The following is a 56,496-nucleotide window of genomic DNA, read 5'->3' on the forward strand; positions in this document are numbered from 1 at the left end:
GCACATCGGCGTGCCGAAGGTGGTGGTGTACGCCTCGTTCATCGCGCCGAACGCCGCGGCCGCGTCGCAGCGCAGCCGGTGCGCCGCCATGCCGAGCGGGCACAGGGCGGTCTGCGGGATGAACCCGTTCGGATAGCCGCCCCACACGCCCGACGGCACGGACACGCCGCCGCAGCGCCACGGCAGGCCGTCGTCGGTCGCCTCGGGGACGGCCCGTGGCGCGACGTGGGCGAGTGCGGGGCGGGCGAAGCCGAGCGCGTCGGCCGGCAGGTCGGTGACCACGACCCCCGCCAGGCGGGCGTCGGCGGCCAGCATCGTGCGCTCGTCGAGCACGATGCCAACGCCCTGCACGCCGTACTGCTTCGGCCCGAGGAACACGAGGTCGCCCGGGTGCGGCGTGGTGACGGGCGCGAGCACGGCGTACTGGTCGGCGAGCCCGGGCGGCACCGCGGCGCCGTACCCGGCACTGACCAGGCCGTCGCACGAGTAGGCGACCGGGCCCGCGCCGTCGGGCACGTACGGCTTGCCGAGCGCGTCGACGGCGTGGGTGACGGCGGCGACGGTCTCGGCGGGCAGCACCAGCAGCCGCTCACCGGACGGCAGCGTTCGCTCCGCGACGCCGGGCTCGGACATCGCGGTCAGGCCGGCGGGGAAGTGATCAGGGTCACGCAGCCGCTCGGCCGGCGGTGGCGTGATGCCTGCCGCCGCCAGCCGGTCCAGGTAGGCACGCCAGTTGTCGGCCGTCGTCCGGTTGCGTTGCTGCTGGGCCTTCTGCTGGGCGACGACCGCCGCGTTCGTGTCGGACACGACACCGCGCAGCTCCGACGACACCGCGGCGGCGCGGTCACTCGCGTCCGCGTTCCGCCGGTCCAGGTCGGCCTTGCGGCGGCCCGCGGCGCCCGCGGCCTCCTCCGCCGCGTCCTCGGCCGCCAGCGCGGCGGTCTGCCTGCGCACGGCGCCCGCGAGGCGCACGTCCTGGTCGGCGCGCAGGCGGTCGAGCAGGCCGGTGCCGTCGAGGAACTCGGACGGGTCGTCCGCGGACAGCAGCGCTCGCAGCTCCTCGGGCTGCGCGAGGGTCTCGTAGACGGTCGCCGAGTACGCGTCGACCTCGGCCTGCTGCGCTGCCACGACGTCGTCGGCGGCCGTGCGCTCGGCGCGTGCGGCCGCGGCGGCGTCGTTCGCGGTCCGCAGTTCCCGCTCCGCGTCGTGGATGTGGCCCGCGAGGTCCGCCAGCTCGCGCTGCACGTCCGTCGCCGTGCGCTGCAGCCGCGCCACCTCGGGGGCGGCGAACGCCTCGCCAGGCCGCGGATCGGCCGCGGGGGCGCCGGGCGGGCCTGGCTCGGCCGCAGGCGCCGTGAGCAGTGCGGCGGCGAGCGCCAGTCCCACTGCCACGCGCACGCGGTACCTCCCCCGTAGAACGGTGTCCTCACCGCGTACAACGCAACCTCCGTATACGGGGATGCGGCTTTTCCGGTTCACCGTATTTCCTCGCGGTCGGTGGACGGCACGCGGGCGGCGGCGAAGGGCTTGCGCCGGTCCTGACCTGGGCGGATCCCGGAATTGTCGGTGGTGTCGCCTAACGTCGCCCGCATGAGGAACCACACGGGATCGGAGCGGGAAATGATCATTGACTGCGACAGCTGCGTGGTCCGCGGGCTGGCCTGCGGGGACTGTGTCGTCAGCGTGCTGCTCGGCGTGCCGCCGAACGTCGAGATAGACGCCCTGGAGCAACGGGCGATAGATACGCTCGGCCGCGCGGGGATCGTCCCGAGACTGCGCCTGGAGCCCGTCGACCGCTCGGCGTGACCGATTTGCCCGACACGCCGGGCCGAACCGGGCGGTCGACGAGCGGTCAACTCGCATCGCCGAACGGCACGACCGCGTTACCACAAGCCGGTGAACTGTGGTGTTGCTGTAGTCACACAACGAAGTTAGGACTGCTCCATTGGTGTTCCGGAGGGTCTGAACCACTTTTTTCGGCGGGCCAGGTAGACGCATCGACTCACGTTTCGTAACCTGTCCGAGATCTCGCGGCCGATCAGTGGCACACCCCGAGGCCGCTACGCGGGATCGCCGCCGAAATCGGCCTTGTCGAGAGGCCGGACCGGATTCCCCCACGGTGGGTGGGGCACCGATGATGGACAGCCGTTGTTGCGGTAGTCCCTTGTCACAGCGCTACCCGGTCGGCGGTTCGGACGTAAGGGAGACATGCGCGACGTGGCGTCGCAAAGAACCAAGCGCGCAGTACGTGCCGGGTTGAGTGTCACCGCCGCAGCAGCGGCACTGCTCACCTCAGTTCCGGGACCCGCTCTCGCGCTCCCCCTCGCTTACCAGCAGCCCCCGCCCCCGAACTCCGCGTCGGAAGCTCTCGCCCAGTACGAGAAGCTGACCGGCCAGGCCGAGCAGGTGAACGAGGACCTGCTGGCCGCACAGACCGACCTCGACAAGAAGAAGGCCGCGTTGGCCCAGGCCAACCAGGACCTTGCCGCGGCGAAGACCGCGCAGGACCAGGCAGCGGCCGACGAGGAGGCCTTCCGCGGCCAGGTCGACGACCTGACCAGCGCGTCCTTCCAGGGCGCCCGGTTCAACAAGCTGTCGGCACTGCTCACCGGCTCCTCCGCGGATGACTTCCTCGAGCGCGCGTCCGCGCTCGGGATCCTCGCTGCCGACAACGAAGAGGCGCTCTCGAAGCTCACCTCGGCCGTCAACATGGCCGAGGACGGGCGGAACAAGGCCGCGGACGCCCAGAAGCGCGCGGCCGACGCCACAGCGGCGGCGCAGGCGCTGACGGACAAGGTCGCCAAGAGCCGCGACGACCTGAACGCGCAGATCGAGCAGGTCGAGGAGGCGTACGACGAGCTGTCAGGAGCCGACAAGGACTCCTTGATGGGCGACAGCGACAACTCCGTCTACCTCGGCCCGGCCGGTCTGGGTGGCGGTGCCGCGGAGGCGGCCATGTCGCAGCGCGGAAAGATGTACGTGTGGGGCGCCGAAGGCCCGGACACCTACGACTGCTCCGGTCTGACCCTGTGGGCGTACCGCCAGGTCGGCATCAGCCTCCCGCACTCCAGCCGCGCGCAGTACGGCTATGGCAAGTCGGTGGCCTACGGCGAGTGGAAGGCCGGTGACCTGCTGTTCTACGGCAGCAGCGCGGGCTCGATCCACCACGTCGCGATGTACGTGGGCGACGGCATGCTGGTGCACGCCTCGCAGTCCGGCACTCCGGTGAAGACCGGTGCCGCCCCGGACGGGGGCGGCGGCGACTACCTCGGTGCCAAGCGCATCGTGGGCTGACGTCATCGAAAGCTCGAACTCTTCGGGACCGGCGCGTTCGCGTCGGTCCCGAAGTGCGTTCGCCCCTACCATGCTCCCTGTGCAGCGGAGGGCGAGAGTGCGGACGTGGCTCGGCGCGGCGGTGGCCGCCGCCGTGCTCGCCGGCCTCGCGCTCGTGTCGCTGCCCGGCACCGACCAGGCCACGGGACCGGCGGGCGGACCCGGCAGGCCGATGGGCGCCGTCAGCCCGGCGCCACAGGCGGACGCCACCCGCACCGACGCCGTCACCGACCTGCTGGACCGGCGCGCGAAGGCCCTGGTCGACCACGACGAGCAGGCGTTCCTCGCCACGCTCGACCCGCGTGCGGACGACGCGTTCGTCAGCACCCAGCGCAGGCTGTTCCAGAACGTCGCAGGCGTGCCCTTCGGCCAGTGGCGCTACCGGGTGCGGCCCGAGGAGACCTTCGACGTCACGGACATGCCGGACCGGTTCACCTCCGCGCCGTCCGACGAGCTGTGGGCCCCCGCCGTGGACCTGCGCTACGCCCTGCGCGGCGGCGACGTCGTGCCGACCGAACGCCCCATGGGCTACCTGTTCGCCCGGCACGGCGACGAGTGGTACCTGCGGTCGGACACCGCGCTCGACAACCTCGGCAGGCGCACGTGGCGCGGTCCGTGGGACTTCGCGCCGTGCGTGGTCACCACCACCGAGCACGGCATCGTGCTGAGCCACCCCGGCAGCGAGCCGATGGTGGAACGAGTGGTCCGCGAGCTGGACCCGTCCGTGGCGGCGGTCAGCGAACTGTGGCCGACGCGGTGGTCGCAGCGGGTCGTGGTGATCCTGCCGGACTCGCCGGGCGAGATGCGTGCGCTGGTCGGGCCGGACTTCCCGGTCGAGTCGGTGGTCGCGGTCGCGGTCGCCGACCAGGTGAACAACGCCTCCCGCGCGGTCGCGGGCCAGCGGGTCGTGCTCAGTCCGACCGGGGTGCGCGGCCTGTCGATCGCGTCGCTGCGGGTCGTGCTGCGCCACGAGATCACCCACGTCGCGGCCCGCGCGGACACCGTCGACGGCTCGCCGACCTGGCTGCTGGAGGGCTTCGCGGACTACGTCGGCTACCGCGACAGCGGGGTCACCCTCGCCGAGGGCGCACCCGACCTGGCGAAACAGGTACGGGACGACGGCCCGCCGTCGGCACTGCCCGAGGACAGGGCGTTCCGCGGCGGTGGCTCCGGCCTCGACCTCGCCTACCAGCAGAGCTGGTCGCTGGCCCGGTACGTCGCGGACACCCACGGCGAGGACTCGCTGATCGACCTGTACCGCGAGCTGGCCGCCGCGGGCGCGGTCTCGGCCACCGAAACCGACGAGATGCTGCGTGACGTGCTCGGAGTGGACCGCGCGGAGCTGGTCGAGGGCTGGCAGTCGTACCTGAGGAAGGCCCTCCAATAGCGACAGTGCGAGTGGGGGCGCGCCGTCAAGGCCGCCGGCACCGCTCAAGTAGGGTTTCCGGGTGCCTCGGACCCTGGTGGTGACCAACGACTTCCCGCCACGCAACGGCGGCATCCAGTCCTACCTGCACGCACTCGCGACCCGGCTGCCGGAGGACGACCTCGTCGTCTACGCGCCGGCGTGGGAGGGTGCCCGCGAGTTCGACGCGGCGCAGCCGTTCCCGGTCGTGCGGCACCCGTCGAGTCTCATGCTGCCGGTGCCGGACGTGGCGCGGCGGGCCACGGAGATCCTGCGGGCCGAGGACTGCGACACCGTGTGGTTCGGCGCGGCCGCCCCGCTGGCGCTGCTCGCGCCGACGCTGCGGAAGGCGGGCGCCGAGCGGGTGATCGCGAGCACACACGGCCACGAGGTGGGCTGGTCGATGCTGCCCGGCGCCCGGCAGGCGCTGCGGCGCATCGGGTCGACCACCGACGTCGTGACGTTCGTCAGCAGGTACACGCGGTCCCGGTTCGCGGCGGCGTTCGGGGCGATGGCCGCGCTGGAGCACCTGCCGTCCGGCGTGGACACCGAGCAGTTCCGCCCGGACTTCGCGGCGCGCAAGGAGATCCGCACCCGCTACGGCCTCGGCGACCGGCCGACGGCGGTGTGCGTGTCCCGGCTGTGGCCGCGCAAGGGGCAGGACATGCTGATCCGCGCGCTGCCCGCGATCCGGGGGCGGGTGCCGGAGGCGGCGCTGCTGCTGGTCGGCGGCGGCCCCTACGAGGACCGGCTGCGTTCGCTCGCCACCCAGCTGGACGTGGCGGAACACGTGGTCTTCACCGGCCGCGTGCCGTGGGAGGAGCTGCCGGCGCACTACGTGGCGGGTGACGTGTTCGCGATGCCGTGCCGCACGCACGGGCGCGGCCTGGACGTCGAGGGCCTCGGCATCGTGTACCTGGAGGCGTCCGCGTCCGGTCTGCCTGTGGTGGCGGGCGACTCGGGCGGCGCGCCGGAGACCGTCCTGGACGGCGTCACCGGCAACGTGGTCGACGGCCGCGACCTGCCGACGATCGCGACGAAGATCGCCGACCTGCTGGCCGACCCGACGTGGGCGACGGAGATGGGCGAGGCGGGCAGGCGCTGGGTGTCCCGCCACTGGCGCTGGGAGGACATCGCCCACCGGCTGACCCGCCTGCTGGACGGCTCGGCGTTCTGACCTGAGACCCGGGGCACATCGCGCCTGTCCTCGCCGGAGGCCGCCGTCAGCGCGGCACCGCCCACGTTTCGACCGTCGAGAAGTCGTCCTCCGCCGCGGGGCTCGGTCGCACGGGTTTGGCAGGTGCCGGCAGTACCAGCGCACGCAGCTCGGCGGCCAGTTCCTCGCCCGCCGCCGGGGCCAGGATCTCGATGCCCGTGTTCAGCGCCGTCGCCGAGGCATCCTGGACCAGGCGGTAGATCTCCGCCGCCAGCCGGTCCGGGCCTGCTGACAGCACATGGGGCTCCAGGTCCAGCGCGACCAGGCGGCCTTCCAGGTTCACCGTCGCCGTGATGCCGTCGCCGGTCGCGGTGGCCGTGATCGCGCTCAGCGTCGCGAAGACCTCCGGTGTGGACCGGGTGCTCAGCTCGATCAGCTCGTCGACAGAAAGGTCGTTCACTGGGCCCGCCAGGTGTCCGGGACCGTCGCCTCGGCCTGTTCGGTGAGCGACGCCGACTGGGCCAGCCCCAGCGCCGCCGGATCCAACCCGGCCAGTGCCGAGTGCAGTGCGTGCTTCGTGCGCTGGTTCGCCTGGGCGGTCGCCACCGCGATCGCCTCGACCACGGTCGCCGCCAGTGCCGCGGCCCCCTGGTCCACGGCGTGCTGCGACAGCGTGAGCCCGGACAGCGCACCGCCGGGACAGACCTCTGCCGTCACACCGCGCAGCGTCGCCGTGCCCTTGATCTCACTCACTTCGGGTGTACCCCTCCGTAGAAGGTCGAGCTGGACAAGGTGTGCGTCACGCGCCGCACCTGGTCAGCTGAGTTGCCCTCGATCAGCGTCACCCGGTCGCCGTGCACGCTCTCCACGATCCCGATGTGCGTGCTCGTCTGCGGGCTCTGCGGCCCGGTGCCGAACAACAGCACGTCACCCGGTCTCGCCTGTTCGAGGTTGTTCTTGCCGTACGCGAGGCCACGTTCCTGGCCCCACTCGTAGACGTCGCCGGTGAACGGGAGGATCCCGATGTCCACCCCCGACTTCTGCCACGACCATGTCGCGAAGTTGGAGCACCACGGGCCGGTCGGGCCGAACTTGTTCGTGTTGCCCGCGCCCTCGCGGTACCCGAGCTGGCCGCGGGCGCGGTCGACCACCCTCTTGCCGACCGCGCCGCCGCCCTTGCCGGACCCGCCGCCGGCCGGGTGCTTCTTCCTCCGCTCGCCCGGGTCGGCGAAACCGTCGTGCTCGACGCGGCGTTCCAGCTTGCGCAGGTCCTCCGCCGCGTCCTTCATCTCGCGCTGCACGGCGCGCAGGTGCTTGACCGACTCGTTCGTGTACGTCCGCACCAGGTCGGCGACCTGGCCGACCGCACGCAGCAGTGCCGCCCGCTGGCCGGCGCCCTGCACGGCCCGCGCGGCGTCGAGGATCGCGGCGGCCTTCGTCGTGTACTCGTCGACGAGGTGGGCGACTGCGCGGTGGTTGGTGGACAGCGACGACGCCGTGGCCGCGACGATCGACGCGCCCTTCGCGGACGACGCCGCCGTCACGTCGAGCGCCTTGGTCATCGTGCGGGCCTTGCGGTCGAACCCCGCCGCGGCCCTGCCGTCCCAGTGGCTGGTGGCGGTCGCCGCGGTCGACTTGTGGTCGGCGTGGTGGCGTTCCACCGCCCGCGCGGTCGCCTCGAGCGCCGCCTGCGCCCGGTGCGCGTCCTCCGCCTTGCCTGCCAGCTTGTCGCGGTGCGCGACGAGCTGCCCCGCCACCTTGCGCGCGATCACGTGCGAGTCCATGTGCCCACGATCGGGCGCGCCGCGCACGGGCGGAAGCGCCGGTGCACGGACAGGCACACGCACTACTCGACCAGTGTGGTTCCCAGCTCGCGGACGTCGATGCCGATGCCGCGGTAGAAGTTCACCCGCTGCCCGTCGAGCGGCACGCCGGACGTGAGCGCGGCGACACAGCGGCCGCCGAACGCGGCACGCAGCTTCGGGTACACGACCCGGCCGGCCACCGCGTGCCCCAGCCGCAGCGCGAGCGGCACCGAGCCGCCGTGCGCGCCGTAGGAGACGGCCACCGACTCGGCTGTGTCGAACACGAACATGTTGCCGTCCGCGTAGGCCTTGGCGCGGGCCGCGTCGTGGAAGCGGCCGAGCAGCTCCGCGTCGGTGACGATCACCCTCGGCCGGAACACGCCGAGGTCGGTGAACAGGTCGTCGGAGTCGTGCGCGTGGCCCAGCGTGGTCCGGGTGTACACGCAGGCCAGTGTGATCAGCCGGGTCGGCAGGTCCGCGAGCTGCGGCAGCACCAGCAGCGAGTTGCCGGAACGCAGCAGCGCGGGGTGCGTCGCTATCGTCGCGCGCACCTCCGCCAGCAGCTCACCGTGCGTCAGCTCGGTCCGCTTCGGGTGATCACCGGCCGGGTACACGACGGTCGCGATGTCGTCGGACCGCACGGCCAGCCTGCGCTCGTGGGCCCGGTCGTCGAAGATCTGCGTGCCGAGCGCGGTCAGCTCGTCGACCGCCGACGGCACCTCCTCGTCGCCGGAGGCGGCGTCGAGCACCCCGCCGTCGAGCTGCCACACCCACACGATCTCGGGCAGCCGGTCCACGACCCGCCGGACCGTCTCGCGGTGCGCCGCGGTCTCGACGACCACCGCGCACGCGCCGGCGTCCGACAGGATCCACTCGACCTCGGCCGCCGTCGCGGTCGGCTCGATCGGCACGGTCTGGGCGCCGACCGACCAGCACGCGAAGTCGAACAGCGTCCACTCGTAGCGGGTGGCGGAGAAGAGCGCGACCCGGTCGCCTGCCCGCAGTCCGGCGGCGATCATGCCCTTCGCCAGCTCCAGCACCTGCGTGGCGAACTCGCGGGTGGTCACGTCAGCCCACGAGCCGGCGTCGCGGCGGCGGAACCCGATGGTGGCGCCGAACCGCTCCGCGTTGGCCCAGACCATGTCGGTCAGGCTCTCGGTCTCGGTCACACCAGGCAAACTAGCGTGCCGGGCAGGTACGCGCGTCCGCAGGCCGTGACATGCTGCACGCGTGCCCGCTGTTGACGTGATCGACGAGACCTTCCTCGCCGTGCCGCCGGACACCGTCGCGGCCGCGTTCGCCGATCCGCGTGCCTGGCGCCGGTTCTGGCCCGACCTCGACCTCGAGGTGTACGCCGACCGCGGCGCGCAGGGCCTGCGGTGGACGGTGCGTGGCGCGCTGGTCGGCACGATGGAGGTGTGGCTGGAGCCCGTGCTGGACGGCACGGTCCTGCACTACTTCCTGCGCGCCGACTTCCCGGAGGCCACGCAGGGCCGTCCGCTCAAGGAGATCGCCCGCCGCCAGCGCGCGGCGAAGTCGGTCGCACTGGATCTCAAGTTCGTGCTCGAGGACGGCAGGCCCCCCGGCATCCCGCCGAATGCATAGTCTCGTACCCATGCGGGTTCACGTGGTTTCCGACGTGCACGGCAACGTCGAGGCGCTCGCGCGTGCGGGCGACGGGGCGGACGCGCTCGTCGTCCTCGGCGACCTCATCGACTTCGTCGACTACCACGACCACGGCGGCGGCATCCTGGGCGCGGTGTTCGGCGCGGAGAAGGTCGCCGAGTTCGCGCGGCTGCGGCGCGAGCGGCCGACCGACCTGCCCGCGTTCTCGCGTGCGCTGTGGGGCAGCCTCGGCGACCCGCAGGAGGTCGTGGCCGACGCGGTGCGCGCGCAGTACGCCCGCCTGTTCGCCGCGATGACGGCGCCGACGTACGCGACGCCGGGCAACGTCGACACGCCCGACCTGTGGCCCGAGTTCGCGGGCGAACACGTGCACATCCTCGACGGCGACGTCGCCGAGATCGGCGGGCTGCGGTTCGGGTTCGTCGGCGGCGCGCTGCTCCCGCCGGGCATCACGAAGCGCAAGCCGGGTGTGTTCCGGCCGTACCTGCGCACCGAGGAGGACTTCGCGGACGGGGTCGCGCGCCTGTCGGACGTGGACGTGGTGTGCACGCACATCCCGCCGGACGTGCCGGAACTCACCTACGACGTGGTGGCGCGGCGGTTCGAGTTCGGGTCGGCGTCGCTGCTGGGCCTGATCACCAAGCAACAGCCGAGGTGGGCCCTGTTCGGCCACGTGCACCAGCCGCTCGCGCCCCGCATGCGCGTCGGGTACACGGAGTGCGCCAACGTCGGGCACTTCCAGCGCGCCGAGCGGCCCTACGTGCTGCGCTGGTGAGGCCTACGCTCCGGTAGCCTCCCCGGCATGGCCGACGAGTCCACCCAGTCCATCGTGGTCGACGCACCACCGCAGGACATCATGGCGGTGATCGCGGACTTCCCGGCGTACCCGCAATGGGCCAACGCCATGAAGAAGACCGAGGTCCTCGGCGAGTTCGAGGACGGCAAGGCGCGTGAGGTGCGGTTCACGCTCGACGCGGGACCGTTCAAGGACGTGTACACCCTGGCCTACGAGTGGGCGGGTGACGGCCTGCGCGTCGACTGGCACCTCGTGAAGGGCCAGATGCAGAAGACGCAGAAGGGCCGGTACCTGCTCACGCCGGAGGGCGACAAGACGAAGGTCACCTACACCCTGGCGGTGCAGCTGGCCGTGCCGATGATCGGCCTCTTCCGGCGCAAGGCCGAGAAGATGATCATGGACATCGCGCTGAAGGAGCTGAAGCGCCGGGTAGAGGCGCCTAACCGAGCGTGATGGACAAGTCGGCGCGGCTGTTGCTGTTCACCGGCAAGGGTGGTGTCGGCAAGACCACCCTCGCCGCGGCGACGGCCGCCCGTCTCGCGGTGGGCGGGCACAAGGTGCTGGTCGCCTCCGCCGACCCCGCGCACTCGCTCGGCGACGTGTTCGGTGTCCCGGTCGGCGCCGAACCCTCCGAAGTGGACACCTGTCTGTACGTGGCGCACGTCGACGCGCGCGGGCTCGCCGACCGGTCGTGGCAGGCCATCCGCAAGGAACTGCGCGGTGCGCTGTCCGGTCTCGGACTGTCCGATCTGGACGCCGCGGAGCTGACCGTGCTGCCCGGCGTCGACGAACTCCTTGCCCTGACCGAGGTCGCGCGCCTCGCGTCGGAAGGGCCGTGGGAGGTCGTGGTCGTGGACTGCGGGCCGACCGCGGAGACGCTGCGCCTGCTGGCGTTGCCCGAGGCGGTCGGCGGCTACCTGGAACGGCTGTCGCTCGGCAGCCACGTCGCCCGCCTCGAGACGCACCTGGACCGGTTGCGGGTGCTGCTGGTCGACCCGGCGCGGACGTCCGTGCGGCTGGTGCTGACCCCAGAACGGCTCGTCGTCGCCGAGACCCGGCGGACGCTCGCCGCGCTGGCACTGCGCGGGATCCGCGTCGACGCGCTGATCGCGAACCGGCTCGTGCCACCCGCGAAGAGGTGGCAGGGCCCGGCGGCGAGCTGGCTGCGCACCCGGCGCGCGGAACAGGACGCCGTACTGTCCGAACTGGACTCCTCGACCACGCTGCCGGTGCGGCGGGTCGTGCACCGCGCGACGGAACCCATTGGCGTGGCGGCGTTGTCGGCACTCGCGGACGACCTGTACGGCACCGACGACCCGCTCGCGACCGAAGGCCCGTACACCGCGCCGCTGCTGTCGATCGCGACGGTCGACGGCGGCTACGAACTGACCGTGGCGCTGCCGCTCACCGAAGGCTCCGGGGTGGACCTCGCGCGGGTCGGCGACGACCTGGCGATCACCGTGGACGGGGTGCGGCGGCTGGTCGCGCTGCCGGTGCTGCTGCGCAGGCACACCGTGACCGACGCGGTGACCGGGCCGAACGGGCTGAGCTTGCGTTTCGAGGCAGGAGGGGTCGCGTGAGTGCTGAGCCGGGAAGCCGACTGGTCGAGGAGCTGCGGCTCCTGGCCGACGCGGTCGCCGACCGGGCGGGTCCGTGGCTGGACCGGGTCGCGGCCGACGAGGCTCACGGGGCAGGCGAGTCCGGGACCAGGTGCGGGTGGTGTCCGCTGTGCGCGGCCGTCGCGGTGGTGCGCGGCGACCCGAACGAGCTGGCCACCCGCGGCCTCGACGCCGCCGCCGACCTCGTCGCGCTGCTGCGTGCCGTGCTGGCGGACCGGTGGGAGCCCGGCGTGTCGCACATGCCCGGGTTCACGCCGTCGGAGCCGTCGTCCTCGGGTTCCGTGCGGGTACAGCACATCCCGGTCCGGCGGGAGCCCCGTTGAGGGCCAGGACGACCATCGGGGTGGACATCGGGGGGACGAGCGTGCGGGCCGGGGTGGTGGACCGGCACGGCAACGTCCTCGACACCGCGCGCGCTCCGACACCCGCCGGTGAGGCGGCGCTGGAGGACGCGATCGTGTCGGCGGTGACCGGGCTGCTCGGCGGCAGGCACCGGGTGACCGGTGTGGGTCTCGCGGTCGCGGGGTTCGTGACCACCGACCGCCGATCGGTGATGTTCGCGCCGCACCTGGCGTGGCGCGACGCACCCGTCGGCGACCGGATCTCGAAGCGCCTCGGGCTGCCGGTGGTGCTGGAGCACGACGCCAACGCGGCCGTCCTCGGCGAGCACCGGTTCGGCGCGGCACGGGGTGCCAGGGTGGCGCTGCTGGTCGCGATCGGCACCGGCATCGGCGGCGGTCTGCTGCTGGGCGGCGAGCTGTTCCGCGGTGCGTACGGGGTGGCGCCGGAACTGGGTCACCTGCGGCTCGTGCCGGGTGGGCGGGCCTGCCCGTGCGGCAAGCAGGGCTGCTGGGAGCGCTACTGCAGCGGCACCGCGTTGTCGGCCACGGCGATCGAACTGCTGGCGCGACACCCCGGCCGGTCGACGCTCCTGCTGCGCGACTCGGAGGACGCGCGGGCGATCACGGGCCGGAAGGTCGCGGCGGCGGCCCGCGAAGGTGATCAGCTGGCGCAGCGGGCGATGCAGGAGCTGGCCCGCTGGCTCGGCGAGGGCCTCGCGCTGGCGGCCGACATCTACGACCCGGAGGTCGTGGTGATCGCGGGCGGGGTCTCGGAGTCGGCCACGCTGTTCCTGGACGACGCGCGTGACCACTACAAGAAGATGATCACCGGCGCCGGCTTCCGGCCACTGGCCCGCATCCGCACCGCCCAGCTGGGCGACGACGCGGCTCTGGTGGGCGCGGCGGCCTTGGCTGCCGACAACTGCTGAAGGTGGCCCGGCCGGTCGGCTGGCCGGCGTTCTTCTTGCCCTCCGGGGTCCTCGCCGGACGGGCGTCCTCGCCGGAGGGACAGGTCGACGGGATGGCAGGCAGCCTCGGGGGTGGTGTGGGCTAGCGCCCCGCTTGGGTTCGTCGGGCGCGGCACCGGGACCACGTCGTGGGGTCCTCCGCTGCTGCCGAATGGCGAAACCGCCCGGAACGCAACCCCCACCCTGTCCCGGGGGCGTCCCGCCTTGCCAGTCTACCAGTTGGGGGCGGCGAAACCAAGTGCGTGCGCCGAACTGTGGACAACTGGGTCGGCTGTGGATAACTCGGGGGTCAGATCTGGGCGCCGTCGTCGCGGTCGCCGGGGTTCTTCGGGCTCTGGCGGGCTCTCAGCAGGAGCATGCCGCCGCCGCAGGTGACCGACAGCAGGGCGAGCGGGGTGGCGATGCGGGCGTCCAGGCCGATCAGGCTCGGGATGATCAACAGGACGACGCCGATGACGATCAGTGCCAGCGCGACGATCGTCAGTGGGCGCAGCTTCGGCAGTGGCGGCGGCTCCGGCGGGACGTAGTGCTCCTCCTCGGTGCCCCACGACCAGTCCCAGTCGGCCTCGTGGCCGCGCCACGCCTGCGGGGGCTCCGCGGAACGGGCCGGCGTCGGCGTCGGTGCGGTCGGGGGATCCGGCTCGCCCCGCGGTTCGTTCAGGTCCGGCATCGACCGGCCGACGCCCTCGCGTTCCAGGTCCGCCACGATCTCCGCGAAAGCGGCGTCTACGTCGTCAGGCCGGTCGGACACCCAGGCCTCCTCGGTTCGCGTGCCGGCAAGCAGGTGCTGAGGCCATCGTCGCACGAACTGGGCCGACGGTGGCCGGATCTCTCGTCCATGTTTACTCGTTGGGTACCGTGGATGTCCGGGGAGTTAGTCCTGTTACATGTTCCGACATTCGGGTGGCGAAGCATTGTGTGCGCCCGCCACCCTTCGTACGCTCGACAAACGGCGGACGCCGCGGCGAAAGGGAGGCACGGGACCGGTGCTGTACTTCTGGATGAAGTGGGTGTTCCTGGGGCCGGTGCTCAGACTCTTCTTCCGTCCCGAGGTCGAGGGCGGCGAGAACATCCCGGCCGACGGCGGAGCCCTCCTCGCCAGCAACCACCTCGCTGTCGCGGACTCCTTCTTCCTCCCCCTGATGCTCTCCCGGCGCGTCACCTTCCCGGCCAAGCTCGAGTACTTCACCCAGCCCGGCGTGAAGGGCAAGCTGAAGAAGTGGTTCTTCACCGGCATGGGCCAGATCCCGATCGACCGGTCCGGTGGCGCCGCCGCGCAGGCCGCGCTCGACACCGGCATCCGGCTGCTGCGTGAGGGCCACCTGCTCGGCATCTACCCGGAGGGCACCCGCTCGCCGGACGGCCGCCTCTACAAGGGCAAGACCGGCCTGGCCCGCATGGTGCTCGAGTCCCGCGTCCCGGTCATCCCGGTCGCGATGTTCGGCACCGACAAGGCCAACCCCATCGGCTCGAAGATGTGGCGGCCGCACAAGATCCGCATCAGGATCGGCAAGCCGCTGGACTTCTCGCGGTACGAGGGCCTCGCGGGCGACCGGTTCGTCGAACGGTCCATCACCGACGAGATCATGTACGCGCTGATGGAGCTGTCCGGCCAGGAGTACGTGGACATCTACGCGGCGAAGGCCAAGGAGATGCTGGCCGAGGAGCAGAACGGCAAACCTGCCGCGCTGCCGACGCAGCGGACCACCACGAGCCGCGACGCCGACCGGATCCCCGAGACCGAGGCGGGCTGACCGGCCACTAGGGTTCCTCGGTGCGGTTCTTCTACGATACGGAGTTCATCGAGGACGGTAGGACCATCGACCTGGTGTCGATCGGTGTCGTCGACGAACGTGGCCGCGAGTTCTACGCGGTCTCGACCGAGTTCGACCCGGGCAGGGCGGGCCCATGGGTGCGGGACAACGTGCTCGACAAGCTGCCGTCGCCCGCCGACCCGGCGTGGTGCGACCGCGCCACGATCCGCGATCGCCTCATGAAGTTCCTGAGCCGCGATCGCGAGCGGGTCGAGCTGTGGGCCTGGTTCGCCGCGTACGACCACGTCGCGCTCGCGCAGCTGTGGGGTGACATGCCCGCGCTGCCGAGGGAACTGCCCCGGTTCACCCGCGAGCTGCGCCAGCGGTGGGAGGACGTGGGCAAACCGTCGCTGCCGCCCCCGCCCAGCGACGCGCACGACGCGCTCGCCGATGCCCGCCACAACCTCGTCCGCTGGAAGGTGATCGAGGCGGAACGTGTCAGGAGAGGGTTCCCCGTCAGTTGACCGGGGCACCTTGCTGCACCGATCCAGAGAATGGCACTCTACGGGCTGACAAACGCACTCAGGACCCGAACAGGACCCCGTGCTCCTGCGGCCGGATGGAGGATCGAGCACATGCGCGTCGGTTTGCTCACAGGTGGCGGTGACTGCCCAGGACTCAACGCGGTCATCCGCGCTGTGGTCCGCAAGGGCATCGAGGCCCATGGTTGGGAGACGGTCGGGTTCCGCAACGGCTGGCTCGGCCCGATCGAGGGGCTGACCAAGCCCATCGGGCTCGACGACGTCGAGGACATCCTGACCAGGGGTGGCACGATCCTCGGTTCGTCGCGGACCAACCCGTACAAGGTCGACGGCGGCGTCGACAGGATCAGGGAGACGCTCGCCGAGCACGGTGTGGACGCCCTGATCGCGATCGGCGGCGAGGACACCCTCGGGGTGGCGAAGCGCCTGACCGACGACGGCATCGGCGTGGTCGGCGTGCCGAAGACGATCGACAACGACCTCGGCGCGACCGACTACACGTTCGGCTTCGACACCGCGGTGCACATCGCGACCGAGTCGATCGACCGGCTGCGCACGACCGCCGAGTCGCACCACCGCGCGCTGGTTGTCGAGGTCATGGGCCGCCACGCCGGTTGGATCGCGCTGCACTCCGGTCTCGCGGGCGGCGCGAACGTGATCCTGGTGCCGGAGCGCCAGTTCTCCGTCGACCAGGTCGTCGAGTGGGTCGAGCGCCGGTTCGAACGCCAGTACGCGCCGATCATCGTGGTCGCCGAGGGCGCGCTGCCCGAGGGCGGCCAGGAGAAGCTGCTGACCGGTGAGAAGGACGCGTTCGGTCACGTGCGCCTTGGTGGCATCGGCACCTGGCTCGCCGAGGAGATCGCACAGCGGACCGGCAAGGAGTCCCGTGCGGTCGTGCTGGGCCACACCCAGCGCGGCGGCACCCCGACCGCGTACGACCGCGTGCTCGCGACCCGCTTCGGCCTGCACGCCGTGGACGCGGTGCAGGACGGCGACTTCGGTGTGATGGTCGCGCTGCGCGGCACCGACATCGTGCGCGTGAAGCTGTCCGAGGCCACCGCCGAGCTGAAGACCGTGCCGCTGGAGCGGTACCAGGAGGCCGAAGTCTTCTTCGGCTGAGCCCGTGCGGGGCTAATGTTCCCGCATGGACCTTGACGAGCTGCTCTGGTCGGGCGCGGACGCCCAGGCCGCCGCCCTGCGCGACGGCACGGTGTCCGCGCCCGACCTGCTCGAGGCGGTGCTCGCCCGCCTCGACGCGGTCAACCCGGCGCTGAACGCGTTCCGCGTGGTGTACACCGAGGCGGCGCGTGCGCAGGCGGCCGACGCGCAGCGACGGCTCGACGCTGGGGAGCGCACGCCGCTGCTGGGGGTCCCGGTCGCGGTGAAGGACGACCTGGACGTGGCCGGTGACGTGACCGCCATGGGCGGGCGCCCGCAGTTCCCGCCCGCCGAGCAGGACGCGCCCTCGGTGGCGCGACTGCGGGCGGCGGGTGCGGTGCTGGTGGGGCACACGAACACGCCGGACCGGTGCCTGTGGCCGTTCACCGAGACGCTCACCAACGGCGCCACGCGCAACCCGTGGCAGCTCGACCACACACCAGGCGGCTCGTCCGGTGGTTCCGCCGCGGCGGTGGCCGCGGGCGTCGTCGGCGCGGCGACCGGCTCGGACGGCGGCGGCTCGGTCCGCATCCCGGCGAACTTCTGCGGCCTGTTCGGGCTGAAGACCACCCGCGACCTGATCGACATGGGTGACGAGGAGCACTGGCACGGCCTCGCGGGCGTCGGCCCGCTCGGCCGCCGCGTGGCCGACGCGGCCGCGATGCTGGACGTGATCGCCGACGAGCCGGGCGGCTACCGCGAGGCCGTCGACACCGATCCCGGCCCGTTGCGGATCGCGCTGTCGTGGCGCACCCCGCTCGGCCCGGCGATCATCGAGCGGCAGCGCAAGCAGGCGGTGCTCGACACCGCCGACCGGCTGCGCGCGCTCGGGCACGCGGTGACGGTGACGGAGCCGCCGCTCGGGGTGCGGCCCAGCCCGCAGTTCCTCGTGCGGTACCTGCGCGGGGTGGCCGACGACGTCGCGCAGCTGCCGCACCCGGAGTGGCTGGAACCGCGCACGCGCCGCATCGCCGCGCTGGGCCGCCGGGTGCCGGACTCGGTGCTGGCGCGCTCCCGTGCCGCGGAGGCGGGGCTCCACGACCTGATGGCTGGGTTCTTCGGCCAGTTCGACGTGATCCTGCAGCCGGGGTGGACCGGGCGGCAGCCACGTATCGGCCGGTTCCACGGCAGCGGCGCGTCGCACACGCTGGCCGCGGTGTCGCAGGGCATCGCGTTCTTCCCAACGTGGAACGTACTCGGCTACCCGGTGGCGGCGCTGCCGGTCGGCTTCGACGACATCGGCCTGCCGATCGGGGTGCAGCTGATCGGCGCGGCCGGCTCGGAGGCGACGCTGCTGTCGCTGTCGGGCCAGTTCGAGCGGGCGCACCCGTGGACGTCGAGGAGGCCGTCGCTGTAGGCGTCGCCGTGCACCTGGCGCCCGCTCCCTCCGCTGGGACGGTGGCGTGCTCCTGTCCCAGATCGCGGGAAGCACGTGGCCAGGGGATGGCCGATCGTCCACGTACTGGTGAAACGATCAAGCCGCGGGTGCTGTCGCCGTAAACCGGGCTGACACGCCGGGCTACCCTGGTGCCGTGAACTGGACCGTTGACGTGCCGGTGGACACGCTTCCCGAGCTCCCGCCGCTGCCGCCGGCACTGCGCGCCCGCCTCGACGACGCGCTGTCCCGGCCTGCCGCGCAGCAACCCGACTGGCCGGACCGCGAGCAGCTGCACCAGGTGCGCACGCTGCTGGAGAGCGTCCCGCCCATCACCGTCCCCAACGAGATCGACCGCCTGCGCGACAAGCTCGCCGAGGTCGCCCGCGGCGAGGCCTTCCTGCTGCAGGGTGGCGACTGCGCCGAGACCTTCGTGGACAACACCGAGCCGCACATCCGCGGCAACATCCGCACGTTGCTGCAGATGGCCGTCGTCCTGACCTACGGCGCGAGCCTGCCGGTCGTGAAGGTCGGCCGCATCGCGGGCCAGTACGCCAAGCCGCGCTCGAACACCACCGACGCGCTCGGCCTCCCGGTGTACCGCGGCGACATCATCAACTCGCTCGTGCCCAAGCACGAGGCACGCGTGCCCGACCCGGGCCGCATGATCCGCGCGTACGCCAACGCGGGCGCGGCCATGAACCTCGTGCGCGCCCTCACCGCGGCGGGCATGGCGGACCTGTCGAAGGTCCACGAGTGGAACAAGGACTTCGTCAGCAACTCGGCGGCCGGTGAGCGGTACGAGGCGCTGGCCACGGAGATCGACCGCGGCCTGCGGTTCATGCAGGCGTGCGGGGTCGAGGACACGTCGCTGCACAGCACGGAGATCTTCGCGAGCCACGAGGCGCTGCTGCTCGACTACGAGCGCGCGCTCCTGCGCATGGACACCCGCGGTCCCGACCCCCGGCTGTACAACCTGTCGTCGCACTTCCTGTGGATCGGGGAGCGGACCCGCCAGCTCGACGGCGCGCACATCGCGTTCGCGGAGCTGCTGTCCAACCCGATCGGCGTCAAGATCGGCCCGACCACCACGCCGGAGCTCGCGGTCGAGTACGTCGAGCGCCTCGACCCGCACAACACCCCGGGCCGCCTGACGCTCATCTCCCGCATGGGCAACGGAAAGGTGCGCGACGCGCTCCCGCCGATCGTGGAGAAGGTGGAGGCGTCCGGCCACCGGGTGATCTGGCAGTGCGACCCGATGCACGGCAACACGCACGAGTCGTCCACCGGCTACAAGACCCGCCACTTCGACCGCATCGTCGACGAGGTCCAGGGCTTCTTCGAGGTGCACCGGCGCCTCGGCTCCCACCCGGGCGGCATCCACGTGGAACTGACGGGCGAGGACGTCACCGAGTGCCTCGGCGGCGCCCAGGACATTTCGGACGACGACCTGGCGGGCCGTTACGAGACCGCGTGCGACCCGCGCCTGAACACCCAGCAGTCACTGGAGCTGGCGTTCCTGGTCGCGGAGATGCTCCGCAGCTGACCCGGCCCCGCACGGCGCCCGCGGAATGCCATGAAAACGCTTTCGGGGACGCTCAACGTCCCGAAAGCGTTTTAAGGCACCGGGCAACTCACTGCGCCAGTTCGTGCAACGTCGTGCACGCCTTGGCGATCGCGTGCGAGAGCACGTCGAGGTCCGGCACCGCGTCCCGGTCAGCCTGCAGTCCGATGTGGACAGCGTCCCGGTAGGGCGAGATCGCGACGCCCACGGCATGTCCGGGTGCCAACGGCCCAAAGGGATAGATCTCCGCCAGCGGCGCGCCGGCCACGGTCAACGGCACCGACGGCAGCGGCACGGTGGTCACCACGGTGTCGAACAACAGCGGCGCCCCGAGCCCGGTGATCGGCCCGCACAACCGGTGCACGGCCGGAGGAAGAAGATTCGCGAGGATCGGCAACGTGCCCGCGCCGCGCGAAGGCCCTGCCGCCTTGTTCGCGTCCATCGCCGAGCGGACAGCGCGCAGCCGCGCCACCGGATCGGTGAGACCGACCGGCAGGTCGCACAGGTACCCCGACAGCTGGTTGCCGCCTGCGCCGCCACGGGCTCGCGTGTTCACCGGGATCAGCGCACGCGGAGCCCGGCCGTCCACCGGCGCGCCCCGCGACCGCAGCCACTCCCGCAGCCCGCCGGTGAGCACGGCGAGCGCCACGTCGTTCGTGGTCCCGCCGTGCCTGCGGCGGATCTGCCGCACGTCGGCGAGGTCGAGGCGGACGAACGACACCCGCCGGGCCGTGCCGCCGGACGTGCGCATCGCGGGCACCGGCGGCACCCGCACGGCGCGTGCGACCGCGCCGGCCATGGCCGCGGTCTGGCCGATGCCGTAGGACGGCGGGTCCGTTGCCCTGGAGTGCGGCAGGCCACCGTCGAGCAGCGCACCCGCCAGCGCCACCGCACCGGCGCCGTCGGCGAGTGCGTGGTGCAGCTTCACGAGGACCGCGAACCGGTCGTCGGACAGGCCGGTGACGACGTGCACGTCCCACGGCGGCCGGGACAGGTCCAGCGGGGTCGCGAGCCAGCCAGCCGCGTATGCCTCGAACGTGCGCTGCCCGGCCACCTCGTAGGTGTGCACGTGCCCGGCCGGGTCGAAGTCCGACGCCGGCCACCACGACGGGAACCAGCCACCGTCGACGCGGAGTCCCGGCAGCCGGGCCGCCCGCTCCACCAGCAGTGTCCGCAGCCGCCCGGCCGGCACCGGTCCCCGGAACACGGCGACGGCGCCGAGGTGCATCGGGCGTTCCCGGGTCTCCAGGCTCAGGAAAGCCGCGTCCAACCCAGTCAATCGGCCCATGGCTTCAGCTCACCAGCGTTCCGTGTCCTGCGAGTTACGCCCATGCGAAGCCGTGGTTGTTCACCCTTGCGCGCAGGTCAGGGGATCACCCATATGACGACCTTCGAGTTCGGCGCGACCTTGCTGTTGGCGGTGGGGCTCTGGCCGATCACCCGGCCGGACCCGCCGCCGAAGGCCTGGATCTCCGCCTGGAGCCCGAGTTGCTGCAGCGTTGCCACGGCCTGGTCGGCGGACTGGTTGCCGAGGTCGGGCACGGTCACCGCGTTGGACACGATCACGGTGACGGTCTTGTCGTCGCCCTCGATCTTCGAGCCGATCTCCGGGTCGGTGCGGATGACCCGCCCGCCCTCGACGTCCGCCGAGAACTCCGCGGTGCCCTCGACCGGTGTGTAACCGAGGGCGGTGAGTTCCTGGAACGCCTCGTCCCGCGTCTTGTTGCGCACGTCGGGGATCGGCTTGGGCTCCGGGCCCTTGCTGAGCACGATGACAACGCGCTCACCGATGTTGAGCTCCGTGCCCGGCTGCGGCGAGACCGAGACGACCTTGCCCTTCTCGACGTCGTCGTCGTACCGGTTCTGCCCGTCGTCGCGGTCCGGCTGCAGGCCCTGCTTGCGGATGAGGTCCTCGACCTCCGTCGGGTCGGCGCCCTCGCGCACCTCCGGCACCTTCGGCTTGCCGAGCGACACGACCATGGTGACCGAGTCGCCGCGCAGCACCTCCTGGCCCTGCGCGGGGTCGGTCCTGATCACCGTGCCCGCCGCGATGGTGTTGTGCCGTTCGGTCTTGATCTGCGGGTCCAGGTCGTTGTCCCGCAACTTTCGTTCGGCGTCGTCCCTGGCCATCGCCGCCACGTCCGGCACCGTGCGGTACCGGCCGGAGGCGAACCACCAGGTCGACGTGCCGACGAGCGCGAGCACCAGCACCGCGACGGCACTCCACAGCGCGATCGACCCGCCGCGGCCCTTCCGCGCGGGCGGCGGCTGCGGCGGCCGGTTGCGTGGCGGGCGCGGCGGTGCGGCCTGCGGCTGCTGGGACGGGAACGGACCGGACACGGGTGGCACGTACTCGGTCGCGGGGCCGGCGCGGTCCAGGTCGGTGCGCAGCATCGCCCGCGTGCCCTGCGGCCCGATCGGCCGGAAACCACCGGGCGGCGCCTGCCGCACGATCGTCGCGCCCGCGGGCGCGACGGGGGCCACCGCGGGGGACACGACGGGGGCGTTCCGGACGGTCCTCTCAGCCTCGCTGGTGTCGATCACGCCCGAGCTGTGGCGGATGGTCTCCGGCGACACCGGCATCGTGCGGTCGGCGATCGTCGGCGCGGGCACCGGGACCGGCACCCGCGGCGCACCGATCACCATGCGCAGCTTCTCGATCTCCGAGAGGAACGCGGCGCCGTCGACCGGGCGCTGCTCCATGTCGCGCCGGGTCGCGCGGACGACCAGGTCGTCCAGCTCGGGCGGGATGTTGCCGGCGAGCGTGGACGGGGCGGGCACGTCGTCGTTCACGTGGCGGTAGGCGACGGAGATGGCGTTGTCGCCGGTGTAGGGCGCGGTGCCGGTCAGTGCCTCGAACAGGACGATGCCCGCCGAGTACACGTCGCCTGCCGAGTTCGCGTTGCCGGTGGTGACCTGCTCGGGGGAGAGGTAGGCGACCGTGCCGAGGATGACGCTCGCGCTGGTGGTCCCCGCGCTGTGGATGGCTCTGACCAGGCCGAAGTCGCCGACCTTGACCGTGCTGCCGCCCTCGCCGCCGTGCCCGATGAGCACGTTCTCCGGCTTGACGTCCCGGTGCACCAGACCGGCGCGGTGCGCGGCGGCCAGTGCCGAGAGCACCGGCTCCATGATCGCGAGCGCGGTCGGCACGTCGAGCGCGCCGCGCTCGTTGATGAGGTCGCGCAGCGTGCCGCCGTCGACGAGCTCCATGACCAGGTAGACGAGATCACCGTTCGGTGACTTGTCGACGCCCTGGTCGTGCACCGCCACCACGTTCGGGTGGTGGATCTTGGCCGCCGACCGTGCCTCGCGCTCGAAGCGGTCCACGAAGGCCCGGTCATCGGCGAACCGCGCGTCCATCACCTTGATCGCCACCCGGCGGTCGAGACGCGTGTCCAGCCCGCGGTACACCGAGGACATGCCACCGCGGGCGAGCAGCGCGTCGACCCGGTACCGCTGCTCCAGCAGCGCGCCGATCAAGCCGACTCCCCTTTCGTCCACGACCGTGATGGTACGGAGCGCGGCGTGATGGCGTGGCGAAGCGGTCCAATTCGCGGAGCCCGCGGAGCGAATCATGGGGCGCTGTCCGGGTCACGACCGGGTCACGCGGGTGGAAAACCCTCTGCGCGGGACGACCTCACCTGTGGCATCGTTTGCGGTGTGAGTGCGATCCCTTCCGCCGACGACGTGCTGGGCCCCGATGTCGAGGTCCTACCGCTGCCCGATGTGGCCGACCGGCTGGCGCTGCCGGTCACGAAGGTACGGCAGGCGTTGCGGGACGGTCAGCTGCTCGCGGTCCGCAGGAACGGGGTGCTGAGTGTGCCGACCCCGTTCCTCACCGCTGACGGCCAGATCGTCAAAGGCCTGCCGGGCACGATCACCGTGCTCGCGGACGCCGGCTTCACCCCCGACGACATGCTGCGCTGGCTCTTCGAGCCGGACGAGACGCTGCCGGGGGGCACCCCGATCGCCGCGCTGCGCGCGACGGGTGGCCGTGAGGTGAAACGCAGGGCTCAGGCCCTGGCTTTCTGACCGGCCGCCCGGGTCACGGTCCGCTGCGTCGCGGTCCGCTGCGTCGCGTCGAGTGCGCGGCGCAGTCGAGCCTGCTCCGCGTCGGTGCCGATGTGCACGAACCCGGCCAGGAACGCCAGCCGCGCGAGCAGCCGTCCACGGCGGGTCGGTGCGGCACGCCGAGCCAGCCTGCGCGCCACGCCGGCCGACCGCACGGGTGCGATCCGCCCGCCGGCCACCGCGGCCAGCACCATGACGGCGAGCAGCGCGCCCGCCCACCCCAGTGCGGCGACGCTGACGCCCCGCGGCCACCCCGTCCCGGCCACGTACCCCGCCGCGGCCGCCAGCACGGCCGTACGGGCCAGTTCGGCGCCGCCCGCGGGTCCTTCGGTCAGTGACGCCCAGCAGCCGCACGACGAGCCACGCCGGACGGCCACGACCACGAAGCCGAGGAACCCGGCGAACGTGACCGCGAGCGCCACCCCGGTGACCCGGCCGCCGACGTGCACGACGGCCGCGGCGAGCAGCAGCTCCCACGCGCCGAGCAGCCGCCCGTGGCGCCGCAGCGCGGAGGTGCTCCCACGCGGCCCGAAGACGCGCCGCAGCGCCCCGGCCACGTGACCGGGGCGCCACAGCTTGGGTGCGCCCGCGCTGACCAGCAGACCGGCCAGCGCGAGCGCGAAACCCTGCGACAGAGCGGCCATCACAGGTGGTCGTAGCAGTCCATGATCACGGCCATGATCACGCCGAGCCCGGCGCCCGCGGCCACCGCCGCGATGGCCTCCGCGGCGGCGATGCCGACCGCGGCCAGCGCCGCCTCCAGGTACACGCCGCCCCACCGGGCGGCGGCGATCAGCATCGCCTTCACGTCCTGCGGCAGCATCTTCCACAGGCCCGCGATCTCCTTGACCCCGTCCTCGCCGATCTCCACGAGGATCTCGCCGTCCCGGCCCGCGCACGCGGTGAAGTCATCCCACGACATGGTTCAGCCCTTCCCTCACGCGGTCTGTTCGAGTGCCTGGTTCGTCGCCGACAGCGACTCGTGCAACGTCATGCCGTTGGCCGAGAACGCGGTGATCAGCGGGTCACCCTCGGACACCACGCCGACCTCCGGGTCGGCGAGCAGCAGGTCGGCGCCCTGCCGCGACAGGGCGTCCACGATCGCCCTGCTGTTCTCGTCCAGGCCCTCGTACCAGCTGTTCACGTGCAGCGCGATCTGCTGGATGTAGCCCGCGTCCGCCGCTTCCGGCGCGATGGCGATGCCTTGCTGCGCGAGCGCGTCGGCGATGCCGCCGCCTACGTCGCCCGTCGCCGCGTTCCCGGTCGGCTGCCAATCGGTGCCGTCCCACCAGTAATTGCCGTCATCGGAGAGCTGGGCTCCCTCTGGCACGGTCATGAAGTCCTCCCACGTCGTGGCTTGTGCACGGAGGATGACCTTTGGCAGCCGGACAGGGCAGTGCTGCGGGACCGGCTCAGCGGGAACGGGGTGCCACCCGAAAGGGCAGCGCACGGGCCATTGCGGAGACCGCGATCCGCAGCCGCCGGTGCGTCGGCACGACGACCCGCCTGCCGAGCACGTCGTAGCCGGCGTCGGCGATCTCGTCGAGGATGTGGCGGTACATGGCGGTCGCGGCGGCGATGCAGGGCCGTGACCTCGGCGCCAGCAGCGCGATGCCCGGTTCGGCCCGCCGGTAGACCGCGTGCGTGCAGGACACGAGGTGGGCGAGCGCGCGCCGGATCGGCCGTTCCGTGCGGCCGGTGCGGTGGGCGTGTTCGAGCATGGCCCGGTCCACCCCGAACGCGGCCAGCTCGTCGGCGGGCAGGTACAGGCGGCCGCGGTCGAGGTCCTCCCCGACGTCGCGCAGGAAGTTGGTCAGCTGGAACGCCTCGCCGAGCGCGGCCGCGTACGGCGCCGCCTCCTCCCGGGGGCCCTCGGTGCCGAGCACGGGCAGCATCTGCAGCCCGATGACCCCGGCCGAGCCGTGGGTGTACTCGGCGAGGTCGGCGAACGTGGCGTAGCCGGTGATCGTGAGGTCCATCCGCATGGACGCGAGGAACTCGGTGAACAGGGCCTCGTCGATGTCGTGGCGCCGCACGGTGTCGGTGAGCGCCAGCAGCACCGGGTGCGCGGGCGGCGCCCCGGCGAACGCCTCGGCGAGCGCCTTCTCGAGCGTGGTCAGCGCCTGGGCGGGATCACCCGGCGCGACCGCGTTGTCCACGATCTCGTCGGCCAGCCGCGCGAACCCGTACAGGGCGTGCACGGACGGCCTGCTCGCGGCGGGCAGGAACCGGGTGGCGAGGAAGTACGTGCGCCCGTACCGCGCGTTGATGCGGCGGCACGCCCGGTACGCCTCGTCGAGTGCCGGGGTGCTCTTCCTCCCGGCGGCGCCGAACAGCCCCGTCACTTCGGGCAGCTCACCCACTGGCCCGCCGGGCACTCGCCGTTCTCCTGCTTGTACGTGGCCACCAGCTGGGTCGCGAGCGCGTACGCCGAAACGGGGTTCTCGGCGGTGGTGACGAGCGATGCGGTGCACACCGACTTGGTGGTGCCGAGGCAGCCGCGCAGCTGTTCCTTCGCCTGGTCGCGCCAGTAGCGGGCGGACGCGACGCCGTACTTCCACACGCTGTCGGCGTAGCTGATCGCGTAGACGGCGTGCCCGCTCTCGCCTTCCCTGCCCGACTTGGTGTCGGCGGGCTTGGCGGTGGCGCGTTCCTCGAGCGGCTTCGCGTCCGGCGGGTCGGCGAGCGCGAGCGCGGTCCACACCGCGCCGTACGGGTGGCTGCCGGGCACCGAGTTGGCGCGCTGGTAGAAGCTCCCCCACTCCGGGGTGGTGATCGCGCAGCTCATGGTGGCCGCCGCGCCGGGCTGGACCGGTCCGACGGTCTGCTCGCAGCTGCCGAGCGGCGCGTTGTCGCCCGTCCAGTCGGCCTTCAGGTGGACCTTCACGGCCTTCTTGGACGGGTTGGTGATGTCGACGATGAGCGTGCAGCTCGGCGCGCCACAGGCGTCGAACCGGTTGCCGCCCTGGGTGATCGTGGTGAGCGCGTCGATCGCGGTGCCCAGGTCCTTCGTGGCCCCGTTCGCGAGGTCGGTGTAGATCTTGTTGATGTTCGCGGACACGTCGCTGACCGCGACCTGGAGGTCGCGCGCCTTGGTGTTCTCCGCGCTGCCGATCTCGTCGAGCGCGATGGCGACCACGCCGTGCGGCGCGTCCTTCGCGAGGTAGACCTTGCCGCCGTCGACGGGGACCTCGAGGCCCTCGACCTCGGCGACCTTGGTGGTCTTGTCCGGCAGCGCGCCGTCGCCCTTGGTGGCCTTGCCCGCGGCCTGGCTGACCACGTCCGGGGTGAAGATGTCGGCGAACTCGATGCCGAGCAGCACGGTCGGCAGCTTCACCCAGCGGTTGCCGAGCGCGGTGCCGTCGCCGGAGCTGACGCCGAAGCGGGCGGCCATGGCGGCCCAGAACTCGGGCGCGCCCTTGAGGTACAGGGTCTTGTCGAGCACCGTGATCGTCGCGCCGAGCCCGTCGACGGTGATGGTGCCGAACACCTCGCTGGTGCTGGTGGCGGTCACGTCGACGGTGAACGCGGAGCCGTCGGAGGCCTTCAACCCGCCCTGGTAGCGGGTCGCTGCGGACTCCGCGAAGCTCGTGAGCGCGGAAGCGGTCGCCTCGGCCGTGGTGAGCGGCCCGATCTCGACCCCGGACGGCGCGCCACCGACCGCGTTCGTGCAGGCGGTCAGCCCGAGCACGGCCACCACGAGAAAAGGCACAAGGCGGCGCGGCTTCCGAGTCATGGTCCTCCCCATCCCGGGTGCGCCGTGTGGTCTGTTCGGCGCAGTTCCGGGAGGAGTATCGCAACTCATCGCGCGGCGACGCGCGGGGATGAGCTGACGGAACGCTGACGTTGTGCGCCCGTTACCCGTTGGGCGGCCAGCCTGCCCGAGATGACCACCGGCGGGATGCCGACGCCAGGTGTGGTGCCACAGCCCGCGAGCACGGCGTTGGCCACGCCGCCGACGAGGTTGCGGGGCCGGAACGGACCGGTCTGCTGCAACGTGTGCGCGAGGGAGAACGGGGTGCCCGCGGCGAGTCCGGCCGCGGCCCAGTCCGCCGGGGTGACGAGCCGCTCGACCTCGACCGCGTCGTCGAACCCGGTGAGGCCGCGCGCCGCGAGCACCTGGCCCAGCTCGGCGCGGTAGGCGGGGCCGACCCGGTCCCAGTCGATCTCGCCGGTCTCCTGGTTGGGGCACGGCGCGAGGACCGAGATCACCTCGCGGCCGGAAGGCGCGAGCGCCTGATCGGTCGCGGTCGGCCGGGTGACCAGCAGCGACGGGTCGCTCATGAGCTTGCCGCGGTGCAGGATCTCGTCGAACGTGCGGTCCCAGTGCGTGCCGAAGAACACCGTGTGGTGCCCGAGCTCCGGCCAGGTGCGGGTCACGCCGACGTGCAGCACCACCGCGGACGGCGACCAGCGCGGCCGCAGCGGCCTGCGTGGCGTGCGGCCCAGCAGCCGGTAGCTGACCGGCAGGTCGGGGGTGAGCACGATCGCGTCACACGGGATCCGCTCGCCGTGCGTGGTGCGCACGGCGGTCACGCGGTCACCGGTGCGCTCCAGCCACGCGGCGCCGGTGCCGGTCCGCACCGACCCGCCCGCGTCGGCCGCGGCGGCGGCCATGGCCTCGGCGACCGCACCGACCCCGCCGCGCGGGAACCACACGCCCGCGACGGTGTCCATGTACGCGATCACGCCGTACGCGGCGAGCGCCTCGGCGGGCGCGAGACCCGCGTACAGCGACTGGAACGAGAACAGCCGCCGCAGCCGCTCGTCGGACAGGTACCGGCCGATCCTCGGGCCGAGCCTGCCGAACCCGCCCATGGCGGCCAGGTGCGCGAGCTTCGGGCCGAGCAGGTCGAGGGGCGAGTCGAAGTTGGCGCCGATGAACTCCTCGCGCTGCACCCGGTACAGGCTGGTGAGCCACTGGCGCAGCCGCAGGTACCCGGCCGCCTCGCGCGGCCCGGCCACCCGCCGGACCTCCTCGGCCATCGCGTCGGCGCCGGTGTGCACGTGGATCGTGGACCCGTCGGCGAAGTGCGCCCGGTAGGCGGGGTCGAGGCGGGTCAGCTCGACCCGTTCCGCGAGCGACGAGCCCACCGCCGAGAACGCCTCGTCCAGCAGGTCCGGCATGGTGAGCACGGACGCGCCGGTGTCGATGCGGTAGGCGCCGAGCCGGTCCGCGCCCGCCCGGCCGCCGACGTGCGGCGCCGACTCCAGCACGGTCACCTCGCGGCCCGCGCCGATCAGATGCAGCGCGGCCGAGAGCCCGGCGAGCCCGGCGCCGACCACGACCACCCGGTCGGTCGCGCCGGGGAGCGCGCGCATTCAGCGGTCCCGTCGGGTGGCGGCGATCGCGAGGTCCGCGAGCCGCGTGCGGCCGGGCTCGTCGAGGCCCGCCGCGTCGAGCGCGGCCATCGCCGACACCGTGAGCTTCTCGATCCGCCGCTCCAGCTCGTCGACCGCACCGACCTCGACCAGCAGGTCCCGCACGCGCTGGATGGTCTCCTGCGTCAGGCCGGGGTCGCCGAGCGCGCGGCGCAGCAGGTCCGCGTCGGCGTGCCTGCCCGCCTCGTCCGCGTAGCCCAGCCCCAGCGAGACGAGCAGCGTGCGCTTGCCTTCACGCAGGTCGTCGCCGGCGGGCTTGCCGGTCACCTCGGTGTCGCCGTACACGCCGAGCAGGTCGTCCCGCAGCTGGAACGCGACGCCGACGTCGGTGCCGAACGCACGGACCGCGGCGATCGTGTCCTCGTCGGCCCCCGCGAGCGCGACACCCATGTGCAGCGGCCGTTCCACCGTGTAGGCGGCGGTCTTCAGCCGCGCCACCCCCAGCGCGCGCTCCTCGGACTCGTCGCCCTCGGCCTGCGCGAGCACGTCGAGGTACTGGCCGGCGAACATCTCCGCCCGCATGGCGAGCCACGGCCCGCGGGCAGCACCTCGCATCCGGTCCGACAGCGGCGCGCCGGTGAACATGTCGTCCGCCCACGCGAGCGCCAGGTCGCCGAGCAGGATCGCGGCGGCCATCCCGAACCGCTCCGGCTCGCCGAGCCAGCCGCCCGCGCGGTGCGCGTCGGTGAACCGGACGTGCACGGTCGGGTGGCCCCTGCGCAGCTCGGACGCGTCCATGAGGTCGTCGTGGACCAGCGCGCACGTCTGGATCAGCTCCAGCGCGCTGACCGCCGTGAGCACGGCCTCGGCCCGCGTACCGGTGCCTTCCCCGCCCGCGGCGCGCCAGCCCCACCACGCGAACGTGGGCCGGATCCGCTTGCCGCCGCGGAGCGCGAAGTCGGAGAGGGTGTCGACGGCGGCCGCGAACGTCTGCGCCAGCGCGGGCAGCTCCGCGCGGCGCTCCGCCAGGTAACCGCGGAGGAGCTTCTCGACATGGCGGTGCACCGCCATGTCGATGTCCTCTGCCATGTCCGCTGCCACGCGCTCGGGGGTCACGCTGACCATGGTGCGTGTTCGGATCCCGGAACGCACTGCCGGGGGTGGGTGTCGAGGGTATCTGTAGGCAGGGTCACTACCCTGGGTACATGACTTCGGTGGTGGCGCGTATTCCCGGCGACCGGCCGGTGTTCTCCGTCGAGTTCATGCCGCCGCGCGACGATGCGGACGAACTCCGGCTGTGGAACGCGATCCGGTCGTTGGAGGGCCTTGACCCGGCTTTCGTGTCGGTGACCTACGGCGCGGGCGGCTCCAGCCGCGACCGCACCATCCGGACCACCGGCCGTGTCGTGACGGAGACCACACTGGTCTCGATGGCCCACCTGACCGCGGTGGACCACTCGGTGGCCGAGCTGCGCAACGTCATCGGCTGGTACGCCTCGCTCGGCATCCGCAACGTGCTCGCGCTGCGTGGCGACCCGCCCGGCGACCCCAACGGTGAGTGGGTCAAGCACCCGGAGGGCCTCGAGTACGCCGAGGAGCTGGTGAGCCTCGTCCGTTCGCTCGGCGACTTCTGCGTCGGCGTGTCGGCGTTCCCGTACGGCCACCCGCGCTCCGCCGACCTCGACGAGGACACCCGGTACCTGGTGTCCAAGCTCCGCGCGGGCGCCGACTTCGCCATCGCGCAGCTGTTCTTCGAGGCCGACGACTTCCTCCGCCTGCGCGACCGCGTCGCCGCCGCGGGCTGCGAGACGCTGCTGCTGCCCGGCGTGATGCCGCTGACCACGCCGAGGATCCTGAGCAAGACCGTGGAACTGTCCGGCGCGGACGTGCCCGCGTCGCTGGCAGGCAGGCTCGACCCGCTCGCCGGTGACGCGAAGGCGTTCCGCGAGGAGGGCATGAACGTCACGACCGAGCTGTGCGAGCGGCTGCTGGCCGAAGGCGTGCCGAGCCTGCACTTCTACACGTTCAACCGCTCCAAGGCGACGAAGGAAATCGTCGTCGACCGCCTCGGCCTGGCGCCGGGCCGGTCGCAGCTGCGTTCCGTCGGTTAGTGCTGCGGTCGCCTACGTTGGGCGTTCCTTCTTGCGCGGGGTGACTTGTCCTCGCCGGAGGGCGCCCCGCCCCATCCACGGAACCTGGCGACGTGGGTGGACACAGCGCTAGTAGCGGCCGACCGCCTGTGCTCGGTCGGCGCTCAGGCTTCGCCGGTGTGCGATCAGCGCGAGCAGCGCGGCGATCACCGCCGCCAGCAGTGCGCCGCCGCCGACGATCGTCACCCACTTCATCAGCGACTCGCCGCCGCCGTTGGAGTACTCCGCGATGGCGTTGAACTCGGTGACCGCGCCGGGCTTCGGGGACCAGCTGATCGTGCTGTCGTCCTCGTCGCCGTCGGTTCTGGTGACCGGGCCGGGGAAGGCGATCTTGATCTGGATGTCCGCGCGGTCCTTCGGCACCTGCGTCAGGTCGACCGACCCGGCGAGCGTGACCCGGCCACCCACGCGGCGCAGCGACAGCCGGTACTGGTTGGCCTCGGAGATCGACTCGACGAGCGTCGCCACGTCGGTGAACCGCAGCTCCTTGAAGGTCACCTTCTGGCCGACGTAGCCGTCCTGCGTGTACTTCTCCGCCCGCACACGGTCGTTGAGCTCCGGCGGGATCGTCAGCGGCGGCCCGTTGTCCTGTTCGCTCACCGGTAACGCGGCGATGATCAGCTCGCCCGAGACGGTGTCCTCCGGGGACACGGCCAGTGCGGTGTGGATGCGGAGGCACCCGGTCAGCGAAAGCATGAGCACGGCGAACAGCGCGAACAGCCCGGTGACCCTGGAGACCCTGCGCATCGCGCCATCCTGCCAGTAGCCGTGCCGGGCGCGAAATCCCGTGTGTGCGCAGGAGCTGATGGGTACCGTGCCCGCCATGACCGTGCACCGCATCAGCGACGACTACGTGGACGACTACGTCCGGCTCGTGCCCACCATCGCGACCGAGCTAGGCATACCGGGCTACGACGACCAGTGGCCGGACCTGTCGCCGGAGGGCAACGCCGCGGTGGCGGGCCTGGCGAGGCGCGCACTGGCCGACGTCTCCGCCGTGGAGCCATCGGACGACGCGGAACGCGTTGCGAAGGCGGTCTTCACCGAGCGCCTCGGCGTGGAGGTCGAGCTGTACGACGCGGGTCTGATCGACTCGGACCTCAACGTGCTCGCGAGCCCGCCGCAGAGCCTGCGGTCCACGTTCGACCTGATGCCGACGAGCACCGCGGACGACTGGTCCACCATCGCCACCCGCCTGTCCCGCCTGCCGGCGGCGCTGGCCGGGTACCGCGTGTCCCTGCTGCACGCGGCCGCGAAGGGCAACGTCTCCGCGGTCCGCCAGGTCACCAAGGTCGCCGACCAGTGCCAGAAGTGGAGCCAGGGCTTCTTCACCGACTTCGTCGCGGGCGCCAAGGACGTCCCGGACACCGTCCGCACGGACCTGGACGCGGGCGCGGCTGCCGCGTCGAAGGCGTACGGCGAGCTGGCGGAGTTCCTCCGCGCCGAGGTACTTCCGAAGGCCCCGGGGAAGGACGCGGTGGGCGCGGAGGCGTACAAGCTGTTGTCCCGCCGGTACCTCGGTGCCGCACTGGACCTGCGTGAGGCCTACGAGTGGGGCTGGACCGAGTTCCTGCGCCTCGAGGCGGAGATGAAGGAGGTCGCGAACCGCGTCAAGCCGGGCGCGAGCCTCGCGGAAGCGGCGGCGGCGCTGGACAACGACCCCCGCTACCAGGTGCGGGGCGTCGAAGCGTTCCGCGAGTGGATGCAGAAGCTGTCCGACCAGGCCCTGTCCGACCTGCGCGGCGTCCACTTCGACATCCCGGACGAGATCATGCGGCTGGACTGCAAGATCGCCCCGCCCGGCGGCACCGCGGGTGCCTACTACACGAACCCGACCGACGACTTCAGCCGCCCGGGCGCCATGTGGTGGGCCCTGCCCCCGGACAAGGACGAGTTCACGACGTGGCGCGAGGCGAGCATCGTGTACCACGAGGGCGTCCCGGGCCACCACATGCAGATCGCGACGGCCATGTACCACGCGGAACGGCTGAACAAGTTCCAGCGGATGCTGTCGTGGGTGCCCGCGTACTCGGAGGGCTGGGCCCTCTACGCGGAACGCCTGATGCGCGAGTTCGGCTACCTGTCGGACGACGGCAACCTGTTCGGGATGCTCAACGAGAACATCTTCCGTGCCGCCCGCGTGATCATCGACATCGGCATGCACCTGGAACTGGAGATCCCGGCGGGCACCGGCTTCCACGAGGGTGCGAGGTGGACCCCGGACCTGGGGCTGGAGTTCATGCTGACCCGCACGATCACCGAACACGAGCTGGTGGTCGACGAGGTGGACCGCTACCTGGGCTGGGCGGGCCAGGCCCCGGCCTACAAACTGGGCGAACGCCTGTGGCTGGAAGCCCGCGACGACGCGAAGGCGCGGGCGGGTGGCGCCTTCGACCTGAAGCACTTCCACATGGAGTCCCTCTACCTCGGCCAGATGGGCATGGACACGATGCGCGAGTGCCTGTCCAGGATCCAGTAGCCGAAGCCGACGCCACGAAGGGCGCCTTCAGGACGACCTCCCGTCCAGGAGGCGCCCTTCACGGCATCGACGGCACGCCACCCCGTGCGAGACCGGCGACCTCGGCGAACGCCCACGGATCGTGCGCGGAGAACACCCGCACCTCATCCCCGTGCTCCCGGACCAGCTCCCGCAACCTGGCCTGGTTCCCCACCCGCAACGGCCGGTCCACTTCGGTCACCTCCTCGAACGCGTCCCACAGAGGAATCGCCCAGCGGTCACTGGTGATCTGCCCGTCGTAATAAAACGCATCGCCGGCGTGCAGCAGCCATCGGTCAGCGGTTCGGACCGCCACCGCGCAGTGCCCGGCGGAGTGCCCGGCGAGGGGCACCAGCAACAACTCCGATGGCAGTCCGTCCAGCCGCACGGCGTCGAACCCGAACCACGACACGTCCCGCCGTGACGGATAGGTCACCCAGCGCGGCCGATGAGCCCAGTGCGCGGGCCGGGTACCGCAGCGTGTGCTCGGGATGTGCGTCGGAGACGGCCATGGCCGCCCGGTACTCGGCGTCGTGCAGGTGCACCCGCGCGCCGGGGAAGTCCGGCAACCCGCCGCTGTGGTCGAGATCCAGGTGCGTGAGCACGATGTCCGTGACGTCGGACGGCGCGTACCCACGCGCGATGAGCTGGGCCGCGGCGGTTTCCGACGGAGAGAGCACCGGCGCCGTGCGCTCCAGGAACGCGTCGCCGAGCGCGACCGAAGGCTGCGTCACGTCCACGGCTCCGAAACCGGTCTCCACCAGCACCAGCCCGTGCTCCGCCTCGATGACCAGGCAGTGGCACACGACCCGCGCGGGCTCCCGGCCGTCGGCGGGGATCTCACGCATGGTGCCGCAGTTGAGGTGTGTGACGTTCATCGTGCTCCCGGTTCGGCCGTTCGGTTGGTCTTTGCCACAAAGAAATGTGAAAACAGCGAAAATCACTCGCTTTGTCCACCGAATGGGGCAATTCGGTCGTCTGCTAGCCCTGCCGACGCAGCCGGGCACCCCCGTTCGGAGGAAGCGGTAGCGTCAGATCACGTGCTCCAGCATATAATATGACGACTGGTCTACCGAATTCAATAGACCGGTCATCATAGATCCCGGGAAACATCGTGACCGGTGCTTGCGCGACGCGAGATAGTGGAGGCAAGTGACACCCAGTGGAGGTCGGCAATGGCAACCGACGCGGAAGTCATCGGCGTCCGCGGCGTGTTCCTCAAGCTGAGGACCCATGCCGGCCTGACCGCGAGACGTCTGCGCGACACCGAGGTGGACACGCGCGTCCTCGCGGACCTGCCCGCGGTCCAGCGCGCCATCCGGGAGTCCGGCGCACCGGTCGAGCAGGCCATCGTCGACGCGGTGGCCGCGGTCGTCGCCGAGCTCGACCCCACCGACCGGCTCATCGCCGACGTGGTGCTCGCGCTGGGCATGCTGGCGGACCGGCTCACCGACCAGCCCGCGCTCGCCAACCGCCTCTACCGCGCCGACCTCGGCGTGCGGCGGGTGGCGCTGTCGGAGGGCTGGGCGACGCTGCACGAGCTGATGGGCGTCGAGCACCCGCCGCAGGCGCCCACCGTGCGCAGCCTGCGCGGTTCGGTGGAGGAGAAGACGCTGGGCGTGCTGGCCGAGCGCTGCGTGCGTGCCGCGGGCATGGCCCGCCGCGAGTCGACGGAGGAGCCGGGCAACGCGGTCGTGGTGGTCGGCGGCGCCGTGATGGACCACATCACCGTCGTCGAGTCCCTGCCGGTGGCGGGCGAGTCGGTGCAGGCCACGTCGTTCCACATGAATCCCGGCGGCAAGGGGCTCAACCTCGCCGTGGCGGGCAGGCGCATGGGTTTCGACGTCCGGTTCGCCGCCGCCGTGGGCGACGACGCGGCCGCTACCAGGCTTCTCGAGTACATGTCCGAGCAGAACCTGGGCACCGACTTGATCGTTGAAGCACCGGGCGAAGCGACCCCCGTGGCACAGGTTATTGTGCTGCCCAACGGAGACGCCGCCACGATCGGCTGGAAGAACGAGCTCCGGGTCGCACTCTCCACAAGAGACATGCGAAGTCAGGCGATGAGCCGTGCGCTGGCCGAGGCCGACGCCGTGCTCGTGACCCTGGAAGCGCCGGTCGATGTCGTGAAGTGGACTTTGGACACCGCACGGACTCTGCCGAGGAAACCGCTGGTGCTGTTGCAGGCGTCGCCGCCGCTGGACCGTCCACAGCAGATCTACCGGCAGTTGACCGGAGTGGACTACGTCGTGGGGTCCGAATGGGCTCTGAGCAAGCTGCTGCCCCCCTTCAACGACGACAAGAGCATTGACGAGATAGCGCGCCAGCTGCGCACTATGGGCGTGGCGACGGTCTGTGTCGTGGAGAACTTCCGCTGCCGGATCAGGTCTCGTGAGTTGGAAGCGGACTTCGACGCACCGTCGGTGCCGCTCACCGATTCCCCGGGGGCCAGAGAAGCCTTCTCAGCCGCCCTGATACATCATTTGCTCAGGATCGGACGCGGTGGCCTCACCCGCGAAAGCCTCGAGTGGGCGAGCGCGGCGATGGCCACGAACCTTTCCATCGACATCATCACAGACGCCATGCCGAAGCCCGGCGACGTCGGACGGATCATGGAGTCGGACCAGAGTGTGGGGTAGCCCGAGTGGGCGATGTAAACCTGACGGAACATGAGCTGAGGCACGCAGACGGGGACTTCCGCGTCGTCGTGCTCGGCCGCGGTTCCGACATGCACGGCAACCAGCCGTGCGCCGCGGTGTTCGGCGAACCCGGGAACGGGTGTCTCGTTCGAATTCACTCGCGGTGTGTGTACGGCGAGATCTTCGAGTCCGTCGACTGTGACTGCCGGGACCAACTGCGACAGTCGATGGCCATGATGCGCAAGGTGGGCTCCGGTGTCCTCATCTACCTCGACCAGGAGGGAAGAGGCGCCGGACTGCTCGCGAAGGCTCTCGGGTACCAGTTGACCCAGCGTGAGGGCCTGGACACGTTCTCCAGCTACCGGGTGCTCGGCCTGCCGGAGGACTCACGTTCCTATGAGGACGCGGTGGCGATCCTCCGCAACCTCGGCCTGCGCCGGGTGCGGTTGCTCACCAACAACCCGGCAAAGGTCGCGGCACTGTCCACGGCGGACTTCCAGGTCGAGCAACAGCCCTTCCTGGTCCGCGGGCAGAGCGCGGAGGCCCGCCGGTACCTGGCGGCCAAGGCCAGGTTCGGTCACACCATCTCGATCGCCGAGCTGGAAGCCGACGCCGCGCGCGACCGCTGGCGGTGGCTGCACAAGCTGCTGCGGCGGACGTGGCGCAAGCCGGCCCAGGAAACGCCCGAGCGGGCACCCGCGCGGGTCGTGGAACTGCCGGTACCCACGGTGAACCCCGTGGAGCAGTCGGTCACGTCGGCACAACCGACCGACCTCGTCAGCTGATGCGGTGGCCGGGGTGGCGAACCATCCCGGCCACCTGAACCCGAGGATCGCCGCGCCCGCGTCGCGTGCGCACTGTCAGTTCCGGGGCGGCGGGACGGGCAGCACACGACCCAGTACGCCGAACGGCCTGGGGTCGCCCGTGAACCGGTAGTGGCGCAGCACGTCGGTGAAGCCCAGCCGGTAGTACAACCGCCAGGCGCGGGTCGGGCCCTCCGGGGTCGACAGCAGCACCTTCGACGCGCGCACCCCGCCCAGCAGCCTGCGCAGCAGCTCCTCGCCGATGCCCCGGCCCTGGCTCGCGGGCGAGACGTGCACCTCGGTCAGCTCGAAGTAGTCCTCCAGCCAGCGGTCCGCCAGTTCCGCGCCGGACTGCTCGATGATCCCGCGGCGCACCTGCTCGTGCCACCACTGGCCCGCGGCGCCCCGGTAGCCGTACGCGACACCCACCATGCGGTGGTCGGCGTTGAACGCGCCGACACAGCGCCACTCCGCGCGCAGCATGTGCGCGAGCCACATGGGTGCGCGCTGTTCTGCGGTGCCCGACGGGTAACGCATCGCCGTGACGTACAGCGACAACGCTTCTGGCAGGCAGGCGCGCAGTTCGTCGGGGGAGAGGTCGACGAACCGTTCTACGCGTGGTGGGACCGCGGTCACGACAGCCGATTCTCCTCTCAGCCCGCGACGTCCGCAGCCGTGCCCCCCGTCAGGGCGACCAGATCGGCGTAGGTCGTCGGGAACACCGACTTCGGGTGGCCTGCGGCCGCCCACACCACCTCATAGCGTGCCAGGTCCGCGTCCACGACCGTGCGCACCGGGTGCGGGTGTCCCACCGGCGCCACCCCGCCGATCGCCTGCCCCGTGTGTTCCCGCACGAAGGCCGGGTCGGCCTTGCCCACCTCGTCCGCGCCGACCAGCGCGGCGAGCGTCGCGGTGTCCGCGCGGTGGGCGCCGGAGGTCAGCGCGAGCAGCGGGCGCACCTCGTCACCGTACGTAGCACGGAAGACGAGGCTGTTGGCGATCGCACCGACCTCGACGCCGAGCGCCTGCGCGGCCGCCGCCGCGGTGCGCACCTCGTCGTCGAGGAGGCGGATGCCGTCCGCGGCCGGGGAGAGGCCTGCCTCCAGCAGCGCGGCGGCCAGTTTGCTGATCGAGGGGTGGTCCAGAGAGGTCATGGCCCTATCTGACCACGGATGCGGTTCTGATCGCCGCCGAAATTCCCGGTCGAGGTTGAGTCTCCCGGCAGCCGGAGCTAAGCTCGAACTGTTCGAACACCCGTTCGAACACTGGCTCGGTGGCAGGACGGGGGAAGCGTCTTGCCACCGAGCCCCGCCGGCTTCCCCACGGCACATCGTCACAGCCAGTGATGATTTTCCGATCCGCGAGGAGATCCGGTGACTGCGACTCTCGACTTTCCGAACCACCACTCGGCGACGCCCGAGTCCGCGCTCGGCCTGCTCGCCCAGGCCGAGACCGGACTCTCCACCGCCGAGCTGGAGGAGGACGCGGCGCGCCGGTTCGCGGACGCCTATCTCGCGGCGTTGCGTGCCGCCGCGGCGCTGCTCGCCATGCGCGGGCGGCCGCACCGCGCCCGGTCGCGCCCGATGAGCGTGTGGACGCTGCTGTCGTCGGTCGCGCCCGAGCTGCGGGAGTGGGCCGCGTTCTTCGCGTCCTGCTCGGCGACGCGCGCGTCGGTGCAGGCGGGCATCACCCGTGCGGTCAGCACCCGGTCCGCGGACGACCTCGTGCGCCAGTCCGGGCAGTTCATCGAGCTGGTGTCGCGGTTGATCCGCGGCGCGGACCGGTGACCGTCACACCACTGGTCGACTTCGCCCGTCTGCTCGACGTGCTGGACACCGAGGGGGAGCGGCTCGCCACGTCGGCCACGGGAACGGATCCGGAGCTCGAGGTGCCCCACCTGCCGGGCATGCGGCTCGGTGAGGTGGTGCGGCACGTCGGCTCCGTCTACCGGATGGTGGTGTCCTGGCTGCGCGACGGCGAGCGGCCCACCCGCTGGCAGCGCGAGCCCGCGCCGGACCAGAGCGTCGTGGACTACTTCCGCGCCGGCCTGCTGGAGGTCGTCGACGAACTGGACCGGCACGACCCGCTCGAGGGTGCGCCCACCTGGTGGCCGGAGCACCAGAACTTCGGTTTCTGGTGCCGCAGGCTGGCGCACGAGACCACCGTGCACCGTGTCGACGTCCAGCTGACCGGCGCCAAACTGCTGGTCGGCGACATCGCGGCGGAGGTGGCGCTGGACGGCATCGACGAGCTCATGTCGCTGTGGTTCACCCACCGCCTCGGCGTGCTGGGCGTGTCGGACGTGGTCCCCGGCCGCGTGGCCGTCAACGCGGGTGGTCGCCGCTGGATCGCCAGGGTCTCCACCACCGGCGCCTCGGCATGGCGCACCGACGAGGACGAACCGGCCGAGGCCACGGTCTCCAGCGACGCGACGGGCATGTACCTGTGGCTGTGGGGCAGGCGCCCTGGTGCGTACGTGCAGGAGTCGGGCGATCCGGCGCTGGTCGCGCAGCTGAGATCACTGCTCCGCGTCGCGACGCGCTGAATTGTCGGTGCCTTCCGCTAGTTTGCTGCGCATGTCCACGCGACTGTGCAACGTGGTGGTAGACGCGGCCGACCCGACGGCCCTGGCGGAGTTCTGGGTGACCCTGCTCGACTGGCGCGTGTCCCATGCGGACGCCGAGGAGGTGGACGTCGTCGCGCCACCGGACGACGGCTGGAAGTTCGACCTGGTCTTCGTCCCGGTGGCGGACCAGAAGGTGGGCAAGAACCGGGTGCACCTGGACCTGTCGAGTGCCTCCCCGGACCACCAGGCGGCGATCGTCGCCCACGCGGAGGCGCTCGGTGCGGTTCGCGTCGACGTCGGCCAGCGCAACGTGCCGTGGATCGTCCTGGCCGACCCGGAGGGCAACGAGTTCTGCGTACTGGAACAACGACCCGAGTACGCGGCCACCGGTGCGATCGCGGCGGTGGTGGTGGACGTGGTGGACCCGTTGCGGCAGTCGGAGTTCTGGTCCGGCGCGTCGGGCTGGCCGGTGGTCGAGACGACCGCCGCCACGGCGTCACTGCGGTCGCCGGACGGGCGTGGGCCGTGGCTGGAGTTCGTCCGTACCGGGGAGCCGCATCGGGTGAAGAACCGGGTGCACCTGGACGTGGCGCCGTTGGCGGGGGAGGACCAGTGGGCCGAGGTGACTCGGTTGGCGGAGCTGGGCGCGCGGAAGGTGGATGTCGGGCAGGGGTCGGTGCCGTGGGAGGTGATGGCTGACGTGGAGGGGAACGAGTTCTGTGTGCTGACACCTCGGTGAGGTGGGGGGCTGGGGACGCCTGGTTCACCCTGCCCCGAAGGTCAGCCCTCCCGGCGGCGGAGGCGGTCGTGCAGTACCCGGCGGACCAGGAGAGCTGCCTTGTCACGGGGCGTGGACTCCGGCAGCGGGTCGTCCTTCAGCGTCTGCAGAAGGGAGAGCAGCAACTGGTTCGTCTTGGTCCACAGTGGAACGAACTTCCCGGTCACCGGGCCCGTCGCCGTCAGTGGGCCCTCCACCAGGCCCGTCACCGCCTTCGCGAGGTCCAGGGTCGCGCTGTCCCGGAAGACGAGGTGCACCTCGTCGTTCTCGACGCGTAGTTCCATCTTGCGGGCCGCCAGTTCCTCCGGCGTCGCGTCCGAGGTGTCCTCGGTGTCGAACTCGTCCACTTTGGACGCGACGGCGGCCGCGTCCACGCCGAGGTCCGCCAGTACCTTCGCGGCCATGCTGCCTTCCGCGCGGATCAGGGCCTCCAGCAGGTGATGGCTGCCCATCGGAGCGTCGCCTGCCAGGGCCTGTGCCGCGGTGACGACCTCCTCCGCCGCGTTGGTTCGAGGGGTGGCGCTCCAGCCGCCGGAGTGTTCGTGGGTGCCTTCGGCGAGGACGGCCGACACCGCCGTGCGGATCGCGGTGATGTCGTGGACCAGACCGGCCAGGATCCGCGCTGCCACGCCCTCGCCCTCGCGTTCCAGCGCAAGCAGGATGTGTTCCGTGCCGATGTAGTTGTGCTTGAGCTGCAACGCTTCCCGCAGCGACAGCTCCAGCACCTTCTTGGCGCGCTTCGTGAACGGGATGTGGCCAGGCGGAGCTTCCTTCGTCCCCTTGCCGACCATCTCCTCGACCCCGGTGCGGATCATCGCCGCCGTGACGCCCAGGTTGCGCAGCGCCCTCGCCGCGGCGCTCGTCGGCATGCTGAACAACCCCAGCAGGATGTGTTCCGTGCCGATGTAGTCGTGCTGCAGGCCCCTGGCCTCTTCCTGGGCGCGGACCACGACGGAGCGGGCTTCCGCGGTAAAACGCTCGAACATGCACTCGATGGTCAGCCCTGTTCGTAACCCTGTCAATACACTGTCATTGCTATGGTCACCCTATGACGGACTGGGATGAGCGGCTGTCCCGCTGGCGGGATGAGCTGGATCTGTTCGCGCAGCTCGAGGACACGCCGTGGGTCACGTTGGCCCAGGCGGAGCAGGAGACCGGGGTGTCCCGGTCGGCGCTGCGGGCCTGGTACCGCAACGGTGAGATCGAGTCGCGACTGGTCGACGGGCCCAACGGGCCGCAGCGGCTGGTGCCACTCGACGCGGTCGTCGCCAGGGCGGCGCAGTCGCCGCGGATCCAGCGGCGGGCCGAGCGCGAGGTGAGCCTCGAAGCGCAGGTCATGTTGCTCCGCCACCGCGTCGACCAGCTCGAACTGCGGCTGGCCGCGCTGGAGAAGGACAAAGACGCGTAGGCGGCGGAGCCCCCAGGCCTCCGCCGCCTACGCGATCCGGCTCAGGACACGAGTGCCCGGCCGCCGGCCCCCGGGTCCGTGACCCCCGTCAGTCCCGGTGACACCCTCGTTGGACGAGCGTAACCAGCGTGATCATCGGTGAACACGAAGTCCCGCACGCACTTTCGCGGGTGTCACCTCAGGGCACGATCACCCGTCCACCGGCACCCAGCACACCGACGCCGGTGAGGCCCGGAATGACACCCGGCCGGTTCCGGTGGGGGAGGTAGCTCCCCACCCCCAGGTCCCGGCGTCAGACAGTCGCCGAGACGGCCGTAGTTCTGACCCCACGCGTACACGCAGCCGGCCGTGCACGGCTCCTCCGGCACCCAGAAGTAGCCCGCGAGGTCCGCGGCCAGGTCCACCTGGCCCGCCTTGTTGTAGATGTAGGTGCGGGTTCCCCCAGGGCCTTCACCATCGGGACGACCGCCAGAGTCGCCGCGATGCCGGTCAGGTTGAACACCACGGCCGTCGCCGACTCGGGCACCCGGCTCGCGAGGTTCACCGAGACCACGCCGCCGGACCGCGTGTCCAGCATCCGCGCAGGGGTTACGTCGGCGCGACTCAGGTCCCCGACCCGCACGGGAGCGTAACCGGCGCGCACGGGATCGTCACGCGCGCAGTCGTAAACCCTTCGGTGTGGCACGGAAACCCGCGTCCCGCAACACATCGGCCAGGTTGGACGTCAGCGCCACCTCGCCGTCCGCGCGCTGGACCGCCAGCTGGCCCAGCCAGCCCTCGCGCACCGCACGGGACAGGGCCTCCGCCGCCGCGCGCAACGCCGTGTCGTCATCGGTGAACGACAGCAGCGAGCGGCCGCCGCGTTCCACGTACAGGGCGGGCACGCCGTCGACCAGCACCGCCAGCGCGCCCGCTTTCCGCCCAGGGCGGTGCTTTCCGTCGCCCACCGGGTCCGGCCAGGGCAAGGCCGCGCCGTACGGTTGTCCCGGATCCGCCGCCGCCAGCACCGTCGCCGCCACGTCCGTCGCGACCGCACCGTCCGTCCTGGACAGCGCGCGCAACCGGTCCACCGCGCCGCGTGCCGCGAACTGGGACGCGCCGAGCCCCTCCACGACGTAGCCCCGCACGATCTGGCCCGACTCCTCCATCGCGCGCAACACCTTGTACACGCCCGAAAAGCCGCCGGTCACCCGTTCGGTGTCGAGGGCGCCACGCGTGAGGACACCGTGTCGTTCCAGGAAAGCCTCCGCGCGGGCATGCGACCGCCGCGTCGGGTCTTCCTCCCGGGGCACGACCAGCGACCACCGGCCCGCGACCGTCGGCGGGCCCGTCCTGCTCGGCATCGACGGACGTGCCCCGCGCAACCGCGCGTACCGGCCACGCGGGGTGGAACTGCGCGGCTTGTGCGCCGCGCCGCGTCCGGCCACCAGCGCACGCAGCGGCGCGATCGTGTCGTTCGTGACGAGCCCCGACCACACCAGATCCCACAGTGCCGCAACGACGTCCTGGTCCGACGGCGCCTCCGCGCCACCGTCGAGCAGGACCGCCCCCGCCCGTTCCGCCAGCTGCCGGAAGAACAGCGCGCCACCGTCCATCGCGGACAGCACCGCGCCGTGCAGCGGTGTCTCCGGCACCGCCTCCTCCACGTCGGGCAGCAGCAGGTCCGCCACATCCGTCGGCGCCACCGCGATCCAGCCGTCGCCACCGGCCAGCGCACCGGTGCCGCACCACGTCACCTCGCCCGCCGTGGTCAGCTCGTCCAGCAGCGACGGCGTGTAGCCCGGCAGCCGGGACGGCATGATCAGCGACTCGAACCCGCTCGCGGGCAGCGGTGCACCCGCCAGCTGCTCCACCACCGACAGCACGTCGTCCGCGGTCGGTGCCGACCGCAAACGTTTGCCGACCCCGTGCCACACCGGCAGGAACCGGCCCAGCGCCGCCGGTTCGACCGGTTCGACCTCGGCACGCAGCTTCGCGAGCGACGCCCGCCGCACCCGCCGCAGCACGTCCGCGTCGCAGTACTCCACCTGCGTGCCACTGGGCCGCAGCTCGCCGCGCACCAGCCTGCCCGTGCCGACCATGCGGTCCAGCACCCCGGCCACCACCGCGACACCCAGCCCGAACCGCGTCGCCACCTCCGAGGCGGGGAACGGGCCGTGGGTCCGCGCGTACCGGGACAGCAGGTCGCCCAGCGGGTCGTCGACCGGTTCGGTGAACGCCTCCGGCACCCCCACGGGCAGCGCCACGCCCAGCGCGTCCCGCATCCGGCCAGCGTCCTCGACGATCACGAACCGTTCCTCGCCCGCGATCCGCACCCGGATGACCCGCCGCTGCTTCTCCAGCTCGTCGAGCCAGCCCGGCTCCACCCCGCGCAGCGCCGCCTCCGCCGGGGACAGATCTCCCAGGAACCGCAACAGGTCCGAGGCGTCCTCGGCGTGCCTGGCGTGCCGCGACTGCTCCAGCCGCTGCAGCGACTGCTCCACCTCGGCGAGCACCTCGGGGTCGAGCAGCTCCCGGATCGCCTCCGACCCGAGCAGTTCCGCCAGCAGTGAGGAGTCCAGCGACAGCGCCGCCGCCCGCCGCTCCGCCAGCGGTGCGTCCGCGTCGTAGAGGAACAGGCCCGCGTAGCCGAACAGCATGCTGCGCGCGAACGGCGACGGCGACTGCGTCTGCACCTCGACGACCCGCATCTTCCTCGACCGCACCTCGGACATCAGCGCCCGCAGCCCCGCGAGGTCGTACACGTCCTGCAGACACTCCCGCATGGCTTCGAGGATCACCGGGAACTGTTCGTACTTCGCCGCCACCGACAGCAGCTGCGACGCGCGCTGCCGCTGCCGCCACAAGGGTGTGCGCTTGCGCGGGTCACGCCGGGGGAGCAGCAGCGACCGCGCCGCGCACTCGCGGAACCGCGACGCGAACAACGCGGACCCGCCGACCTCGGTCACCACGATCTGCTCGATCTCGTCCGGGTCGAGCAGCACGTCCTCCGCGGAGGCCACCACGTCGGCGCCCTCGTCGTCGACGGTGTCCGGCAGCTGGATCACGATGCCGTCGTCGGAGTGCGCCACCCGGGCCTCGATACCGCGCCGCTCCCGCAGCCGCGCGCCGATCGCGAGCGCCCACGGCGCGTTCACCTGCGCGCCGAACGGCGAGTGCAGGACCATCCGCCAGTCGCCCAGCTCGTCGCGGTACCGCTCGATGAGCAGCGTGCGGTCGTCCGGAACGTGCCGCGTGGCCTCCTTCTGCTCGTCCAGGTACGCGATCAGGTTGCCGGCCGCGAACGCGTCGAGCCCCGCCGCCGTCGCCCGTTCCCGCGCCTCCTGTTCCGGCATGCTCGACAACTCACGCAGGAACTTCCCCAGCGCACGGCCGAGTTCGAGCGGCCTGCCGGGGGTGTCGCCCTTCCAGAACGGCATCCGCGCGGGCTCTCCCGGCGCGGGGATCGCGATCACCCGGTCGGCCGTGATGTCCGCGATCCGCCACGCCGACGTGCCGAGCAGGAACGTGTCGCCGACCCGCGACTCGTACACCATCTCCTCGTCCAGCTCGCCGACGCGGGACCCGGAACCCGCGTCGGACGCCGGGGTCATGACGGTGAACAGGCCGCGGTCGGGGATCGTGCCGCCCGAGGTGACCGCGAGCCGCTGGGCGCCCGGCCGCCCGCGCAGCTCACCGTTCACCCGGTCCCACGTCACCCTCGGCCGCAGCTCGCCGAACTCCTCCGACGGGTAGCGGCCCGCCAGCATGTCCAGCACCGAATGCAGCGCCGACTCCGGCAGCGCCGCGAACGGCGCCGCCCGCCGCACCAGCGCCGTCAGGTCGGAGACGGTCCACGGCTCGAGCGCCACCATCGCCACGACGTGCTGGGCCAGCACGTCGAGCGGGTTGCGCGGGTAGCGCATGGACTCGATCGCGCCCTCGCCCATCCGCTCCGCGACCACCGCGCACGACACCAGGTCACCACGGAACTTCGGGAACATCACGCCCCGCGACACCGCACCCACCTGGTGACCCGCGCGGCCGATGCGCTGCATGCCGGACGCGACCGACGGCGGCGCCTCGATCTGGATGACGAGGTCGACCGCGCCCATGTCGATGCCCAGCTCCAGCGACGAGGTCGCCACCACGCACGGCAGCTGCCCCGACTTCAGCGCCTCCTCCACCGAGGTCCGCTGCTCACGCGACATCGACCCGTGGTGCGCGCGGGCCACGGTCGGCGTCTCGATCCCCGCCGCCCAGCCGGACTGCGCGATGGCCTCGGCGGGGAAGTAGCCCACGTCGCCGGGGTGGGCGGGGTGCTCCGCCGCAAGCTCGTTGAGCCGGGACGTCAGCCGCTCCGCCAGCCGCCGCGAGTTGGTGAACACGATGGTCGACCGGTGTTGCCGGACCAGCTCCAGCACCCGTTCCTCGACCGCGGGCCAGATCGACGGTCTCCTCGGACCGCCCATCCCGCCTGCCATCTCCTCCAGGGTGCCGATGCCGCCCGGCAGGTCCAGGTCGAGGTCCGGATCGGGCGTGACCGGCCCCGCCAGCGGCGGCGGCCCGTCCAGCTCCGTCATGTCCTCGACCGGCACCACGACTGTCATCTCGATGGTCTTGCCGATCTTCGGCGCCACCACCGTGACCGGCCGTCCGCCCGCGAGGAACGAGCTGACCTCGTCGATCGGCCGGACCGTCGCCGACAGCCCGATCCGCTGCGCGGGCTGGGGGAGCAGCGCGTCGAGCCGTTCGAGCGACACGGCGAGGTGCGCACCGCGTTTGGTGCCCGCGACCGCGTGCACCTCGTCGACGATCACCGTCTCCACCCCGCGCAGCGACTCCCTGGCCGCGGAGGTGAGCAGCAGGAACAGCGACTCCGGGGTGGTGACCAGGATGTCCGGCGGTGTGCGCTGGAAGGACCTGCGCTCGTCGGCGGGGGTGTCGCCGGTGCGCATGCCGACCGTGATGCCCGGGTCGGGGTCACCCAGCCTGCGCGCGGCCTGGCTGATGCCCGCGAGCGGCGCGCGCAGGTTGCGCTGCACGTCGACGGCCAGCGCCTTCAGCGGCGACACGTAGAGGACGCGGCAGCGTTCGGTGCGCTCCGCCGGTTTGGGCTGGGTGGCCAGCCGGTCGAGCGCCCACAGGAACGCCGCCAGGGTCTTGCCGGACCCGGTCGGCGCCACGACCAACGAGTGCTCGCCGTTCGCCGCCGCACGCCACGCACCCGTCTGGGCATCGGTGGGCGTGGCGAATGCGCCGGTGAACCACTGCCTGGTCGCCGGCGAGAACAGGTCGAGCACGTCGGAACTCACGGACCCATCATGAACCCGACCACCGACAATTGTGGTTCGCGCAGGTCAGGGACCGATATCCGGGACCTGTCCCACGGTGCCGGACCGTTCTGGCAGCATCTCTCCTGCGCAATGCGACGAGGGGAGAGTCGTGAACGTCCTGTCTGTGGATCTCGGCACATCGAACACGGTTGCCGTGCTGTCCGCGCACGGCAGGCCGCCGAGGGTGGTGGACGTCGACGGGGCGTCCATGATGCCGTCGGCGGTGTTCGCGGCCGAGGACGGCAACCTCGTGGTCGGCCGCGACGCGGAACGCCGTGCCCGCCTCGACCCCGCCCGCTTCGAACCCAACCCGAAACGCCGCGTCGACGAGGGCACGCTGCTGCTCGGTGACCAGGTCGTGCCGGTCACCGACGCGCTCGCCGGCGTCCTGCGGCGGGTGATCGACGAGACGTCCCGCCAGCTCGGCGGCAAGAAGCCCGACGAGGTCCGCCTCACCCACCCCGCGCAGTGGGGTCCGGTGCGGCGCAACGTGCTGCTGTCCGCCGCCCGCCAGGCAGGCATGGGCTCGAACCTCGTGCTGGTGCCCGAGCCGGTCGCCGCCGCCGCCCACTTCGCTTCCTTCCCGGGACAGACGCTCGTGCCGGGGCAGGCGCTCGCCGTGTACGACCTCGGCGCGGGCACCTTCGACGTGGCCATCGTCGGCGCGACCCAGAACGGATTCGTGGTGCTGGCCGAGGCCGGCCTTCCCGACCTCGGCGGCCTGGACGTGGACCAGGCGCTGCTCGAGCACGTCGGCCGCCAGGTCTCCGTGCGCGACCCGGGCCGCTGGCAGAGCCTGCTGCGCCCCATGTCCACCGGCGACCGGCGTGCCCAGCGCGCGCTCCGCGAGGACGTGAAGGCAGCCAAGGAGTCACTGTCCCGGCATCCGCAGACCGAGGTGCCGCTGCCGGAGCCGTTCGAGGACGTGCTGGTCACGCGGGTCGAGCTGGAGGCCCTGATCCGCCCCGGCATGCTGCGCAGCGTCGAGTTGCTGGCGGGCACCATCCGGTCCACCGGCATGACGCCGGGCCGGCTCGTCGGCATCTACCTCGTCGGCGGCTCCAGCCGCATCCCGCTGATCGCGACCCTGATCGCCGAGCAGTTGCGGGTCGTGCCCACCTCGCTCGACCAGCCGGAGACCGCTGTCGCCCTCGGCGCACACCACGTGCCGCAGGAAGGCATCACGCTGCGGACCAGCGACATCAGCAGCACGATCGAGGACGTCCAGCGCACGAGACAGGTCGTGGCGCCGCGCACCGGCGGGTTCAACGCCGGTCCGCCGAAGCCGCCGCCTCCGCAGACCGGCGGCACGCCCGCGCAGAACCCGTTCCCGAACAGCGGCCCGCAGCGCGTGCAGGGCCCGCCGAGCACCCCGACGCCGGTACCCGCGATGACGGCGGGGCCGGGCCCCACGCAGTACCCGGTGCAGCAGTCGCGCCCGCAGAGCAGGGGCTCGTCGAACAAGCCGTGGTACATCGCGACGGCCGTGGTGGCGGTCGTGGTGATCGCGGTCGTCAGCATCATCATCGCCACGTCCGGCGGTGGCGAGGGCGACACGGGCAACGTCGCGGGAGCGGACTGCTCGAGCCGCAAGGCCGACGGCGACGGCATGAGCGAGTGCATGCGCAAGGTGGCCGGTGCCGTCGTGGAGAACAACCAGTGCAAGGCGGGCGCCGCGACCGCGGGGGGCGCCCAGCCGATCGAGACGCCGGGCGCGACCGCCGCGACCTGCACGATCGACGACACGCACACCGTCATGTACATGCACTTCGGCGCGAGCGACAAGCAGGACGGCAGCGAGCTCTCCGGCGTCGACACCGCGAAGCAGTACATCGACACCGTGATCGAGCAGCTGGAAGGCATCGGCACCGGCGGCGACCCGAAGCAGGGCGACTGGGAAGGCGACGGCCTGTCCGGCACCTATGCCGCGATCGACATCGGCAGCGGCAGCGGCATGGTCCTGTTCGCGGTCAACGACTCCCCGGTGGCCGGCGCCCTGATGAACATCGACATCGGCGGCTCGGGCGACATCACCGACCTCGTCGACTACTTCGAACAGCACATCAAGCCAGGCGGTGACGGCGGCGGCTCGTAAGATCACCGTCGGTGTCCGTTGCTTTCGGTTGACCTGGGAACGTCCAACACGGTCGCGGTGCTCTCCGCCCACGGCCGTCCACCACGCGTTGTCGAAGTGGACGGCGCGGCGAACATGCCGTCGGCAGACTCGTGTTCCGCGGCGGTCGCGATCAAGGCCGACACGACCGTGGTGATCTGGCGACCGACGAGCGCGGTGGCCACCGCGACCTGGCCGAGTCGCTGCTGAGGATCGCGTTCGGGAAACTGCCCGGCGCGTGAGAATCGCGGGTCCGGACACATGGGACGGCCGGGCATGGCAGCATTCTGCTGACCAGCCAGCACGAGGGGAGAGTCGTGGCAGTCCTGTCGGTTGACCTCGGTACGTCGAACACGGTTGCCGTGCTGTCCGCGCACGGCAGGCCGCCGAGGGTGATCGAGGTGGACGGGTCCGCCACGATGCCGTCCGCGCTCTTCGCCGCCGACGACGGGAACCTCGTCGTCGGCCGGGACGCCGAGCGCCGGGCCCGCCTCGACCCCGCCCGGTTCGAGCCCAACCCGAAGCGCCGGGTCGACGAGGGCACGTTGTTGCTGGGTGACGTGGTCGTGCCGGTCACCGAGGCACTGGGCGCCGTGCTGCGCCGCGTCGCCGACGAGACCTCCCGCCAGCTCGGCGGCGCCAAGCCCGACGAGGTCCGCCTCACCCACCCCGCGCAGTGGGGTCCGGTGCGCCGCAACGTCCTCCTCGCCGCCGCCCGGCTCGCGGGCATGGGCACCAACCTCGTCCTCGTGCCGGAGCCCGTCGCGGCGGCCGCGCACTTCGCGTCCTTCCCCGGCCAGCAGCTGGGGCCGGGGCAGGCGCTCGCCGTGTACGACCTCGGTGCCGGCACCTTCGACGTCGCGATCGTCGCGGCCACCCAGACCGGCTACGTGGTGCTCGCCGAGGCCGGCCTTCCCGACCTCGGCGGCCTGGACGTGGACCAGGCGCTGCTGGAGCACGTCGGCCGCCAGGTCTCGATCCGCGACCCGGCGCGCTGGCAGAGCATCCTGCGCCCGGAGTCCACCGGCGACCGCCGTGCGCAGCGTGCGCTCCGCGAGGACGTGAAGGCCGCCAAGGAGGCACTGTCGCGCCACCCGCAGACCGAGGTGCCGCTGCCGGAGCCGTTCGAGGACGTGCTGGTCACGCGGGTCGAGCTGGAAGCGCTGATCCGGCCGAGCCTGCTGCGCAGCGTCGAGCTGCTCGCCTCGACCATCCGTTCCACGGGCATGACGCCGGACCGGCTGGTGGGCATCTACCTCGTCGGCGGTTCGAGCCGCATCCCGCTGATCGCGACCCTGATCGCCGAGCAGCTGCGCGTGGTCCCGTCCAGCCTGGACCAGCCGGAGACGGCCGTCGCGCTCGGCGCACACCACATCACGGCGGAGGGCGTCAGCCTCCGCACCGGCAACATCGGTCCGCAGGCGCCGCCGACGGGTGGTTTCCGCCAGCCGGTCATGCCGCCGCCGATGCCCCAGCAGCAGCCCGCGCCGCTGAGCCAGGCGCCGGTGGCAGGACCGCCCAGCGTGCCGACGCCGGTCGCCACACCGCAGTCGCCCGCGCTCGGCAACCCCGTGATGGGGCTGCCGAGCACCGCCGCGTTCCCCGCGCAGCCCCCGCCACCACCGGCGGGCGGTGGCGGCAGGCGCAAGATCATGCTCGGGGTGGCCGCGGTCGTGGCGCTCGCGATCGTCGCCGTCGGCGCCGTGTTCCTCCTGCAGCCGGACAGCGACCTCCCGACCGCCGAGAGCTGCGGCCAGAAGGGCGACCCCGACAACGAGGGCTTCACCGACTGCCTGCGCCAGCTCGCGGGCGGGGTGGCCGAGAGCGGCGACTGCAAACCGGCCGAGCGCGACACCAACGCGGACGTCACGTGCTCGCTGCCCGACAGCTACCAGGTCAGCTATGCCCACGTCGCGTCGGTGCAGGACGCGCAGAAGCTCGCCAACACCGAGTTGGGCGACATGACCGACGGCGACCACGTCGAGGCCCAGTGGAAGGGCAACGGCCTGGACGGCCGCTGGCGGGCAGGCGTGACCGGCGGTACCGGCGTGCTCGTGTTCACCGTCGCGGACCGCCCGCTGGTCGGCTGGCTGTCCAGGACCGAGCTGCGTTCCTCGGACGACTTCACCCCGGACGTGCTCGGCGACTACTTCGCGGAGCACGTCCAGCCCGGCACCTGACCTGGCTGTACCTAGCGCCTGCGGCGCAGCGCCATCACACCGATCACGATCGCCGCCACCAGGCCGCCGATGATGGCGATGTCGATCAGGATCGACTCGAGGCCGGTCGGTTCAAGCTGCACCATGACCGGATTCTCCCAGACCCCGGCGGGCTCGTAGGCTTGCCACCGATGCGTATCACGGTGTTCCGCAAGCTCATGGCCAACGAGTTCGGCGACGTGCGGGCCGACATGCTCGCCCGCGACCACGTGTTCAGCTCACTGGGCGGCCGCACGGTGGACCAGGCGCTGGAGGCCGGACAGGAGCCGAAGGAGATCTGGCGCGCGGTGTGCGACGCGTTCGAGGTGCCGTTCGAGCGACGGTAGCCTTCCGGCGTGTCGGCGTCGGCTCGAACAGGCGTTCGGCTAGCCTGTTGTCCACAACCGGGTGAGTTGTCCACAGACCAGGCCCCTCAGCCCAAAATTGTCGGTGCTTGCCGTTAGCGTCGCCGGCGTGAGTGCAAAGCGGTCTAAAAACAACCAAGGTGGATCTCAGATGGCACCAGCAGCACCCGATCGCGCGAAGGCGTTGGACCTGGCCCTCGCCCAGATCGACAAGAACTTCGGCAAGGGCTCGGTCATGCGTCTCGGCGACGAGAGCCGGGCGCCGATCGAGATCATCCCGACCGGGTCCATCGCGCTGGACGTGGCGCTGGGCATCGGCGGTCTGCCCCGCGGCCGGGTCGTGGAGATCTACGGCCCTGAGTCGTCCGGTAAGACGTCGCTGGCCCTGCACGCGGTCGCCAACGCCCAGCGGGGCGGCGGCATCGCGGCGTTCATCGACGCGGAGCACGCGCTCGACCCCGAGTACGCCAAGAACCTGGGCGTCGACACCGACGCGCTGCTGGTGTCCCAGCCGGACACCGGTGAGCAGGCGCTGGAGATCGCGGACATGCTGATCCGCTCCGGCGCGCTCGACATCCTCGTCATCGACTCCGTGGCGGCCCTCGTGCCCCGCGCCGAGATCGAGGGCGAGATGGGCGACAACCACGTCGGTCTGCAGGCGCGCCTCATGAGCCAGGCGCTCCGCAAGATCGCGGGCGCGCTCAGCAACTCCGGCACGACCGCGATCTTCATCAACCAGCTGCGCGAGAAGATCGGCGTCATGTTCGGCTCGCCGGAGACCACGACGGGTGGCAAGGCGCTGAAGTTCTACGCGTCGGTGCGCCTGGACGTCCGCCGCATCGAGACGCTGAAGGACGGCGGCGAGGCGGTCGGTAACCGGACCCGCGTCAAGGTCGTGAAGAACAAGGTCGCGCCGCCGTTCAAGCAGGCCGAGTTCGACATCCTCTACGGCAAGGGCGTCTCCCGCGAGGGCTCGCTCATCGACATGGGCGTCGAGCACGGCATCGTGCGCAAGTCCGGCGCGTGGTACACGTACGAGGGCGACCAGCTCGGCCAGGGCAAGGAGAACGCGCGGAAGTTCCTGCTCGAGAACCCGGACATCGCCAACGAGATCGAGAAGCGGATCAAGGACAAGCTCGGCATCGGCGCGAAGCTCGACGCCGATGCCACCGAGCCGGCCCCCGCCCCGGTGGACTTCTAGCCGGTGGCAGGCCGTCGAGGAAGCCGGAGGCCGAACGACGACTCGACCTCCGGCGCTGACCAGCACGCCCCCAAGCCGCCGGAAGACCCGGTACAGCAGGCGAAGGACATCTGCCTGCGCCTGCTGACCGTGCGTCCCCGGACACAGGTGGAGCTGGCGCAGGCCCTCGCCCGCAAGGGCATCGAAGAGGACGTGGCGTCGAAGGTGCTGCACCGCCTCGACGAGGTAGGCCTGATCGACGACGCCGCGTTCGCCGAGGTGTGGGTCCGCTCCCGCCACAACTTCCAGGGCCTGAGCCGCCGCGCACTGGCCATGGAACTGCGGCGAAAGGGCGTCGCCGACGAGTCCGCGGAAGAAGCTCTGGCCACCGTGGACTCGGAGGCGGAGGAGGACCGGGCGCGGCAACTGGTACGCAAACGCATGCGATCGCTGTCCGACACTGACGAGTCGGCCAAAGTCCGCAAACTGGTGGGGATGCTGGCTCGGAAGGGGTACGCGCAGGGGCTCGCGTACCGAGTGGTGAAGGACGAACTACGGACTTCGTTACTCGACGACGCTTTGTGAGGTTGTTGGGCGGTGTCCGGGCTGGGGTGGGCCGGGTGCGGCACCGGGGCCAGGGGGCCGGGTGCCGGGTGCGGGGGTTGGGCCGGGGGGCGTGGGGGATGAGTTGGCAAGCGGGGTGCGTCTTGCTGCCGGGTTGACGCTTGTCAGTGGGCGGCCTGCTCTCTGTTCTTCGTAGGGTGCTCGCGTTCGGCGGGGTGGGCGGGGGTGGGTTGCGTCGCCTGCTTCCTGTCCGGGTTCGCTTCGCTTGCCAAGTCTCCCGTGCCTCGCGTTTGCTTCGCTCTCGTTCATCGGGAGCTGACGTTCGGTTCCCGCGCTTCTGGGCTCAGGCGACGGTCTCGGCGCTTCGCCTCTCGGCCGTCGTGGGTTGCCGGTTTGTCGGCAGGGCGCCCATCCGCCTGCACCGGGTTGCCGCCTCGCGACGGCCGCTGTGTCGCCGGTTCGATGCTGTGGCAGTGCGGATCGTCACCGCGACCTTCATCACTCGGCCCCCTCGGGCGGTCGCCGAGTGCGGTGCCGCCCCTCGGAGCGGGCCCCTGCGATGAGTCTCTCGGCACGCGGCTTCGCCACGTTTCCGGTCTGCCGCATCCGTCCCTTCACCGCTCCGCTGCTTGAAGCTCGCCGCGTTGCCGGTTCGCCGCGTCGTCCTTCGGCTTTGTCAGGCTCGCCGGTTCGCCGTCGAGCCGCGGGCACGGCGAGCGTCTCGCCGGTGGTGCTCACTGTGCGCCGTCGGCTCATTCGGCCCTCGTCGCTCCCCGGTCTCTCCATGGGCTTCGGGTCGTCGTTCGGTTCTTGCGTTGTGCCTCCCCGGGCCTTGCTGCTCGGCTCAGCGTCTGCGCGCATCGCCGTACCCATGGCGGGCTTTCCGTGTCATGACTCGTCATTGCTCCGCATACTTGGGTTACTCGTGAGTATTTTGCTTGCATGGCCGCGTTTCTCCTGGTCGGCCGGTTGTCGCACTGTCCTGACGCGACCGTTCCGACGTGTCACCCCGTTGAAGGTTCACCGAATCGCAACCTCGCTCACCGGCTCTCTTCTTGGCTTCTTCTGTCGTCTTCTTGATCGATCGCGTGATTTGGGCCATGTGTTTAGGGCTGCCTAACTCTGCGTTGCATTCTGTATGCAATGCGTTCTGCTAAACCGGAGCGAAGCCGGAATTCAGCGTAGGGAAGCCGAATTCCGGGCTCCCCGAGCGAACGCCACCGGCGCGGAGTACGGTCTCCCGGTGGTGCCCTCGCCGGGCGTGCCCCAGGACACCTTGTGTACAGGCCGCCGACCGGCGCTTTCCCAGCGTGTGGTACTTCTCCTCTTGCCACCGACGGCACAGTTGGCGGCTCGGCGGTCGTCTCCCGCGGCGGCGTCGCCGGAGGTGAGCAGACCGTAGGAAGGTGCCGACGATGCCGACCCATCGCGCACCGGGGTGTGACACGCGGAACGCCGCCACTGGCACAGATCGCGGTTAGTCTCTGACAAACAAATCGTTCCGAAGTCGAGGACAAACAATGAAGGCAGGCGTCGGTGCCCCCGATCGGGCGCAAATATCCGAGCGCACGTATCGGACCGACCGTTGGTGGGCCTACCCGCTGAGCACTGGCGGGATCCTGCTGTTCTTCACGGCGTACGCGCTGGTCCGCTACTTCATGAACAACTACTACTGGGCGCCGGAGGAGCACTACCTCACGCCCCTGTACTCGCCGTGCGTCAACGCGGCCTGCGTGCCGGGCTCCAGCCACTTCGGCACGTTCATCCCGTCCTACGCGTCGTGGATCCCGCTCGGCATCATCACGTTCCTGGTGCTGCTGGGCTTCCGGGCGACCTGCTACTACTACCGCAAGGCCGCCTACCGGTCGCTGATGTTCTCGCCCGCGGCGTGCGCGGTGCCGGAGCCGGCCAAGAAGTACTCCGGCGAGAACAAGTTCCCGTACGTCGTGACCAACGGGCACCGGTACTTCTTCTACGCGGCGCTGATCTTCGCCTGCATCAACATCTACGACGCGGTGCTTGCCTTCCACGGCAAGAACGGCGGCATCGGCATGGGTCTCGGCACGGTGATCATCCTGATCAACGTCGTCGCGCTGGTGGCCTACACCCTGTCGTGTCACGCGTGCAGGCACATCATCGGCGGCAAGCTGAAGCACTTCTCGAAGCACCCGCTGCGCTACCGCTACTGGCAGTTCGTGTCCAAGCTCAACCCCCGCCACGGCCAGTTCGCCATGATCTCGCTCTTCACGGTGATCATCACGGACGCGTACATCATGGCGGTGTCGGCCGACTGGATCACCGATCTGCGGATCTTCAACTGAGGGACTGAGAAGGAACCATGGTTCAGGTTCAGGTCGAGCGATTCGACTACGACGTCATCGTCATCGGTGCCGGTGGTGCCGGGCTCCGCGCCGCCATCGAGGCCAGGCAGCAGGGCAAGAAGACCGCGATCATCTCGAAGTCGCTCTTCGGCAAGGCCCACACCGTCATGGCCGAGGGCGGTTGCGCCGCCTCGATGGGCAACGTCAACGAGAAGGACAACTGGCAGGTCCACTTCCGCGACACCATGCGCGGCGGGAAGTTCCTCAACAACTGGCGGATGGCCGAGCTCCACGCCAAGGAGGCCCCCGAGCGCGTCTGGGAGCTGGAGACCTACGGTGCGCTGTTCGACCGCACCAAGGACGGCAAGATCAGCCAGCGCAACTTCGGCGGCCACACCTACCCCCGCCTCGCGCACGTCGGTGACCGCACCGGCCTCGAGATGATCCGCACCATGCAGCAGAAGATCGTCTCGCTGCAGCAGGAGGACTTCGCCGAGACCGGTGACTACGAGTCGCACCTCAAGGTCTTCTCCGAGTGCACCGTCACCGAGCTGATCAAGGACGGCGACCGGATCGCTGGCGCGTTCGCCTACTGGCGCGACTCCGGCAAGTTCGTGCTGTTCTCCGCGCCGGCCATCGTGCTGGCGACCGGTGGCATCGGCAAGTCGTTCAAGGTCACCTCGAACTCCTGGGAGTACACCGGCGACGGCCACGCGCTGGCACTGCGCGCGGGCGCGACGCTGATCAACATGGAGTTCGTCCAG

The 56,496-nt window shown here is 71.5% G+C and carries 56 protein-coding genes (2 of these 56 only partly in view); 32 read left to right on the forward strand and 24 right to left on the reverse strand.

Annotated features, from left to right (window positions below; translation table 11 throughout):
- Positions 1-1,392: the 5' portion of a D-alanyl-D-alanine carboxypeptidase family protein gene (locus FHR82_RS04995; protein ID WP_311770875.1), read on the reverse strand. The gene continues 255 nt to the left of window position 1, outside the view; 1,392 of the gene's 1,647 nt are visible here — the first part of the coding sequence; the start codon lies at positions 1,390-1,392; its stop codon lies off the left edge, out of view.
- A gap of 198 nt (positions 1,393-1,590) precedes the next feature.
- Here FHR82_RS04995 and FHR82_RS05000 point away from each other — a divergent pair, with 198 nt between their 5' ends.
- The 4 genes from FHR82_RS05000 (at position 1,591) to FHR82_RS05015 (ending at position 5,915) form a co-directional block, all read left to right on the forward strand.
- Entirely contained in the window at positions 1,591-1,806 is a 216-nt protein-coding gene (locus FHR82_RS05000) for a hypothetical protein (protein WP_225943946.1), read from the forward strand.
- Between the two features lie 402 nt (positions 1,807-2,208).
- Positions 2,209-3,294 carry a C40 family peptidase gene (locus FHR82_RS05005; RefSeq protein WP_184809000.1) on the forward strand — a complete coding sequence of 362 codons (1,086 nt, stop codon included), beginning with the start codon at positions 2,209-2,211 and terminating at the stop codon, positions 3,292-3,294.
- A gap of 79 nt (positions 3,295-3,373) precedes the next feature.
- Positions 3,374-4,720: a gluzincin family metallopeptidase gene (locus tag FHR82_RS05010; RefSeq protein ID WP_311770876.1), complete on the forward strand. Its 1,347-nt coding sequence runs from the start codon at positions 3,374-3,376 to the stop codon at positions 4,718-4,720.
- 61 nt (positions 4,721-4,781) lie between these two features.
- Positions 4,782-5,915 carry a glycosyltransferase family 4 protein gene (locus FHR82_RS05015; protein WP_184809002.1) on the forward strand — a complete coding sequence of 378 codons (1,134 nt, stop codon included), beginning with the start codon at positions 4,782-4,784 and terminating at the stop codon, positions 5,913-5,915.
- A gap of 46 nt (positions 5,916-5,961) precedes the next feature.
- Here FHR82_RS05015 and FHR82_RS05020 read toward each other — a convergent pair whose 3' ends face one another.
- The 4 genes from FHR82_RS05020 to FHR82_RS05035 all read right to left on the reverse strand — a co-directional run bounded on the left by FHR82_RS05020 (position 5,962) and on the right by FHR82_RS05035 (position 8,868).
- The gene (locus tag FHR82_RS05020) at positions 5,962-6,354 is read right to left on the reverse strand and encodes a YbaB/EbfC family nucleoid-associated protein (protein ID WP_184809003.1); all 393 of its coding nucleotides are present in this window, start codon (positions 6,352-6,354) and stop codon (positions 5,962-5,964) included.
- Positions 6,351-6,647: a YbaB/EbfC family DNA-binding protein gene (locus tag FHR82_RS05025; RefSeq protein WP_225943945.1), complete on the reverse strand. Its 297-nt coding sequence runs from the start codon at positions 6,645-6,647 to the stop codon at positions 6,351-6,353. Before FHR82_RS05025 ends, FHR82_RS05020 begins: the two co-directional genes overlap by 4 nt.
- Positions 6,644-7,678, reverse strand: a complete 1,035-nt coding sequence (locus FHR82_RS05030; protein WP_184809004.1) for a CHAP domain-containing protein — start codon at positions 7,676-7,678, stop codon at positions 6,644-6,646. Before FHR82_RS05030 ends, FHR82_RS05025 begins: the two co-directional genes overlap by 4 nt.
- A 62-nt stretch (positions 7,679-7,740) precedes the next feature.
- The gene (locus FHR82_RS05035) at positions 7,741-8,868 is read right to left on the reverse strand and encodes an AMP-binding protein (RefSeq protein ID WP_184809005.1); all 1,128 of its coding nucleotides are present in this window, start codon (positions 8,866-8,868) and stop codon (positions 7,741-7,743) included.
- A gap of 61 nt (positions 8,869-8,929) precedes the next feature.
- On the opposite strand from FHR82_RS05035, the gene FHR82_RS05040 reads away from it, so the two are divergent.
- The 6 genes from FHR82_RS05040 to FHR82_RS05065 are packed head-to-tail and all read left to right on the forward strand — an operon-like array spanning position 8,930 to position 13,010.
- The gene (locus tag FHR82_RS05040) at positions 8,930-9,304 is read left to right on the forward strand and encodes a polyketide cyclase / dehydrase and lipid transport (protein WP_184809006.1); all 375 of its coding nucleotides are present in this window, start codon (positions 8,930-8,932) and stop codon (positions 9,302-9,304) included.
- A 10-nt stretch (positions 9,305-9,314) separates the two neighbouring features.
- Positions 9,315-10,100 (forward strand): metallophosphoesterase family protein, encoded by a 786-nt coding sequence (locus tag FHR82_RS05045; protein ID WP_184809007.1) that lies wholly within the window; start codon positions 9,315-9,317, stop codon positions 10,098-10,100.
- A gap of 27 nt (positions 10,101-10,127) precedes the next feature.
- A complete protein-coding gene (locus tag FHR82_RS05050) occupies positions 10,128-10,574 on the forward strand; it encodes an SRPBCC family protein (protein ID WP_184809008.1) in 447 nt (148 codons plus the stop codon).
- Positions 10,574-11,701, forward strand: coding sequence for an ArsA family ATPase (locus FHR82_RS05055; RefSeq protein WP_184809009.1), 1,128 nt, complete (start codon positions 10,574-10,576; stop codon positions 11,699-11,701). The genes FHR82_RS05050 and FHR82_RS05055 overlap by 1 nt, the downstream gene beginning before the upstream one ends.
- Positions 11,698-12,063 carry a hypothetical protein gene (locus FHR82_RS05060; RefSeq protein ID WP_184809010.1) on the forward strand — a complete coding sequence of 122 codons (366 nt, stop codon included), beginning with the start codon at positions 11,698-11,700 and terminating at the stop codon, positions 12,061-12,063. Before FHR82_RS05055 ends, FHR82_RS05060 begins: the two co-directional genes overlap by 4 nt.
- A 20-nt stretch (positions 12,064-12,083) precedes the next feature.
- On the forward strand, positions 12,084-13,010 hold the full coding sequence (locus FHR82_RS05065) for an ROK family glucokinase (protein ID WP_184809316.1): 927 nt from the start codon (positions 12,084-12,086) through the stop codon (positions 13,008-13,010).
- 328 nt (positions 13,011-13,338) lie between these two features.
- On the opposite strand, the gene FHR82_RS05070 is transcribed toward FHR82_RS05065, so the two are convergent.
- Positions 13,339-13,800 carry a hypothetical protein gene (locus tag FHR82_RS05070; protein WP_184809011.1) on the reverse strand — a complete coding sequence of 154 codons (462 nt, stop codon included), beginning with the start codon at positions 13,798-13,800 and terminating at the stop codon, positions 13,339-13,341.
- Positions 13,801-14,035: 235 nt separating this feature from the next.
- On the opposite strand from FHR82_RS05070, the gene FHR82_RS05075 reads away from it, so the two are divergent.
- The 5 genes from FHR82_RS05075 (at position 14,036) to FHR82_RS05095 (ending at position 19,424) form a co-directional block, all read left to right on the forward strand.
- A complete protein-coding gene (locus tag FHR82_RS05075) occupies positions 14,036-14,803 on the forward strand; it encodes a lysophospholipid acyltransferase family protein (RefSeq protein ID WP_184809012.1) in 768 nt (255 codons plus the stop codon).
- Between the two features lie 20 nt (positions 14,804-14,823).
- Positions 14,824-15,327, forward strand: a complete 504-nt coding sequence (locus tag FHR82_RS05080; RefSeq protein ID WP_184809013.1) for a polyadenylate-specific 3'-exoribonuclease AS — start codon at positions 14,824-14,826, stop codon at positions 15,325-15,327.
- Positions 15,328-15,438: 111 nt separating this feature from the next.
- Complete coding sequence (locus FHR82_RS05085; RefSeq protein WP_184809014.1) at positions 15,439-16,464, forward strand: 6-phosphofructokinase; 1,026 nt, start codon at positions 15,439-15,441, stop codon at positions 16,462-16,464.
- 25 nt (positions 16,465-16,489) lie between these two features.
- Positions 16,490-17,860 carry an amidase family protein gene (locus tag FHR82_RS05090; RefSeq protein ID WP_184809015.1) on the forward strand — a complete coding sequence of 457 codons (1,371 nt, stop codon included), beginning with the start codon at positions 16,490-16,492 and terminating at the stop codon, positions 17,858-17,860.
- 175 nt (positions 17,861-18,035) lie between these two features.
- On the forward strand, positions 18,036-19,424 hold the full coding sequence (locus FHR82_RS05095) for a class II 3-deoxy-7-phosphoheptulonate synthase (protein WP_184809016.1): 1,389 nt from the start codon (positions 18,036-18,038) through the stop codon (positions 19,422-19,424).
- A gap of 88 nt (positions 19,425-19,512) precedes the next feature.
- Here the strand turns inward: FHR82_RS05095 and FHR82_RS05100 are convergent, their stop codons facing one another.
- Complete coding sequence (locus tag FHR82_RS05100) at positions 19,513-20,730, reverse strand: wax ester/triacylglycerol synthase domain-containing protein (RefSeq protein WP_184809017.1); 1,218 nt, start codon at positions 20,728-20,730, stop codon at positions 19,513-19,515.
- Between the two features lie 77 nt (positions 20,731-20,807).
- The gene (locus tag FHR82_RS05105; RefSeq protein ID WP_311770877.1) at positions 20,808-22,943 is read right to left on the reverse strand and encodes a Stk1 family PASTA domain-containing Ser/Thr kinase; all 2,136 of its coding nucleotides are present in this window, start codon (positions 22,941-22,943) and stop codon (positions 20,808-20,810) included.
- Between the two features lie 159 nt (positions 22,944-23,102).
- On the opposite strand from FHR82_RS05105, the gene FHR82_RS05110 reads away from it, so the two are divergent.
- A complete protein-coding gene (locus FHR82_RS05110) occupies positions 23,103-23,474 on the forward strand; it encodes an Rv2175c family DNA-binding protein (RefSeq protein ID WP_311770878.1) in 372 nt (123 codons plus the stop codon).
- On the opposite strand, the gene FHR82_RS05115 is transcribed toward FHR82_RS05110, so the two are convergent.
- The 7 genes from FHR82_RS05115 to FHR82_RS05145 all read right to left on the reverse strand — a co-directional run bounded on the left by FHR82_RS05115 (position 23,456) and on the right by FHR82_RS05145 (position 29,960).
- A complete protein-coding gene (locus FHR82_RS05115) occupies positions 23,456-24,157 on the reverse strand; it encodes a MauE/DoxX family redox-associated membrane protein (protein WP_184809019.1) in 702 nt (233 codons plus the stop codon). The two genes, FHR82_RS05110 and FHR82_RS05115, sit on opposite strands and share 19 nt — an antisense overlap.
- Positions 24,157-24,435 carry a hypothetical protein gene (locus FHR82_RS05120; protein WP_184809020.1) on the reverse strand — a complete coding sequence of 93 codons (279 nt, stop codon included), beginning with the start codon at positions 24,433-24,435 and terminating at the stop codon, positions 24,157-24,159. Before FHR82_RS05120 ends, FHR82_RS05115 begins: the two co-directional genes overlap by 1 nt.
- Positions 24,436-24,450: 15 nt before the next feature.
- Positions 24,451-24,849: a hypothetical protein gene (locus tag FHR82_RS05125; RefSeq protein WP_184809021.1), complete on the reverse strand. Its 399-nt coding sequence runs from the start codon at positions 24,847-24,849 to the stop codon at positions 24,451-24,453.
- A 76-nt stretch (positions 24,850-24,925) separates the two neighbouring features.
- On the reverse strand, positions 24,926-25,858 hold the full coding sequence (locus tag FHR82_RS05130) for a phytoene/squalene synthase family protein (protein ID WP_311770879.1): 933 nt from the start codon (positions 25,856-25,858) through the stop codon (positions 24,926-24,928).
- Positions 25,855-27,249: a hypothetical protein gene (locus FHR82_RS05135; RefSeq protein ID WP_184809022.1), complete on the reverse strand. Its 1,395-nt coding sequence runs from the start codon at positions 27,247-27,249 to the stop codon at positions 25,855-25,857. Before FHR82_RS05135 ends, FHR82_RS05130 begins: the two co-directional genes overlap by 4 nt.
- Positions 27,250-27,314: 65 nt before the next feature.
- Positions 27,315-28,835, reverse strand: coding sequence for a phytoene desaturase family protein (gene crtI, locus FHR82_RS05140; RefSeq protein ID WP_184809023.1), 1,521 nt, complete (start codon positions 28,833-28,835; stop codon positions 27,315-27,317).
- Complete coding sequence (locus FHR82_RS05145; protein ID WP_376706385.1) at positions 28,836-29,960, reverse strand: polyprenyl synthetase family protein; 1,125 nt, start codon at positions 29,958-29,960, stop codon at positions 28,836-28,838. It abuts the gene before it with no gap.
- An 80-nt stretch (positions 29,961-30,040) separates the two neighbouring features.
- Here FHR82_RS05145 and FHR82_RS05150 point away from each other — a divergent pair, with 80 nt between their 5' ends.
- Entirely contained in the window at positions 30,041-30,946 is a 906-nt protein-coding gene (locus FHR82_RS05150; protein WP_184809024.1) for a methylenetetrahydrofolate reductase, read from the forward strand.
- 108 nt (positions 30,947-31,054) lie between these two features.
- On the opposite strand, the gene FHR82_RS05155 is transcribed toward FHR82_RS05150, so the two are convergent.
- Entirely contained in the window at positions 31,055-31,732 is a 678-nt protein-coding gene (locus tag FHR82_RS05155; RefSeq protein WP_184809025.1) for an LppM family (lipo)protein, read from the reverse strand.
- A gap of 76 nt (positions 31,733-31,808) precedes the next feature.
- On the opposite strand from FHR82_RS05155, the gene FHR82_RS05160 reads away from it, so the two are divergent.
- Complete coding sequence (locus FHR82_RS05160; RefSeq protein WP_225943944.1) at positions 31,809-33,464, forward strand: DUF885 domain-containing protein; 1,656 nt, start codon at positions 31,809-31,811, stop codon at positions 33,462-33,464.
- A 58-nt stretch (positions 33,465-33,522) separates the two neighbouring features.
- Here the strand turns inward: FHR82_RS05160 and FHR82_RS47245 are convergent, their stop codons facing one another.
- Both FHR82_RS47245 and FHR82_RS05165 read right to left on the reverse strand, forming a co-directional pair.
- On the reverse strand, positions 33,523-33,684 hold the full coding sequence (locus tag FHR82_RS47245) for a hypothetical protein (protein ID WP_311770880.1): 162 nt from the start codon (positions 33,682-33,684) through the stop codon (positions 33,523-33,525).
- 94 nt (positions 33,685-33,778) lie between these two features.
- A complete protein-coding gene (locus FHR82_RS05165) occupies positions 33,779-34,360 on the reverse strand; it encodes an MBL fold metallo-hydrolase (protein ID WP_311770881.1) in 582 nt (193 codons plus the stop codon).
- 297 nt (positions 34,361-34,657) lie between these two features.
- Here FHR82_RS05165 and FHR82_RS05170 point away from each other — a divergent pair, with 297 nt between their 5' ends.
- Both FHR82_RS05170 and FHR82_RS05175 read left to right on the forward strand, forming a co-directional pair.
- Positions 34,658-36,121, forward strand: coding sequence for a PfkB family carbohydrate kinase (locus FHR82_RS05170; RefSeq protein WP_184809027.1), 1,464 nt, complete (start codon positions 34,658-34,660; stop codon positions 36,119-36,121).
- 5 nt (positions 36,122-36,126) lie between these two features.
- The gene (locus FHR82_RS05175; RefSeq protein WP_311770882.1) at positions 36,127-36,906 is read left to right on the forward strand and encodes a GTP cyclohydrolase II; all 780 of its coding nucleotides are present in this window, start codon (positions 36,127-36,129) and stop codon (positions 36,904-36,906) included.
- 75 nt (positions 36,907-36,981) lie between these two features.
- Here the strand turns inward: FHR82_RS05175 and FHR82_RS05180 are convergent, their stop codons facing one another.
- Entirely contained in the window at positions 36,982-37,560 is a 579-nt protein-coding gene (locus tag FHR82_RS05180; protein WP_184809028.1) for a GNAT family N-acetyltransferase, read from the reverse strand.
- 17 nt (positions 37,561-37,577) lie between these two features.
- The gene (locus FHR82_RS05185) at positions 37,578-38,078 is read right to left on the reverse strand and encodes a YbaK/EbsC family protein (protein ID WP_184809029.1); all 501 of its coding nucleotides are present in this window, start codon (positions 38,076-38,078) and stop codon (positions 37,578-37,580) included.
- A gap of 219 nt (positions 38,079-38,297) precedes the next feature.
- Here FHR82_RS05185 and FHR82_RS05190 point away from each other — a divergent pair, with 219 nt between their 5' ends.
- Genes FHR82_RS05190 through FHR82_RS05200 form a run of 3 tightly spaced genes read left to right on the forward strand, consistent with a single transcriptional unit; the run spans position 38,298 to position 40,229 of the window.
- A complete protein-coding gene (locus FHR82_RS05190; RefSeq protein ID WP_184809030.1) occupies positions 38,298-38,711 on the forward strand; it encodes an SAV_6107 family HEPN domain-containing protein in 414 nt (137 codons plus the stop codon).
- A complete protein-coding gene (locus FHR82_RS05195) occupies positions 38,708-39,469 on the forward strand; it encodes a maleylpyruvate isomerase family mycothiol-dependent enzyme (protein ID WP_184809031.1) in 762 nt (253 codons plus the stop codon). The genes FHR82_RS05190 and FHR82_RS05195 overlap by 4 nt, the downstream gene beginning before the upstream one ends.
- Positions 39,470-39,500: 31 nt before the next feature.
- Positions 39,501-40,229 carry a VOC family protein gene (locus FHR82_RS05200; protein ID WP_184809032.1) on the forward strand — a complete coding sequence of 243 codons (729 nt, stop codon included), beginning with the start codon at positions 39,501-39,503 and terminating at the stop codon, positions 40,227-40,229.
- 41 nt (positions 40,230-40,270) lie between these two features.
- Here the strand turns inward: FHR82_RS05200 and FHR82_RS47925 are convergent, their stop codons facing one another.
- Positions 40,271-41,254 (reverse strand): Clp protease N-terminal domain-containing protein, encoded by a 984-nt coding sequence (locus FHR82_RS47925; protein ID WP_184809033.1) that lies wholly within the window; start codon positions 41,252-41,254, stop codon positions 40,271-40,273.
- A gap of 62 nt (positions 41,255-41,316) precedes the next feature.
- Here FHR82_RS47925 and FHR82_RS05210 point away from each other — a divergent pair, with 62 nt between their 5' ends.
- The gene (locus FHR82_RS05210; RefSeq protein ID WP_184809034.1) at positions 41,317-41,676 is read left to right on the forward strand and encodes an excisionase; all 360 of its coding nucleotides are present in this window, start codon (positions 41,317-41,319) and stop codon (positions 41,674-41,676) included.
- Between the two features lie 482 nt (positions 41,677-42,158).
- Complete coding sequence (locus FHR82_RS05215) at positions 42,159-42,308, forward strand: hypothetical protein (RefSeq protein ID WP_184809035.1); 150 nt, start codon at positions 42,159-42,161, stop codon at positions 42,306-42,308.
- A gap of 18 nt (positions 42,309-42,326) precedes the next feature.
- Here the strand turns inward: FHR82_RS05215 and FHR82_RS05220 are convergent, their stop codons facing one another.
- On the reverse strand, positions 42,327-46,970 hold the full coding sequence (locus FHR82_RS05220; protein ID WP_376706386.1) for an ATP-dependent helicase: 4,644 nt from the start codon (positions 46,968-46,970) through the stop codon (positions 42,327-42,329).
- Positions 46,971-47,100: 130 nt separating this feature from the next.
- Between FHR82_RS05220 and FHR82_RS05225 the strand changes: the two genes are divergently transcribed.
- Complete coding sequence (locus tag FHR82_RS05225; protein ID WP_184809036.1) at positions 47,101-49,086, forward strand: Hsp70 family protein; 1,986 nt, start codon at positions 47,101-47,103, stop codon at positions 49,084-49,086.
- Positions 49,087-49,088: 2 nt separating this feature from the next.
- On the opposite strand, the gene FHR82_RS05230 is transcribed toward FHR82_RS05225, so the two are convergent.
- Positions 49,089-49,409, reverse strand: coding sequence for a hypothetical protein (locus FHR82_RS05230; protein ID WP_184809037.1), 321 nt, complete (start codon positions 49,407-49,409; stop codon positions 49,089-49,091).
- 12 nt (positions 49,410-49,421) lie between these two features.
- Here FHR82_RS05230 and FHR82_RS05235 point away from each other — a divergent pair, with 12 nt between their 5' ends.
- On the forward strand, positions 49,422-51,284 hold the full coding sequence (locus FHR82_RS05235) for an Hsp70 family protein (protein WP_184809038.1): 1,863 nt from the start codon (positions 49,422-49,424) through the stop codon (positions 51,282-51,284).
- 11 nt (positions 51,285-51,295) lie between these two features.
- On the opposite strand, the gene FHR82_RS05240 is transcribed toward FHR82_RS05235, so the two are convergent.
- Positions 51,296-51,409, reverse strand: a complete 114-nt coding sequence (locus FHR82_RS05240) for an LPXTG cell wall anchor domain-containing protein (RefSeq protein WP_184809039.1) — start codon at positions 51,407-51,409, stop codon at positions 51,296-51,298.
- 45 nt (positions 51,410-51,454) lie between these two features.
- On the opposite strand from FHR82_RS05240, the gene FHR82_RS05245 reads away from it, so the two are divergent.
- From FHR82_RS05245 to FHR82_RS05265, 5 genes are all read left to right on the forward strand, one after another.
- The gene (locus FHR82_RS05245) at positions 51,455-51,649 is read left to right on the forward strand and encodes a DUF3046 domain-containing protein (protein WP_184809040.1); all 195 of its coding nucleotides are present in this window, start codon (positions 51,455-51,457) and stop codon (positions 51,647-51,649) included.
- A gap of 169 nt (positions 51,650-51,818) precedes the next feature.
- Positions 51,819-52,868, forward strand: coding sequence for a recombinase RecA (recA, locus tag FHR82_RS05250; protein WP_184809041.1), 1,050 nt, complete (start codon positions 51,819-51,821; stop codon positions 52,866-52,868).
- Positions 52,869-52,871: 3 nt separating this feature from the next.
- Positions 52,872-53,432: a recombination regulator RecX gene (gene recX, locus FHR82_RS05255; RefSeq protein ID WP_184809042.1), complete on the forward strand. Its 561-nt coding sequence runs from the start codon at positions 52,872-52,874 to the stop codon at positions 53,430-53,432.
- 1,499 nt (positions 53,433-54,931) lie between these two features.
- Positions 54,932-55,732 carry a succinate dehydrogenase subunit SdhC gene (sdhC, locus tag FHR82_RS05260; RefSeq protein ID WP_184809043.1) on the forward strand — a complete coding sequence of 267 codons (801 nt, stop codon included), beginning with the start codon at positions 54,932-54,934 and terminating at the stop codon, positions 55,730-55,732.
- A 17-nt stretch (positions 55,733-55,749) separates the two neighbouring features.
- On the forward strand, positions 55,750-56,496 hold the 5' end (the start) of the coding sequence (locus tag FHR82_RS05265) for a fumarate reductase/succinate dehydrogenase flavoprotein subunit (RefSeq protein ID WP_184809044.1). It continues 1,161 nt past the right edge of the window; only the first 747 of its 1,908 coding nucleotides appear in the window; it begins with the start codon at positions 55,750-55,752; its stop codon lies off the right edge, out of view.

It is taken from the genome of Actinophytocola algeriensis (genome assembly GCF_014203735.1).
GTDB classification, from domain to species: domain Bacteria; phylum Actinomycetota; class Actinomycetes; order Mycobacteriales; family Pseudonocardiaceae; genus Actinophytocola; species Actinophytocola algeriensis.

Excerpts from the sequence above, each read along its gene's own strand:
- FHR82_RS05045 (WP_184809007.1), top strand. The coding sequence starts at position 9,315 with ATGCGGGTTCACGTGGTTTCCGACGTGCACGGCAACGTCGAGGCGCTC.
- FHR82_RS05005 (WP_184809000.1), top strand. The coding sequence starts at position 2,209 with ATGCGCGACGTGGCGTCGCAAAGAACCAAGCGCGCAGTACGTGCCGGG.
- recA (WP_184809041.1), top strand. The coding sequence starts at position 51,819 with ATGGCACCAGCAGCACCCGATCGCGCGAAGGCGTTGGACCTGGCCCTC.
- FHR82_RS05125 (WP_184809021.1), bottom strand. The coding sequence starts at position 24,849 with ATGACCGTGCCAGAGGGAGCCCAGCTCTCCGATGACGGCAATTACTGG.
- FHR82_RS05000 (WP_225943946.1), top strand. The coding sequence starts at position 1,591 with ATGAGGAACCACACGGGATCGGAGCGGGAAATGATCATTGACTGCGAC.
- FHR82_RS05200 (WP_184809032.1), top strand. The coding sequence starts at position 39,501 with ATGTCCACGCGACTGTGCAACGTGGTGGTAGACGCGGCCGACCCGACG.
- FHR82_RS05170 (WP_184809027.1), top strand. The coding sequence starts at position 34,658 with ATGGCAACCGACGCGGAAGTCATCGGCGTCCGCGGCGTGTTCCTCAAG.
- FHR82_RS05145 (WP_376706385.1), bottom strand. The coding sequence starts at position 29,960 with ATGGTCAGCGTGACCCCCGAGCGCGTGGCAGCGGACATGGCAGAGGAC.
- FHR82_RS05150 (WP_184809024.1), top strand. The coding sequence starts at position 30,041 with ATGACTTCGGTGGTGGCGCGTATTCCCGGCGACCGGCCGGTGTTCTCC.
- FHR82_RS05030 (WP_184809004.1), bottom strand. The coding sequence starts at position 7,678 with ATGGACTCGCACGTGATCGCGCGCAAGGTGGCGGGGCAGCTCGTCGCG.
- FHR82_RS05090 (WP_184809015.1), top strand. The coding sequence starts at position 16,490 with ATGGACCTTGACGAGCTGCTCTGGTCGGGCGCGGACGCCCAGGCCGCC.
- FHR82_RS05115 (WP_184809019.1), bottom strand. The coding sequence starts at position 24,157 with ATGGCCGCTCTGTCGCAGGGTTTCGCGCTCGCGCTGGCCGGTCTGCTG.
- FHR82_RS05245 (WP_184809040.1), top strand. The coding sequence starts at position 51,455 with ATGCGTATCACGGTGTTCCGCAAGCTCATGGCCAACGAGTTCGGCGAC.
- FHR82_RS05050 (WP_184809008.1), top strand. The coding sequence starts at position 10,128 with ATGGCCGACGAGTCCACCCAGTCCATCGTGGTCGACGCACCACCGCAG.
- FHR82_RS05185 (WP_184809029.1), bottom strand. The coding sequence starts at position 38,078 with ATGACCTCTCTGGACCACCCCTCGATCAGCAAACTGGCCGCCGCGCTG.
- FHR82_RS05210 (WP_184809034.1), top strand. The coding sequence starts at position 41,317 with ATGACGGACTGGGATGAGCGGCTGTCCCGCTGGCGGGATGAGCTGGAT.
- FHR82_RS05135 (WP_184809022.1), bottom strand. The coding sequence starts at position 27,249 with ATGACTCGGAAGCCGCGCCGCCTTGTGCCTTTTCTCGTGGTGGCCGTG.
- FHR82_RS05155 (WP_184809025.1), bottom strand. The coding sequence starts at position 31,732 with ATGCGCAGGGTCTCCAGGGTCACCGGGCTGTTCGCGCTGTTCGCCGTG.
- FHR82_RS05100 (WP_184809017.1), bottom strand. The coding sequence starts at position 20,730 with ATGGGCCGATTGACTGGGTTGGACGCGGCTTTCCTGAGCCTGGAGACC.
- sdhC (WP_184809043.1), top strand. The coding sequence starts at position 54,932 with ATGAAGGCAGGCGTCGGTGCCCCCGATCGGGCGCAAATATCCGAGCGC.
- FHR82_RS05215 (WP_184809035.1), top strand. The coding sequence starts at position 42,159 with ATGCCGGTCAGGTTGAACACCACGGCCGTCGCCGACTCGGGCACCCGG.
- FHR82_RS05085 (WP_184809014.1), top strand. The coding sequence starts at position 15,439 with ATGCGCGTCGGTTTGCTCACAGGTGGCGGTGACTGCCCAGGACTCAAC.
- FHR82_RS47925 (WP_184809033.1), bottom strand. The coding sequence starts at position 41,254 with ATGTTCGAGCGTTTTACCGCGGAAGCCCGCTCCGTCGTGGTCCGCGCC.
- FHR82_RS05120 (WP_184809020.1), bottom strand. The coding sequence starts at position 24,435 with ATGTCGTGGGATGACTTCACCGCGTGCGCGGGCCGGGACGGCGAGATC.
- FHR82_RS05165 (WP_311770881.1), bottom strand. The coding sequence starts at position 34,360 with ATGAACGTCACACACCTCAACTGCGGCACCATGCGTGAGATCCCCGCC.
- crtI (WP_184809023.1), bottom strand. The coding sequence starts at position 28,835 with ATGCGCGCGCTCCCCGGCGCGACCGACCGGGTGGTCGTGGTCGGCGCC.
- FHR82_RS05055 (WP_184809009.1), top strand. The coding sequence starts at position 10,574 with ATGGACAAGTCGGCGCGGCTGTTGCTGTTCACCGGCAAGGGTGGTGTC.
- FHR82_RS05240 (WP_184809039.1), bottom strand. The coding sequence starts at position 51,409 with ATGGTGCAGCTTGAACCGACCGGCCTCGAGTCGATCCTGATCGACATC.
- FHR82_RS05160 (WP_225943944.1), top strand. The coding sequence starts at position 31,809 with ATGACCGTGCACCGCATCAGCGACGACTACGTGGACGACTACGTCCGG.